This is a genomic window from Segatella salivae DSM 15606 (assembly GCF_000185845.1).
In the GTDB taxonomy this organism is placed as follows: domain Bacteria; phylum Bacteroidota; class Bacteroidia; order Bacteroidales; family Bacteroidaceae; genus Prevotella; species Prevotella salivae.
This window is the reverse complement of record NZ_GL629647.1, coordinates 1,280,748-1,338,418: the sequence shown is the minus strand read 5'-3', so window position 1 is coordinate 1,338,418 and position 57,671 is coordinate 1,280,748. Positions and strand designations below refer to the sequence as shown.

General features: G+C 41.6%; 43 protein-coding genes and 1 pseudogene (1 of these 44 only partly in view). 31 read left to right on the top strand and 13 right to left on the bottom strand.

From position 1 onward, the window contains the following. On the bottom strand, positions 1-290 hold the 5' end (the start) of the coding sequence (locus HMPREF9420_RS05535) for a radical SAM protein (RefSeq protein ID WP_044078785.1). The gene continues 493 nt to the left of window position 1, outside the view; 290 of the gene's 783 nt are visible here — the first part of the coding sequence; the start codon lies at positions 288-290; its stop codon lies beyond the left edge, outside the window. Positions 291-441: 151 nt separating this feature from the next. On the opposite strand from HMPREF9420_RS05535, the gene HMPREF9420_RS05530 reads away from it, so the two are divergent. The 6 genes from HMPREF9420_RS05530 (at position 442) to folK (ending at position 4,768) form a co-directional block, all read left to right on the top strand. Continuing rightward, complete coding sequence (locus HMPREF9420_RS05530) at positions 442-1,320, top strand: cell division protein FtsX (RefSeq protein ID WP_007134506.1); 879 nt, start codon at positions 442-444, stop codon at positions 1,318-1,320. A 75-nt stretch (positions 1,321-1,395) separates the two neighbouring features. Beyond that, on the top strand, positions 1,396-1,638 hold the full coding sequence (locus HMPREF9420_RS05525) for a DUF3098 domain-containing protein (protein ID WP_007134505.1): 243 nt from the start codon (positions 1,396-1,398) through the stop codon (positions 1,636-1,638). Further along, complete coding sequence (locus tag HMPREF9420_RS05520) at positions 1,638-2,468, top strand: undecaprenyl-diphosphate phosphatase (RefSeq protein WP_007134504.1); 831 nt, start codon at positions 1,638-1,640, stop codon at positions 2,466-2,468. The genes HMPREF9420_RS05525 and HMPREF9420_RS05520 overlap by 1 nt, the downstream gene beginning before the upstream one ends. Next, complete coding sequence (truB, locus tag HMPREF9420_RS05515; RefSeq protein ID WP_007134503.1) at positions 2,469-3,149, top strand: tRNA pseudouridine(55) synthase TruB; 681 nt, start codon at positions 2,469-2,471, stop codon at positions 3,147-3,149. It abuts the gene before it with no gap. A 25-nt stretch (positions 3,150-3,174) separates the two neighbouring features. After that, on the top strand, positions 3,175-4,341 hold the full coding sequence (gene queA, locus HMPREF9420_RS05510) for a tRNA preQ1(34) S-adenosylmethionine ribosyltransferase-isomerase QueA (RefSeq protein WP_007134502.1): 1,167 nt from the start codon (positions 3,175-3,177) through the stop codon (positions 4,339-4,341). Beyond that, positions 4,334-4,768 carry a 2-amino-4-hydroxy-6-hydroxymethyldihydropteridine diphosphokinase gene (folK, locus tag HMPREF9420_RS05505; RefSeq protein ID WP_007134501.1) on the top strand — a complete coding sequence of 145 codons (435 nt, stop codon included), beginning with the start codon at positions 4,334-4,336 and terminating at the stop codon, positions 4,766-4,768. Before queA ends, folK begins: the two co-directional genes overlap by 8 nt. Positions 4,769-5,029: 261 nt before the next feature. Here the strand turns inward: folK and HMPREF9420_RS05500 are convergent, their stop codons facing one another. Beyond that, positions 5,030-5,539 (bottom strand): toxin-antitoxin system YwqK family antitoxin, encoded by a 510-nt coding sequence (locus tag HMPREF9420_RS05500; protein WP_007134500.1) that lies wholly within the window; start codon positions 5,537-5,539, stop codon positions 5,030-5,032. Positions 5,540-5,934: 395 nt separating this feature from the next. Beyond that, positions 5,935-7,059 (bottom strand): energy transducer TonB, encoded by a 1,125-nt coding sequence (locus HMPREF9420_RS05495; RefSeq protein WP_007134499.1) that lies wholly within the window; start codon positions 7,057-7,059, stop codon positions 5,935-5,937. 268 nt (positions 7,060-7,327) lie between these two features. Here HMPREF9420_RS05495 and HMPREF9420_RS05490 point away from each other — a divergent pair, with 268 nt between their 5' ends. Both HMPREF9420_RS05490 and HMPREF9420_RS05485 read left to right on the top strand, forming a co-directional pair. Continuing rightward, on the top strand, positions 7,328-8,857 hold the full coding sequence (locus HMPREF9420_RS05490) for an AAA family ATPase (RefSeq protein ID WP_007134497.1): 1,530 nt from the start codon (positions 7,328-7,330) through the stop codon (positions 8,855-8,857). 72 nt (positions 8,858-8,929) lie between these two features. Then, positions 8,930-10,459: a vWA domain-containing protein gene (locus HMPREF9420_RS05485; protein ID WP_007134496.1), complete on the top strand. Its 1,530-nt coding sequence runs from the start codon at positions 8,930-8,932 to the stop codon at positions 10,457-10,459. Positions 10,460-10,985: 526 nt separating this feature from the next. On the opposite strand, the gene rpsO is transcribed toward HMPREF9420_RS05485, so the two are convergent. Further along, a complete protein-coding gene (gene rpsO / locus HMPREF9420_RS05480; RefSeq protein WP_007134494.1) occupies positions 10,986-11,255 on the bottom strand; it encodes a 30S ribosomal protein S15 in 270 nt (89 codons plus the stop codon). Between the two features lie 284 nt (positions 11,256-11,539). Here rpsO and typA point away from each other — a divergent pair, with 284 nt between their 5' ends. The 4 genes from typA (at position 11,540) to HMPREF9420_RS05460 (ending at position 15,274) form a co-directional block, all read left to right on the top strand. Next, complete coding sequence (gene typA / locus HMPREF9420_RS05475; RefSeq protein WP_007134493.1) at positions 11,540-13,342, top strand: translational GTPase TypA; 1,803 nt, start codon at positions 11,540-11,542, stop codon at positions 13,340-13,342. Between the two features lie 20 nt (positions 13,343-13,362). Continuing rightward, a complete protein-coding gene (locus HMPREF9420_RS05470) occupies positions 13,363-13,581 on the top strand; it encodes a hypothetical protein (protein ID WP_007134492.1) in 219 nt (72 codons plus the stop codon). A 95-nt stretch (positions 13,582-13,676) separates the two neighbouring features. Next, a complete protein-coding gene (locus HMPREF9420_RS05465) occupies positions 13,677-14,381 on the top strand; it encodes a porin family protein (protein WP_007134491.1) in 705 nt (234 codons plus the stop codon). Between the two features lie 14 nt (positions 14,382-14,395). After that, on the top strand, positions 14,396-15,274 hold the full coding sequence (locus HMPREF9420_RS05460) for a FimB/Mfa2 family fimbrial subunit (protein WP_007134490.1): 879 nt from the start codon (positions 14,396-14,398) through the stop codon (positions 15,272-15,274). A 172-nt stretch (positions 15,275-15,446) separates the two neighbouring features. Here the strand turns inward: HMPREF9420_RS05460 and HMPREF9420_RS05455 are convergent. From HMPREF9420_RS05455 to HMPREF9420_RS05445, 3 genes and pseudogenes are all read right to left on the bottom strand, one after another. Next, a pseudogene (locus HMPREF9420_RS05455) lies at positions 15,447-15,933 on the bottom strand (S-ribosylhomocysteine lyase). Further along, positions 15,926-16,588, bottom strand: coding sequence for a 5'-methylthioadenosine/S-adenosylhomocysteine nucleosidase (gene mtnN, locus HMPREF9420_RS05450; RefSeq protein ID WP_044078784.1), 663 nt, complete (start codon positions 16,586-16,588; stop codon positions 15,926-15,928). The pseudogene HMPREF9420_RS05455 and the gene mtnN overlap by 8 nt, the downstream one beginning before the upstream one ends. A gap of 96 nt (positions 16,589-16,684) precedes the next feature. Next, positions 16,685-18,196 carry a Y-family DNA polymerase gene (locus tag HMPREF9420_RS05445; RefSeq protein ID WP_007134487.1) on the bottom strand — a complete coding sequence of 504 codons (1,512 nt, stop codon included), beginning with the start codon at positions 18,194-18,196 and terminating at the stop codon, positions 16,685-16,687. A 209-nt stretch (positions 18,197-18,405) separates the two neighbouring features. Here HMPREF9420_RS05445 and ilvD point away from each other — a divergent pair, with 209 nt between their 5' ends. From ilvD to ilvC, 5 genes are all read left to right on the top strand, one after another. Next, positions 18,406-20,208 carry a dihydroxy-acid dehydratase gene (ilvD, locus tag HMPREF9420_RS05440; RefSeq protein WP_007134486.1) on the top strand — a complete coding sequence of 601 codons (1,803 nt, stop codon included), beginning with the start codon at positions 18,406-18,408 and terminating at the stop codon, positions 20,206-20,208. A gap of 37 nt (positions 20,209-20,245) precedes the next feature. Further along, positions 20,246-21,961: a biosynthetic-type acetolactate synthase large subunit gene (gene ilvB, locus HMPREF9420_RS05435; RefSeq protein ID WP_007134485.1), complete on the top strand. Its 1,716-nt coding sequence runs from the start codon at positions 20,246-20,248 to the stop codon at positions 21,959-21,961. 20 nt (positions 21,962-21,981) lie between these two features. Continuing rightward, the gene (gene ilvN / locus HMPREF9420_RS05430; protein ID WP_007134484.1) at positions 21,982-22,539 is read left to right on the top strand and encodes an acetolactate synthase small subunit; all 558 of its coding nucleotides are present in this window, start codon (positions 21,982-21,984) and stop codon (positions 22,537-22,539) included. Next, entirely contained in the window at positions 22,523-23,290 is a 768-nt protein-coding gene (locus tag HMPREF9420_RS05425; RefSeq protein WP_007134483.1) for an acyl-[acyl-carrier-protein] thioesterase, read from the top strand. The genes ilvN and HMPREF9420_RS05425 overlap by 17 nt, the downstream gene beginning before the upstream one ends. 102 nt (positions 23,291-23,392) lie before the next feature. After that, the gene (gene ilvC / locus HMPREF9420_RS05420; protein WP_007134482.1) at positions 23,393-24,436 is read left to right on the top strand and encodes a ketol-acid reductoisomerase; all 1,044 of its coding nucleotides are present in this window, start codon (positions 23,393-23,395) and stop codon (positions 24,434-24,436) included. 141 nt (positions 24,437-24,577) lie between these two features. On the opposite strand, the gene HMPREF9420_RS05415 is transcribed toward ilvC, so the two are convergent. The 4 genes from HMPREF9420_RS05415 to HMPREF9420_RS05395 form a co-directional block, all read right to left on the bottom strand. Next, a complete protein-coding gene (locus HMPREF9420_RS05415) occupies positions 24,578-25,096 on the bottom strand; it encodes a hypothetical protein (protein WP_044078782.1) in 519 nt (172 codons plus the stop codon). A 246-nt stretch (positions 25,097-25,342) separates the two neighbouring features. Continuing rightward, positions 25,343-25,942, bottom strand: a complete 600-nt coding sequence (locus HMPREF9420_RS05410) for a hypothetical protein (RefSeq protein WP_007134480.1) — start codon at positions 25,940-25,942, stop codon at positions 25,343-25,345. 984 nt (positions 25,943-26,926) lie between these two features. Beyond that, complete coding sequence (locus HMPREF9420_RS05400; RefSeq protein WP_007134478.1) at positions 26,927-29,194, bottom strand: TonB-dependent receptor; 2,268 nt, start codon at positions 29,192-29,194, stop codon at positions 26,927-26,929. Between the two features lie 67 nt (positions 29,195-29,261). Further along, positions 29,262-29,624, bottom strand: a complete 363-nt coding sequence (locus tag HMPREF9420_RS05395; protein ID WP_044078781.1) for a hypothetical protein — start codon at positions 29,622-29,624, stop codon at positions 29,262-29,264. Between the two features lie 383 nt (positions 29,625-30,007). Here HMPREF9420_RS05395 and HMPREF9420_RS05390 point away from each other — a divergent pair, with 383 nt between their 5' ends. Beyond that, positions 30,008-32,503 (top strand): YfhO family protein, encoded by a 2,496-nt coding sequence (locus tag HMPREF9420_RS05390; RefSeq protein ID WP_007134474.1) that lies wholly within the window; start codon positions 30,008-30,010, stop codon positions 32,501-32,503. 147 nt (positions 32,504-32,650) lie between these two features. On the opposite strand, the gene HMPREF9420_RS05385 is transcribed toward HMPREF9420_RS05390, so the two are convergent. Next, positions 32,651-33,466, bottom strand: coding sequence for a GSCFA domain-containing protein (locus tag HMPREF9420_RS05385; RefSeq protein WP_007134473.1), 816 nt, complete (start codon positions 33,464-33,466; stop codon positions 32,651-32,653). Positions 33,467-33,606: 140 nt separating this feature from the next. On the opposite strand from HMPREF9420_RS05385, the gene HMPREF9420_RS05380 reads away from it, so the two are divergent. The 10 genes from HMPREF9420_RS05380 to HMPREF9420_RS05335 all read left to right on the top strand — a co-directional run bounded on the left by HMPREF9420_RS05380 (position 33,607) and on the right by HMPREF9420_RS05335 (position 51,074). Further along, positions 33,607-36,627: a PEP/pyruvate-binding domain-containing protein gene (locus HMPREF9420_RS05380; RefSeq protein WP_007134472.1), complete on the top strand. Its 3,021-nt coding sequence runs from the start codon at positions 33,607-33,609 to the stop codon at positions 36,625-36,627. Positions 36,628-37,586: 959 nt separating this feature from the next. Continuing rightward, positions 37,587-38,483, top strand: a complete 897-nt coding sequence (locus tag HMPREF9420_RS05375; RefSeq protein ID WP_044079116.1) for a sirohydrochlorin chelatase — start codon at positions 37,587-37,589, stop codon at positions 38,481-38,483. A gap of 12 nt (positions 38,484-38,495) precedes the next feature. Then, the gene (locus HMPREF9420_RS05370) at positions 38,496-41,546 is read left to right on the top strand and encodes a SusC/RagA family TonB-linked outer membrane protein (RefSeq protein ID WP_007134470.1); all 3,051 of its coding nucleotides are present in this window, start codon (positions 38,496-38,498) and stop codon (positions 41,544-41,546) included. Between the two features lie 9 nt (positions 41,547-41,555). Then, positions 41,556-42,941, top strand: coding sequence for a RagB/SusD family nutrient uptake outer membrane protein (locus HMPREF9420_RS05365; protein ID WP_007134469.1), 1,386 nt, complete (start codon positions 41,556-41,558; stop codon positions 42,939-42,941). Between the two features lie 16 nt (positions 42,942-42,957). Continuing rightward, entirely contained in the window at positions 42,958-44,178 is a 1,221-nt protein-coding gene (locus HMPREF9420_RS05360) for a DUF4929 family protein (RefSeq protein ID WP_248628078.1), read from the top strand. 14 nt (positions 44,179-44,192) lie between these two features. Further along, positions 44,193-47,045, top strand: a complete 2,853-nt coding sequence (locus tag HMPREF9420_RS05355; RefSeq protein WP_007134467.1) for a M16 family metallopeptidase — start codon at positions 44,193-44,195, stop codon at positions 47,043-47,045. Next, entirely contained in the window at positions 47,045-47,932 is an 888-nt protein-coding gene (locus HMPREF9420_RS05350) for a ChaN family lipoprotein (RefSeq protein ID WP_007134466.1), read from the top strand. The genes HMPREF9420_RS05355 and HMPREF9420_RS05350 overlap by 1 nt, the downstream gene beginning before the upstream one ends. 807 nt (positions 47,933-48,739) lie before the next feature. After that, on the top strand, positions 48,740-49,231 hold the full coding sequence (gene trxA / locus HMPREF9420_RS05345; RefSeq protein WP_007134465.1) for a thioredoxin: 492 nt from the start codon (positions 48,740-48,742) through the stop codon (positions 49,229-49,231). 10 nt (positions 49,232-49,241) lie between these two features. Continuing rightward, positions 49,242-49,598: a MarR family transcriptional regulator gene (locus HMPREF9420_RS05340; protein WP_007134464.1), complete on the top strand. Its 357-nt coding sequence runs from the start codon at positions 49,242-49,244 to the stop codon at positions 49,596-49,598. Between the two features lie 36 nt (positions 49,599-49,634). Further along, positions 49,635-51,074, top strand: coding sequence for a C69 family dipeptidase (locus HMPREF9420_RS05335; RefSeq protein WP_007134463.1), 1,440 nt, complete (start codon positions 49,635-49,637; stop codon positions 51,072-51,074). A 123-nt stretch (positions 51,075-51,197) separates the two neighbouring features. On the opposite strand, the gene hcp is transcribed toward HMPREF9420_RS05335, so the two are convergent. After that, the gene (hcp, locus tag HMPREF9420_RS05330) at positions 51,198-52,850 is read right to left on the bottom strand and encodes a hydroxylamine reductase (protein WP_007134462.1); all 1,653 of its coding nucleotides are present in this window, start codon (positions 52,848-52,850) and stop codon (positions 51,198-51,200) included. A 312-nt stretch (positions 52,851-53,162) separates the two neighbouring features. Between hcp and HMPREF9420_RS05325 the strand changes: the two genes are divergently transcribed. The 3 genes from HMPREF9420_RS05325 to HMPREF9420_RS05315 all read left to right on the top strand — a co-directional run bounded on the left by HMPREF9420_RS05325 (position 53,163) and on the right by HMPREF9420_RS05315 (position 56,930). Continuing rightward, a complete protein-coding gene (locus HMPREF9420_RS05325) occupies positions 53,163-53,903 on the top strand; it encodes a peptidylprolyl isomerase (protein WP_147625707.1) in 741 nt (246 codons plus the stop codon). Between the two features lie 165 nt (positions 53,904-54,068). Continuing rightward, the gene (locus HMPREF9420_RS05320) at positions 54,069-55,916 is read left to right on the top strand and encodes a 2-oxoacid:acceptor oxidoreductase subunit alpha (RefSeq protein ID WP_007134459.1); all 1,848 of its coding nucleotides are present in this window, start codon (positions 54,069-54,071) and stop codon (positions 55,914-55,916) included. A 9-nt stretch (positions 55,917-55,925) separates the two neighbouring features. Then, positions 55,926-56,930, top strand: coding sequence for a 2-oxoacid:ferredoxin oxidoreductase subunit beta (locus tag HMPREF9420_RS05315; protein ID WP_044079112.1), 1,005 nt, complete (start codon positions 55,926-55,928; stop codon positions 56,928-56,930). Positions 56,931-57,671: the final 741 nt, after the last annotated feature.

The window sequence follows — 57,671 nt, the reverse complement described above, 5'->3', positions numbered from 1 at the left end:
AAGTCGGGATGCCCTGTTGGTTCGCCATTTCCAGCAAAGGTCAGAACATCAGGAAGTTCATTTCGGTCGTGCATCTCCCTTAGTTTCTCTTCTAAACGCAATGCCACTTGCTCGCGTGTAGGTCTTTTCTGTCTCGGAATGTGCTGGTTGTTAAACCCACATTCACAATAGATGCAGTCGAAAGTACACATCTTTCCATCGGCCGGCATAAGGTTTATGCCTAACGAAATGCCCAATCGTCGGCTGTGAACCGGACCGAAGATTGGTGAAGGATAAATTATTGTGCTCATAAACATGGCAAAGATAGTAAAATATCTCTTAACCCATCATGAGCCGTAAAGATTAGATTTATTTAATAGTTAATGGGAGTTAAACTGTTGTATGTGGGCAAATTAAACATTACCTTTGCATGATATTTGGTGTATTATACGCTGTTGTAGAATGAAAAGAAATCGTAAATCGGCCCGTCCTCGCCATGGATTGCAGGCTGTTACTCTGTGTATCAGCACGGCTATGGTGTTGATTTTGTTAGGAATTGTAGTCTTTTCTGTGCTTACTGCCAGGAATACTTCAACCTATGTAAAGGAGAATCTTCTCGTAACGATGACGCTTCAAGATGATATGACGAATCCAGAAGCGCAACAACTTTGTAGTCGTTTGAAGCAATATCCATATATAAAGCATGTGGATTTCATTAGTAAAGAGCGTGTATTACAAGAGCAAACGAAGGCTTTAGGCACTGATCCTTCAGAGTTTGTTGGCATGAATCCATATCAAGGTTCGATAGAGATTAGGCTCAAAGGTGACTATGCAAACAATGATTCTTTGAAGTGGATTACCACCGAACTCAAGCGTTATCCCAAGGTGGGAAATATCACTTATCAGAAAGGTTTGATAGAAGATGTCAATACTTTCCTACAGAAAATCAGTATTGTTCTTTTGGTTTTAGCGTGTCTGTTGACGTTTGTGTCGTTCTCTCTCATTAATAATACGGTGCGCTTGAGCATTTATGCACGGCGCTTTTCCATTCACACGATGAAGCTTGTTGGTGCATCCTGGGGCTTTATTCGTCGTCCGTTTGTGTGGCGAGCTGTAGGGATTGGTTTGATCGCGGCATTGATTGCAGTGATTACTTTGAGTTGTTTTGTATATATGCTTTACACGAAAGAACCCGAAATTTTGACTGTAGTTACGCCACAAGTAATGCTTGTTACGGCTGCATCGGTATTCTTTTTTGGTATCATCATCACGGCAATTTGTTCGAGTCTTTCAGTCAATAAGTTCTTGAAAATGAAGGCCAGCGAACTCTATAATATTTGAGTTTAACGTCTGCATAGCGTGTTTTGCTTTTGCAGATAGCTTTGAAGCGAAGAAATAATAAATAAGAAATAATCTATGGATAAAAAGAATTTACCATTTGACAAGGTCAACTTTATCTTGTTGGCTGTAGGAATGGCTGTTGTGATATTAGGCTTTATCCTCATGAGTGGAGGTGGTTCTACAGAGCAAACCTTTAATCCGGAGGTGTTCAGTACAATGAGAATAAAGGTGGCTCCTGTGGTATGTTTCGTGGGTTTTGTGTCAATCATCTATGCCATTATTCGCAAACCAAAAGATAACAACAGCGTAGAAGCATAATGGATTTCATTCAAACACTGATTATTTCGATTGTGGAGGGACTGACAGAGTTCCTTCCTGTGTCGTCAACGGGACACATGATTATCACTCAAAACCTTTTGGGTGTTCCACAAGGTGACCCTTTTGTACACGCCTTTACATTCATTATACAGTTTGGTGCCATTCTTTCGGTGGTGTGTCTTTATTGGAAACACTTCTTTCAAATGCGCACAATGGAGGAATTTCTCAGTAAGATGAAATTCTATGGACTATTGATTGTTGGCGTGATTCCAGCTGTAGTCATTGGTTTGTTGGCAAAGAAAAGCGGTTTGTTAGACAAACTTTTAGACAGTGTTGAGGTCGTTGCTGTGACTTTAGTGATAGGAGGTGTGTTCATGTTGTTCTGTGATCGCATTTTCAATCAAGGCAAAGAAGAGAATAAGGTGGATTGGAAGCGGGCATTCAAAATAGGATGTTTCCAATGCCTTTCAGTCATTCCAGGCATGAGTCGCAGTATGTCTACAATAGTAGGAGGTATGCAACAGAAGCTAACGCGTAAGCGTGCAGCTGAGTTTTCGTTCTTTCTTGCAGTGCCAACGATGGCAGGAGCCACGCTACTTGACCTGTTGGATATGTTTAAAGAGGGTACAACTTGGGCCACTCCTGATAACATAAAGATGCTCATTTTGGGCTGTGTTGTGGCCTTTGTTGTGGCAATCTTTGCCATGAAATGGTTTGTAAGTTTCCTTACTAAGTATGGATTCAAGGCCTTTGGATGGTATCGTATCATCGTAGGTACAGTGATTTTGATACTTCTTTTCACGGGACATTCACTCGTAATGGTTGACTAAATGGATTTCAAAGCAGGAGAGATTTTTGCAATAGATAAGCCTTATCGTATATCCAGTTTCGGTGCATTAGCTCATGTTCGTTATGTGCTTTCGCGCACATTAGGCTATAAAGTGAAGATAGGACACGCTGGAACTTTGGACCCATTGGCTACGGGTGTGCTCATTCTTTGTACTGGAAAGGCGACAAAGCGGATAGAGGAGTTCCAGGGACAAACCAAAGAATACACGGCAACGCTACAGCTTGGAGCGACTACAGCAAGTTATGATATGGAGCACGAAGTAAATGCTTTGTTTCCAACGGAACACATAACACGCGAACTTATCAATGATACTTTGCCACAATTCATTGGCGATATAGAGCAGATTCCACCTACTTATAGTGCTGTTAAGGTGAATGGTGATCGGGCTTATGAGTTGCGTCGTGCAGGTGAAGAGGTGAAGTTAAAGTCGAAGCACATTCACATTGACGAGATAGAAGTTGTAGATTTTGACGTAGAAAAGATGCAATTGAGCCTTCGAGTGGTGTGTGGTAAAGGAACATATATACGTGCTTTGGCGCGTGATTTAGGTCGGGCACTAAACAGTGGGGCCTATCTTACGGCATTACGGCGCACGCGTGTCGGCGACTTTACAATTGATAGATGTCTCGATTACGAACATATTAGGGAGTGGATAGAATAAAAGTAAAACATTAGATAAATAATATATGAAGTTATCACAGTTCAAATTTAATCTGGCTAAGGAGCAAGTTGCCCTTTATCCTCATAGTTTCACGCGTGTATTTGAGAACGAAGATGGTACCAAAGGAAGTTTCCAAGTAACGCGTCGTGACGAATGTCGACTGATGGTTTTACACAAACGGTCGGGTCAGATAGATATGTTCAAGAAAGATGCTGACGGAAATCCTATTGAAGGAGAATATCTTGATTTCCGTAATATCCTTGACTATTTCGATAAAGGTGATACTTTTATTTTCAATGATACAAAGGTTTTTCCGGCTCGTCTCTATGGAACGAAGGAGAAAACGGATGCTAAGATAGAGGTGTTTTTACTGAGAGAACTTAACCAGGAGATGCGACTTTGGGATGTTTTGGTTGAACCTGCACGCAAAATTCGTATTGGTAACAAACTGTTCTTTGATGAAACAGGTTCTATGGTGGCTGAAGTTATCGACAATACTACAAGTCGTGGCCGTACGCTTCGCTTCCTTTATGACTGTGATCACGAAGAGTTTAAGCGTGAACTCTTTGCTTTAGGAGAGGCTCCTTTGCCTCGTTATGTGATTGATAATCGTACAGAACCTCACGCCACTCCAGACGATTTGGTCGACTTTCAAACAGTATTTGCGAAGAAAGAAGGTGCCGTTACAGCCCCTGCAACGGGGCTACATTTCAGTCGAGAACTAATGAAACGTATGGAGATTCGAGGTATTCACGATGCTTATCTTACGTTACATTGCGGCTTAGGTAACTTCAATTCGATAGAGGTTGAAGACTTAACGAAGCACAAGATGGACTCTGAACAGATGGTGATTGATGCTGAAGCCTGTGCTAAAGTGAATCAAGCTAAGCGTGAAGGACACCATGTTTTGGCTGTCGGTGTAAGCGTTGTGAAGGCTACAGAGACTGCCGTTGGCACAGATGGGATGTTAAAAGAGTATGACGGATGGACCAATAAGTTCATCTTTCCGCCTTATGATTTCCACTTAGCTGACTCAATGGTGGCGAACTTCTACCATCCTTATTCAACTCTTTTGATGACAACAGCGGCCTTTGGAGGCTATGATGCTGTTATGGAATGTTATAATTTAGCATCCGAGAATGGTTATATGTTTGGCTGTTATGGTGATGCTTTATTGATAGTTGATGATTGATCAGAAGATAAACACAGGCTTACATACTATTTATTTGGGTTTAGGCTCAAACATAGGTAACCGGAAACGCAACATGCGTGATGCTATTCAATATCTTGAATCAATAGTAGGAACGTTGGTGCGTCAGTCAGATTTGTTTGAAACGGAACCTTGGGGATTTGATTCTCCCAATCTCTTCATTAACATGTGCGTGTGTATGGAGACGCCATTATCACCGAGACAATTGTTGGAAGCAACGCAATCGATAGAAAAGAAGATGGGAAGAACCTCAAAATCTGAAGCTGGAGAGTATGCGGATAGAATCATAGATATTGATATTTTGATTTATGATGACTTGAAAATCAATGATGGCGACCTTGTTATTCCGCATCCTTTAATGCATGAACGCGATTTTGTGATGATTCCGTTACGCCAGATTCTTGAATAAAAAGATTATAGAGCGTGTCTTCAAATAGGGCACGTTCTAATGTTTTATAAAGCTATATGTTGGTTTGTTTAGCAAACTTTATCTTTTAATTGTAAACTCATCATCTTGTAGTTACTTTCCCTCAATCTTCTTATTTCTTTTTTATGGTATCAAAAAAAGAGTCTGCTTCTCACGAAGCAGACCTTTAATAAAATGTTTATTGTTTAAATAGAGACTTTTGTTTTATATCTAATTACAATTTAAGAGAAGAAATCTTATGAATTACATCAAAACTTTTAGTTCTGCAATTGGACGCTTTTCTATTGTTCCATCCGCATGAGTGATGGTGAAATAGTCATGTAAAGACTTTCCGTTTTTGAACTGAACAACAGCAATTCCGCCTTCACGCATGTGAAGAGTAAAGTAACCTTCGCGCTTGCCTTGCATGTATTTACCATGCCATTTCTCTTTACCATTAGGGTAATATGTTGTTACTTCACCATTAAGAACAGTGTTGGCATCGTTTCCTAAGTCTATAAAGCTGTACTCACCTTCGGCTTTCAATGTTCCATCCATATAGAAATCTTGGAATACATCGCGTTGAGTCACCCCATGATTCTGCTTCATCAATAGTCTGTAATAACTTGCTTGATCATTATTGTTCACAGTAGTTTTGTCTGCAGCATAATAGATAGTGTCTGCTACAACGACTGCATTCTCAGCCACATGTTTGCGAGCATAGCTTGTAATAGTCATCATTGCTACTACTGATATCAAAAGGATTCGTTTCATATTTGTATATTTTTAGGTTGTTTATTCTGTTTCTGCTGCAAATATATAGAAAAGAATTGCGATATCAACCAACTTTTAACACTATTTTATACATATTTTTTTGCGCTAAAATAGTCGTAACTTTAAGATGTGGTTTTAATTTAAAACTTGATTAAAATCAAGTATTTTACTTTCAGTTTAAAAAGTGATTGTTTTGTAATGCCTATTTAAAGGGGGATTTAGGAAAATGCCTTTGTGTGATGATTTGAATCAGATTGTGTTATCGAACACAACTCCTTACAATCTAAAATCTTGTATTTTGTAATATAAATTCAATTTAATTAAAGTGTAAATGTTAATGCCTTGATTTATATCAATTATGATATTAAGGTGCAGATAAAGTTACATAATGAAACTTATTGAAGTCTTATATGTACAGGAATGAAATAGAAGCTTCTCACAACTTTGCCATTTTGCATTGCAGGTGACCATTTAGGCATCTGTCTTAACATAGCAACAATGTTTCTATCTAAGCTTGGTGATACTGCTTTTACAATGGAAATGTGACTCACAGTTCCGTCTTTTTCAATAATCAGTTGTACCAAAGCACGGCCCGAAGTGACCTCTTTATTTATATAAGGTGGCAACAGAAGATTAGATGAAATGTATTGACTGAGTGACTGACCATTTAGAGAGAACGATGCATGCACATCAGTTTGACGATATACTTTCATACTATCTTCAGCCTCGTTATTATCTTCTTGTGTCATTATTGGTGTGCCAATGACTGGTTTACTATTGAGTAGTTTCTTCATCTTCGAAGTCAAAAAGTTCACCCATTGAGCTGTAGTAATCATTGATTGCACTGTTGTTTGATTGTCGCCGCCTACCTCCATGAGGAGCGTTCCATCATTAACGGGCACAGGACCATAGAGCTTTTGTGCATCAAGGGAAATGGCATAATTGCTCAATAAGCCATCTGTCAACGCGTTACTCATATAATAAGATGCGGTGGGATCAGCCAAAATGCTGTTTAGTTTCATAAGTTCTTGTCCTTTCAAAATACGCTGGTTGGGAATGTCATAGACAAATAACTCCAACTGATGTTCCTTGGATTGCGATGAATTTCTTCCCGGTTGAATATTCTTTTCTACACGCATTGAGATATAACGACCTTCATCAAATCCTACATTATGTACGGAATATGTTGCATAACAGAACTTACTATCGTCGGGAATCGTATCAAGTTTCGTTGTCAAAGGTTTACCATAGCGTGATAGTATGACTGGAATTTTCTCGTCAAGTTGTGTGCAACTATCACCTATAAGCGTGTTGATATATTGCAAGAGCACAGGTTGTGCCACATAACACAATCGTTCCGGCCACTCAAAGTCCAAGTCTACGATATTCATTTCGCCTTTATCATTCGTGCAAACGATATGGCGTTTCTCATATCTTATACATGTACTACTCACTGCATTTTGTGCCTTCATACTGCTACTGAGCAGTAAAAGCATCATGAAGAATATTATCTTTTTCATTTTTCCCTTATATTTCAGTTCACAAAGTTATACAAAAAAAATAAGACCTGTCATCACGACAGACCTTATTTCATTACTTACTAAAACTAAATTAACCACTAAAAAAACTAATATCTTTCCTTTCATCGGCAAATATACGACTTATATTTGACTTTTTAATTACCTATATTGCCACAAGATTTGCATTTTTTACGGATAATGACTGATTTGGACAATAAGACGAAATTGTTTACCTTTGCAGTGTCATAGATATAGATAGGTGTATAAAATGAATCAACGTTTTCGACAACTAATTTTACAAATAAGCACGGGACTTTATGAAAGAGAGTCCGAAGTGAGTCTTTCGCTTCTCGCAGCCCTTTCAGGTGAGAGTATTATTCTGCTTGGTCCACCGGGTGTAGCGAAGAGTTTTGTGGCACGAAGATTGGCTTCTGCCTTCCTTCATGCACATACTTTTGAATATCTGATGTCACGTTTTTCTACACCAGATGAAATCTTTGGTCCCGTCTCTATTGCCAAGTTGAAGGCTAACGACACCTATGAGCGTGTCACAACTGGCTATCTTCCCACTGCCAATGTCGTTTTTTTAGATGAGATTTGGAAAGCAGGGCCAGCCATACAAAACACCCTTCTAACGGTCATCAATGAGAAACTCTTTCGCAATGGCAATCGAGAACTGTCGCTTCCACTTAAACTTCTCGTTGCGGCAAGCAATGAATTACCGGCTCGTGGCGAGGGACTTGAGGCGTTATGGGACCGCTTTCTCTTGCGTTTGGAGTGTCAACCTATCAAACAAGAAGCTCACTTCCTTGACCTGCTTCGAAGCACTTCAACCGATACCGACTTTCATCTTTCTGACGAAAGCATCGCTATTCGCAACGAAGAATATGCACAATGGTCACGCCAAATCAATGAAATTCCAATCTGCGACACTGCACTTCAATGCCTTGTTGATATCCGTCGTGCCTTACATACCATAGCCGTTGAGGGCACAGATGAGCGTCGTGACATCTATATTAGCGATAGAAGATGGAAGAAAATCGCCCGACTTGTGCGTACATCTGCCTTTATGCATGATCGTAAAGAGGCCTCTCTTGCAGACTTACTCCCTGTTTATCACTGCCTTTGGCAAGAGCCAGATGAGCGTGATTCCGTGCGACATCTTGTTGTGAAAACAATCTTTATGCAAGACGCTTTGAAACTTGCTACGCTCAAACAACGGCTTGATGAAGATATACGCAACCATAGAATGATAGCCAAATACCGCCGTTCTACAACAACACAGCGTGCTCGTGATGCAAACAAAAAAGCGTATAACAAATTCTATTATCGTCTTCCGACACACGAAACTGGTCGTAGTTTCGTTGTGCTTTCCGACTTTCAGCAACTTCCAGAGATTGGAACAACCGCAGCATCTGGTGTTCTTTATGCCGACTCCCGTAATGAAGAGGTAACTATTATCCGTTGTAATGATGGCAACCGAGTGCCACTTGGCAGTCGGCCTGTAAGCCTTTCACGCGATGATGACCATTTGTTTATCGATGGGGTTGCCTATGCTCTCGAACTCCGTAAAGTCGAAAAGGAGTTTGAACTACCATTAACGGAAGAGCAAGAGTTACAAGATGACTATGCCACAGCACTTGAAACCCTCGGCGAACACGTTGCCGCTATTGAGCGTTCTCTGTCGGATAGTCTTTTTATTAGTGAGGATGATCGACGCGAAATCAAGCACTATCTTGCCGATTTCTATAAAGAAATTGCATTCACACGTCAGGATTTAGCGAAGATAGAGGGTTGATTCATTAAGAAAAGAACCGCTCAAGCATTCATTACGCATTAGAACAAGCAAGTAGATAAAAACGGAAAAGCAATGGCTTCACATTCATTCTATCTGAAACTCCTCTATGATTTTTGTCAAAACGGGCAAGAGCCTGTGGTTTCAAAGGGCATAGATGATGATAAGCCGTGGCTGAAAAAGGATGATCCTCTGCTTGATTTTCTGCTGTCACTCATGCGTGAGCGTCACTATCAACAGCAGATGTTGCACAGTCGTTTGCGTGCCAAGGTGTTTTATTCATCCGTTGGTAAGTTTGTAATGGAGTGTGTTCATTATGAAGATTTCCAGCGAAAGCGTGCGTGGTCTGAATATAACCGCATGGAGAAGGTGCTCGATTGGAGTGCTATCCGCAAGGCCGATAGTAAAGCACTTCATAATCTTCTTGACGACATTTCGGCTCGATATGCTAACTTTGGCTTTGATAAAACCTATTTTGAAAGGCTGATGTTTGATGAAAAACAACAGCAAGAATATTGGGAAAAGCTTGTAAGCGACTGGCGAAAAGCACTTGAACGCAGTCTTGTTCATACGTGTCAAGACTATATTGTGCGCCGAAAAGAAGATTTCGAAAAGGGACTTCGTTTGGTGATGGACCAGGTAACCCGTTACATGCGCACCCATGATGTTGTCGAACAACAGGCTGTTCAGGCTTGGCAAATGATGGATGGACAATGGACCGAGACTGAGTTTGAACGACAAATGAATGTTGTTCGTGTGCAAGATTGCTATCCTCAAATCAAAGAAATCGCCGAACGCATGGGCCGAACTGCTGATAACAATGGGCGTGATAGGCTTGCTGTAGCTTCTGGAGTAAGGCTAAGAATGGAACATTCTAACGGCAGTGATATCGAAGGAATCACTGTAGGTAATGACTTAAATGCCTTGCTTCCTCACGAACTTGCACAGTATAGTGACGATGAAATGAATGATTTGTTCATGCATAAATATGTGACAAAACATCTCCAAACGTTTCGATATAAGAGCGAAATGGCTAATCCTTCACGCAAACTTAGTTTCACTCATGCGGCTCGTCGCGGTCCAATCATCGCATGTATTGATACCTCTGCCAGCATGTATGGTTTGCCCCAGCGCATCACTTCGTCGCTCCTTGCGCTGTTAGAAGACACTGCCGAGCAACTTAATCGTGACTGTTTTCTCATTGATTTCAGTGTTTCTATTCGTCCGATTGACCTGATGCTGTTACGTCGTCAGCGTCAGTTATCAGTGCCAGGTCTGACTAATCACGAGCAACCGAAGGTCGAAAAGGGACATGTTCCGTTTATCGGTGGCGGCACAAGTGCACGAAAACTGCTTGATGAACTATTTAGATTGCTCGATGATGAGCGTGGAAACTATGTCAATGCAGACGTGATTGTGGTGAGCGATTTCCTCATTCCTATGCCTGAAAACCATTATCTGACGCAGCTAAAACGCTATCGTGATACGGGAACAAAGTGCTATGGACTGAGCATTAAGGCTGCCGATGACAATGAATATAATGCTTGGCAACCGCTGTTCGACCATATTTGGGAAATTCGTTATCGTCAATTGAAACGCTATTAAAGTGTTGATGAACTTGGTGGTTGAGGCTTATTGTAAGCTGTTTTTTCTCTTTGTTGGTTGTGGTTGTGCTTATTTTGTAATTTGCTGGTTATTAGATTGTTATGAAAAATAGGGCAAATGGGAAAATGAAAAGATAGAGATTACCACACGATTTCAGTCATTTTACATTGTCATTCCCGTCATTTTACAGGGTCGTTTCTATCATTTTGTTTAATCGTTTGTATTGAAAGTTGCATGGAAGTCAATAATAGAGTAGTATGAATTCCTTTGCTTTGTATTGTTTTTCGTGATTAGATGGATGTTGTTTTCGTTGTAAGCATCAATGATAATCATGTGTTGTGTGATGTGTTTTCATGCAAAGAAAGAGTGATAATGATAGGAAAGTGGATGAAGTCTCCTTGTTGTTTAGATGCAGTTAGGAGGGAGTTGTCTTTTGAAAAGAATGTAAGGGTGGGGGATGATAACAGAAAATCCCGCAACTCTTGCGAGCTACGGGATTACTTATTCTTTCTTTTCGTGATTCGATTTACTTACGTAGACCGAGTGCCTTAACAATAGCACGATAACGATTGATGTCGCGCTTGTAAAGATAATCAAGCAATGCACGACGCTTACCAACAAGTTGTGTCAGTGAACGAGTAGTTACATTGTCTTTACGATTAGTCTTAACATGCTCTGTTAAGTGCTTAATGCGGTAAGTGAACAATGCGATTTGGCTCTCAGCAGAACCTGTGTCAGTGTTTGACTTGCCGTATTGGCCGAAGATTTCTTCCTTTTTTGCTTTGTCTAAATACATAGCTTTAAATAAATGATTAAATGAGTTTGCATCATTACATCCTTCAAGTGTCGTACTGCCTTAATCACAACAGTGACACGATCAAATGCATCAGATTTTCTGAAAATGCTGTGCAAAGGTAGTAATAAAAGTTTAGATAACAGATGAGGCGAAGCTAACTTTTTTCTGATGTAACGTTTTTTAACACGTAACATAACCTATTCATAATCAATATAGAAGCCTACATCAGTTATTTTTTGTAATTTTGCAGCGAATTAGAAATAAGGAAATTTAAGGTAAAACAAATGCAAGACATTAGAAACATTGCAGTAATTGCACACGTAGACCACGGTAAGACGACGCTGGTTGACAAGATGATGTTGGCCGGAAAGCTATTCCGTGACGGGCAGGATAACAGCGGAGAAGTACTCGATTCCAATGATTTGGAGCGCGAACGCGGTATAACGATTCTCTCAAAAAACGTTTCTATTAATTGGAAAGGGACAAAGATTAATATATTGGATACGCCGGGTCACTCTGACTTTGGAGGCGAAGTAGAACGTGTTCTCAATATGGCTGACGGCTGCTTGCTGTTGGTTGATGCCTTCGAAGGACCTATGCCACAAACTCGTTTTGTGCTTCAGAAGGCCTTACAACTTGGATTGAAGCCGATAGTTGTAGTCAACAAGGTCGACAAACCTAACTGTCGTCCAGAAGAAGTGTATGAGATGGTGTTCGACTTGATGTGTGATCTCAACGCCACTGAAGATCAATTAGACTTCCAAGTAGTGTATGGTTCGGCTAAGAATGGTTGGATGTCAGGAGATTGGCAGAAGCCAACGGATAACATAGATTACTTGCTTGACAAGATTGTTGAAATCATTCCTGCACCTAAACACCTTGATGGTACGCCGCAGATGCTGATTACTTCACTTGATTATTCAAGCTATACAGGACGTATTGCAGTAGGTCGTGTTCACCGCGGTGTATTGAAGAATGGTCAGAATATTACGATTTGTCATCGTGACGGCAGTCAGGAGAAGACAAAGATAAAGGAACTTCGTACGTTTGAAGGCATGGGAAGTAAACCTGCCGAGACGGTAGAAAGTGGTGATATTTGTGCGGTAGTAGGACTTGAAAAGTTTGAGATTGGCGACACAATTGCTGATTATGAGAACCCCGAAGCCCTTCCTCCAATTGCTGTTGACGAGCCAACGATGAGCATGCTCTTTACAATTAACGACTCACCTTTCTTTGGTCGGGAAGGTAAATTCTGTACTTCTCGCCACATCAATGACCGATTGAACAAGGAGTTGGAAAAGAACTTGGCACTTCGTGTGCGTCCTTTTGAAGACTCAACTGATAAATGGATTGTCAGCGGTCGAGGCGTTTTGCATCTCTCTGTGCTTGTAGAAACAATGCGTCGCGAGGGTTATGAGCTGCAAGTTGGACAGCCACAGGTTATCTATAAAGAGATAGATGGTGTGAAATGTGAACCTATAGAGGAGTTAACCATTAATGTTCCGCAAGACTATTCAAGTAAGATGGTCGACATGGTAACCCGTCGTAAGGGCGAACTTACAGGCATGGATACCGAAGGCGACCGTGTAAACATCACATTTGAGATTCCATCTCGTGGTATCATTGGCTTGAGAACGAATGTGCTTACAGCGTCACAGGGTGAGGCTATCATGGCTCATCGTTATAAAGAATATCAGCCTTATAAGGGCGAAATCACGCGCCGTACAAACGGATCTATGATTGTTATGGAGACGGGTACAGCCTATGCATACTCTATTGATAAGCTTCAGGATCGTGGAAAGTTCTTTATTGATCCGGGCGAAGAAGTCTATGCTGGTCAGGTTGTGGGTGAACACGTGCATGACAATGACCTTGTTATCAATGTGACGAAGGCCAAGCAGTTGACGAATGTGCGTGCCAGTGGCTCTGATGAAAAGGCTCGTGTGATTCCGAAGACAGTCATGTCGCTTGAAGAATGCCTTGAATATATCAAGGAAGATGAATATGTTGAGGTGACACCGAAGAACATGCGAATGCGTAAAATCTTACTCGATCACCTCGAACGTAAGCGTGCTAATAAGGACTAAACCATTAAATCATAACCATTATGACAGGATTATATATTTTTGTTGCATTGATTGTAGTCGCTCTTCTCGGTTGGGGAATTGCGGAATTAAAGAATCGTTCCATCACATTCGAACATTCAGAAGAGGAGCGAGAAGAGGCAGAACTGCTATATAATGAGCAGAAAGAGCATGGCTTCAAGGAGCAAAATCTAAAAGACCTTTTGGCACATAATAGTACAAAAGGTTATGATGCAATCTAAGAGCTGCGGCTTTTTATCATTATAAAGGCTTAAAATCACAGAATTTTATACAATAAATTCTAACTTAGGGCGTTACATAATAAAAGTTCATTATTATGAAACGCCTCTTTTTTTTATCTTTATTGGCTTTCTTTGTATTGAATGTTTCTGCACAAAAGAAAGTTGGGTCGTTGACAGTTATGCCAAAGGTTGGTCTCTCACTTGCCAATATTTCTCATGGCAATAAGCTTTTTAATGTAACGGGAACAAGCCTTGATGTGCCTTCAAATTATAGGGCAGGATTCACAGGTGGGGCTGAGTTTGAGTATCAATTTCAGTCACAATGTAGTCTTTCTTTAGGTGCTCTTTATTCCCTTCAAGGCTGCCATTACAAAGATGTTAGTAACGAAGTGCATGGGCAGGCAGGCTCATATACAGGCTTTTCTAACACCGCTTTGGGTTTACATTACATTCAGATTCCTGTGTTGGTTGGTATCTATTTGGCAGATGGATTGGCTGTAAAGGCTGGAGTACAACCTTCATTTCTATTAGAGGCAAGGGCGAAATATGATGTCACTAACTTTGTTGTTGGTGCAGATGGCGGTGCCGTTTATGATCCCGCCAAGCATGTAAGTAAGAGTATTAAAGGCCTTTTCGCATCGTCAGATGTAGCGATTCCTGTTGGTATCTCGTATGAATATGCCAATGTTGTGATGGAAGCGCGCTACCTGTTTAGCCTATCTAAAGTAGAAAAGACCTTGGATGCAAAAAATCGTTGCTTTACCTTTACTGTAGGATATAGATTGAATTTATTAAAATAAAAACCTTATTTACCATGAGAAAAGAAATGTTCTGGGGCATTATTCTTGCCCTTTTGGTGGTCGTATCGGCTTGTGAAAAACCTATTTTAGACGGAGGACAAACCAAGAAAAAGGGCTTCCGAGTGAGTGTAACTGTTGGAGTTGGTGAGAAAGCCGTTGCTGGTGCTAAGTCAAGGGCACTTGTAGATATTGATGAGGTGTGTTCATGTTTGAATGCAGCTGTATATAAGGACGGAGTAAAACAAAATGTAATCAACCAAAAAAAGGGTGATAAAAACTTTGGAACACTTAACTTTAATCTTCCAGAGGGTGACTATCTGCTGGTTGTTATCGGTCATAGTGGAACTAAAAATGTCTCTTTGGCGCATGCAGATAAAGTGAAATTTGAAGGAGGATTAACAGATACTTTCCTCTATCATGAGAGTTTGCATGTGAATAGTAATATGGAAACGTCGATAACTCTGGAGCGATGTGTGGCCAAAGTAGAGTTTCATGTCGATGACCCTATCCCCGAAAAGATTACTCATCTGCGCTTTACATACACAGGAGGTAGCAGTACTTTAGATGCAACTCAAGGGGTGGGTTGTGTTAATTCGCATCAGACGGAAGTGAGAACCATTGAGAATGCTGCACATCAAGCAGCCTCGTCATTCTCCATTTACACCTTTCCTAAAGCACAAGAAGGAAAGCTTAAGGTCACTATGACGGCTTTGGGTGCAAATGAAACCATACTGGCTGAACATACATTCACGGCATTGAAGATTGTAAAGAATGGCATTAATCATGTTCGTGGGCTAACCTTTAGCAGTGGAGGACAGCCTACTGCACGCGGAATTAAAGTGAAAGTAGAAGATGCTTGGGCTGTCTCTTTTGATACAGTAGATTGGGATTAAGACCTTTCTCAGGCTCCTATATATAATAAGGTGGAAAGATTTGTGTAATCTTTCCACCTTATTATATTTATACAAAGATACCCTTAGCACCTCAATTCTTTATCATTCGATGATAGAAAAGCCGTTATACGCACGACAAGCTTCTTTTTAATATCATTCACGTGGTGCGTCTTTATTTCTTCTCGGGATAGGTTAGATTTGCTTCTTTGATACATTCTAAGACCTCATGTAAATACTTTGCAGATTCAAAACGAGCCATAGGGAGGTCGTGAAGCAGATAGTTTCCACAGTCCATAGGGGCAGCTCCAGGGATTTCTCCTTGGTATTCAGCCACGAAACGGAATGTTCGTTTCATGAGATCTACAATGTCTTTGCTCTCTAAGTCGCCACGAAGAATGAGATAATTACCCGTTAGGCAGCCCATTGGTCCCCAATAGATGACGCGATCTTTCCATTCATCATCGTTGCGAAGAAAGGTCGCAGCAAGATGTTCTATCGTATGAATTGCACCATTATGGAGTACAGGCTCGCGGTTAGGCTCTTTCATTCTGATGTCGAAAGTGGTAATAGTCTCGCCCCCAACTGTATCTTTTCTACTTACATAAATACCACGAAGCAGTTGCTCATGGTTAATCGTAAGAGCTTGGAATTTTATTCATTTTTATTGTTTGTTTGCTGTTTAATTTGTTCTATAAAATGTCGGGTAACCTCAAAACTCCCCTCAGCTAATTTGTCCCAGAAATCAAAATACATTTGTGCTTTGTTATCTTTCAGTGGTACATCACTGATAATTCTAAAGCTGATGAAAGGTGTTTTAAAGATATAACAGGCTTGAGCGATGCTACAACTTTCCATGTCTATGGCAGTAGCCTCGGGGAAATGAGTCATAATTTCCTGCATCTTCTCGCGTGAATCTACAAACCATTCGCCACTCACGGTTAGTCCTTCGCGGACTTGGATGCCTTCAACTTGCATGTGTATAGCCTTATCCACTAAATCCTTTGGTGCCATATAGCGGGCTGGCATGCCAAGAATCTGTCCATAGTTACAGTTCTCTCCACAGTAAGCATCATGGTAAACGCAAGCATTTGCTACGACAACATCGCCAACGTTTAAACGTGTATCTGCACCCCCAGCACAGCCAGTTGATATAATCAAATCAGGGTGATGATCGGCAATCATCATTGTAGTTCCGACGGCAGAGTTAACCTTTCCGATACCACATTGTTGCAAAATGATATCCTGATCATTTTGAAATACTTTCTTAAGTTGCTCGAACTCTTTGTCCATTGCAACAATAATACCTATCTTCATGCTTGTTATTTGTTTGTTTGCAAAGGTAATAAAAAACTGAAACACAGCCATACGAACTATTGCTGAATATGCAATCATGCCGTCTGCTCACTACGTTTATGCATGATGTCCACCGATTTGATTATTTCGTTCACGTCCTGTTGCTCCTTCGTCAAAGTTTAATCCGCGTAGAAGGCTATTCTTTCCGTATCGCCTTTTGATGTCAAGTGTTGCCTCTTGTAGCTTGCGTTCGCGGGCTAATTGATGTCGTTCTTGAAGTGCATTTCGCCTTTTTTCTTCATTGTTTTCAAAGAGATTAAGTTGTATAGGCGTTTCATTCTGGTGTTTAGCAAGCGTTTCCTCAATCACATGAGAGGCCACAATCGTTATGCGACGAACCTTTAACAGGGGATTGACAATATCCTCATATAATTTAGAAATAGCATCCATGATGAGTCTTCCAGACGAAGTATATTGTGTTAAGGGATAGCTTCCGTGTGCCGTTTTGGGTACAATTCTTCCAAAACGATCCTTGGTTGTCGGTCCCATGTAGCGCTTTTGAACTGTTGGATTGTCAAGTGATGTTCGGTCATATCCCACAGCAAGTGTGATGTGATCAGTCATTTTGTGTTTCTCAACGAGGCTTAATGCAAGCATGTCTGCCATCTCTTGCGCTACGACAAGTCCTTGTTTAAAGGTATAAGGATGTTGGAGAACCTGGCCAGAACAGAGTGAATGGTTTCTTGGTCGATAGGCTTTAATGTCTTTCATCAAGCAACTTTCATAGCCCCAAGCGTGATCTATGAGGAATTCAGCATTCACTCCAAACATCTTATAGAGTAGGGGCGAGTGGTGAAGTGAGAATCGTGCCAGCTTACCCATAGTGTCTATGCCAAAGGTTTCCAGTTTTCTTGCAGTACCTCTCCCTATACGCCAGAAATCCGTTAATGGCCGATGATTCCATAATTTGCGTCGATAGGTCATCTCGTTCAGTTCTGCAATGCGCACTCCATCGGTATCGGCGTTGGTATGTTTCGCAACAATATCCATTGCAACCTTACAGAGATAGAGATTAGTTCCGATACCAGCTGTTGCTGTAATCCCTGTATTTTTCAGAACATCTCGAATCATTTTAATTGCCAACTGATGAGCAGTTATGCGGTAACTTTTAAGATAATCCGTCACATCCATAAACACTTCATCAATCGAATAAATGTGAATGTCTTCGGGAGCAATGTATTTTAAGTATATGCCGTATATCTTTGTACTATAATCAATGTAGCGAGCCATGCGGGGAGGAGCTGCAATGTAGTCAACAGCCCAATTTTTATGAGCTTCTAATTCGTTGTGGTAAATGCTCTTTCCATGTAGTTGATGGTCTGTCGAATTATATTTTCGATTGTCATTTAACTCATGAATTTTTTCGACAACCTCAAAGAGACGCGCCCTTCCTGCTATGCCATAAGCTTTCAATGATGGAGAAACAGCTAAACAGATTGTTTTTTCAGTACGTGCCACATCAGCCACAACAAGATTGGTGTTGAGTGGATCTAATCCGCGTTCTACACATTCTACCGATGCGTAAAAAGACTTTAAATCGATTGCTATGTATGTTCTTTCTCGCTGCATTATTACAAAGGTAAGGAAAAAGTGGCATCCTACAAAATCTAAAAGTAGGCATGTTTTAAACTGATTAAAATTTGCTTGGTTTCCTTATAATTGCCTTGCATAATTAAAAGATAATGAAACAATTTGTTGTTTGTTATGCTTTTTCTCACTACCTTTGCAGAAAATGTTATTCAAAAAGAATAACCTACAAGAACAAACAGAATTAAACTATGAAGCATCAACTTAGGAGTGCTGTCTGTACGGAAGGCAGAAGAATGGCTGGAGCAAGGGCACTTTGGGTGGCAGCAGGCATGAAACATGAGCAAATGGGTAAACCAATTATCGCTATTGTAAACAGTTTCACGCAGTTTGTGCCTGGACATACCCACTTACATGATGTTGGTCAGTTAGTGAAAGAAGAGATAGAGCAACTTGGTTGCTATGCAGCGGAGTTTAATACAATAGCTGTTGATGATGGCATTGCTATGGGACATGATGGCATGCTCTATTCTTTACCCTCACGGGATATCATTGCCGACTCAGTGGAATATATGGTTAATGCCCACAAAGCCGATGCAATGATTTGTATTTCTAATTGTGATAAAGTGACACCGGGCATGCTTATGGCAGCCATGAGGTTAAATATTCCTACTGTTTTTTGTTCAGGTGGTCCCATGGAAGCAGGAAGATGGCGTGACGAGAATGCCGATTTGGTCACTGCTATGATTAAAGGCGCCGACCCTTCTATCACAGATGAGGAGATGAAAGAACTCGAAAGTTGTGCTTGCCCAGGCTGTGGAAGTTGTTCGGGGATGTTTACTGCCAACTCAATGAACTCACTTTGCGAGGCAATTGGACTTGGTTTACCGGGTAACGGGACTGTTCTTGCAACGCATAAGAACCGCATTCATCTTTTCAAAGATGCTGCTCGGTTAATTGTGAAGAATGCCTTAGCTTATTATGAGGACGGAGATGAGCGTGTGCTTCCACGTAATATTGCTACGCGAGATGCTTTTCTTAACGCCATGACTTTAGACATTGCCATGGGCGGAAGCACGAATACGATATTGCATTTGTTGGCAATTGCGCAAGAGGGAGAAGTTGAATTTACTCTCAACGATATTGATCTTTTGAGTCGGAAAGTACCTTGTCTTTGTATGTTGGCTCCGAATACACAACGTTATAGTGTGCAAGAGTGCAACCGAGCTGGAGGAATCCTTGGAATCATGAACGAACTGAATAAGGGTAATCTTATTCATGGTGATGTGTTTCGCGTAGATGGTTTGACACTTGATGAAGCCATGAAAGAATACGATATCACAAAGACGACGATTACTCCAAATGCTAATCGCATCTATCATAGTGCTCCCGGACGACGCTTTTCGACAGAGATGGGAAGTCAAGATACGCGGTGGGAGAATCTCGATACTGACAGAACAGCAGGGTGTATTCGTGACCTTGCGCATGCTTATACTAAAGATGGCGGACTCGCAGTGCTCTTTGGAAACATTGCTTTGAATGGGTGTGTGGTTAAAACTGCTGGTGTAGACCCTGTGTTATGGAAGTTCTCTGGGCCTGCAGTGGTGTTCGATAGTCAGGAAGATGCTTGCAATGGCATTCTTAGTGGAAAGGTAAAGAAGGGTGATTGTGTCGTTATCACCCATGAAGGTCCTAAAGGTGGTCCTGGAATGCAAGAGATGTTGTATCCTACTTCATATATTAAGAGCATGCATATGGGCAAGGAATGCGCCTTGATTACCGATGGAAGATTCTCTGGAGGCACGTCAGGTTTGAGTATAGGACATATCTCTCCAGAGGCTGCTGCGGGGGGGAACATCGGAAAGATTAAGGATGGTGATATCATCGAAATAGACATTCCAAACCGCAGTATCAATGTAAAGCTGACGGATGAAGAACTTAATGCACGCCCACAACAGCCGTTGAGGCGTCACAGAGTGGTGAGTAAAGCGTTGCGCGCTTATGCACAAAGTGTCACCTCGGCCGACAAAGGAGGCGTCCGTTTGGTAGAATAAGCCACATCATCACCTTATTATATATATAGACAAGAGTATGACTAAAGAAGTTATTACGGGTTCAGAAGCACTGATGCGTGCCTTGCGTGAAGAGGGCGTTGAAACCATTTTTGGGTATCCCGGAGGTGCAATCATGCCAGTGTTTGATGCACTCTATGGCTATACGAGAGGGGAAAACAAGGTGTTTGACCATATTTTGGTGCGTCATGAGCAAGCTGCCGCACATGCAGCTGAAGGATATGCCCGTGTGAGTGGACGGGTTGGAGTTTGTTTAGTGACAAGCGGTCCTGGAGCAACGAATACATTAACAGGCATTGCTGATGCTATGATGGACTCCACTCCGATAGTCGTGATTGCAGGACAAGTAAATATTGGTGCCCTCGGTTCAGATGCTTTTCAAGAAGTTGACTTAGTAGGCGTGGCACAACCAATATGTAAGTGGGCCTATCAAATACGTAGGCCAGAAGATATTTCATGGGCGGTTAGTCGTGCGTTCTATATTGCAAAATCAGGTCGACCAGGTCCTGTTGTGCTCGACTTACCAAAGAATGCACAGACACATACATGCGAATGGCGGCCTACAAAGACTACAAAGGTGCGCTCTTATCAGCCTTATCCAGAGCTAAATATGCAGGCGATAACTGATGCAGCACGCCTAATCAATGGAGCCAAAAGGCCATTTGCACTCGTAGGACAAGGTGTTGAATTGGGTAACGCGCATGAGGAACTGTTGCAATTCCTTGAAAAGGCAGATATTCCTGCTGGTAGAACATTGCTTGGTTTGTCGGCGCTTAGTTCACAACATCCATTGAACATGGGTATGTTGGGTATGCATGGAAGTTATGCAACGAATATGAAGACACAGGAATGTGATGTGTTAATAGCCATCGGAATGCGTTTCAGTGACCGCGTAACAGGCCTCCCCGAGACTTATGCAAAGCAGGCAAAGGTAATTCATTTGGATATCGATGCATCTGAATTTGATAAGAACATTAAAACAGATGTTGCTGTTTTGGGAGATTGTAAACAAAGTCTTCCAGCTATAACTGCTTTGTTAAATAAGGTAGAGCATAAGGAATGGATTACTTCCTTCAATGAATATGCCGAACAAGAACAACAGCGTGTTATTGAGAAAGATATTCATCCGACCGAAGGTCCTTTGCTGATGGGAGAGGTTACTCACGTTGTTTCCGAAGCAACCCAAGGCAAAGCGATTCTTGTAAACGATGTAGGACAGAACCAAATGATATCGAGTCGCTACTTTAAGTTTGAGCAAAAGCGTTCTATTGTGACGAGTGGCGGCTTTGGAACAATGGGCTTTGGTCTCCCTGCTGCTATCGGTGCATGCTATGGTTCACCCCATCGCACAGTGTGTTGCTTTATGGGAGATGGTGGCATTCAAATGAGCATACAAGAGTTTGGCACGATAATGGAACACCAAATCCCTGTGAAGATGATTCTCTTAAACAACACATTCTTAGGGAATGTGCGTCAGTGGCAAGACTTGATGTTTGGCCATCGCCATTCGTTTACAGAGATGATGAATCCTCGTTATGGCGATATTGCTCGCGGATATGGCATTGCCTATGATTTTGTTACTGATAGAAAAGACCTCAAAGCAAAGGTAGACAAAATGCTTTCTACAGCTGGTCCTTATCTTCTTGAATGTGCCATTAAGCCCGATGAAGACATTGTTCCCATGACACTTCCGGGTAAAAGTGTTAATGAAATGCTACTCGAACTGCATTATTAATAGTAATAAAGCGTAATCAGATGAGTCAAGAAAAGAAACTCTATACATTACTTGTTTATTCTGAAAATGTCGCGGGAATGCTTTCTCAGATATCCGCCGTGTTCACACGAAGGCAAGTTAACATCGAAAGTATTAATGCTTCGGCCAGTACTATCCCTAATGTTCATAAGTATACGATAACAGCTTGGAGTGATGAAGAACAGATAATAAAAATCACAAAGGCTATAGAGAAGAAGATAGATGTTGTGAAAGCCGACTTCTATACAGATGATCAACTCTTTATTCACGAAGTAGCGCTTTATAAGATTGCTACTCCAGTGCTTATGAAAACCCCTGAAGTGTCGCGCACTATCCGTAAACACAATGCGCGGATGCTGGAAGTTAATCCTACATATACTACTGTGTTGTTGAATGGACTGACCGAAGATATCATCAGTCTTTATGATAGTCTTGATGCTTTTGACTGCATCTTACAATATACTCGTAGTGGACGCATTGCTGTAACAAGAAGTTATGATGAGCCGATTTCTGTGTTTCTAAATCATCAAGAACAAAACAATCATGGAGAAACTGAGTAAAATCGGCAGTTATGAACTGCTTGCCGAGCCTTTTCATTGTGATTTCTCACACCATCTTTTCATGGGAAACCTCGGTAATCATCTATTGAATGCTGCTGACTTCCATTCCAATGAGCGCGGTTATGGTATGCATTATCTCAACACCATTCAGCGCACTTGGGTGTTGTCGCGGCTTACTATAGAGATGAATGAGATGCCAATCGCCTATGAACGCTTTAGGGTTGATACTTGGGTTGATGCCGTAGTGCGTTTCTTTACGAGTCGAAATTTCCGAATTTCTAAAGACAATCGAGTGATAGGTTACGGCAAGAGCATTTGGGCAATGATTGATACAGCCACACGACAACCTGTTGATATCCTTAATATACGCGATGGATTAATCTCGCAATATGTTGATGTTCTAACCCCTTGTCCTATTGAAAAAGGTTCGAGAGTGAAGATATCTGGCGATGCAAAATGTGTGCGTTCAATCACTACAACCTATAGCGATGTTGACATGAATGGGCATATCAATAGTGTAAAATACATTGAGCACGTGCTTGATTTGTGGTCGCTTGACTGGTATAAACAATATAGTATTAAGCGTTTTGACATTGCTTATGTGGCAGAAAGTCATTGTGGAGACGTACTAAATTTCTATCTTGAAGAAGAGAAAGAGCATACATACGCAGTACGTATCACAATAAGTAATGAATTAACGACAAAAGAAATTGAAGTTGTAAGATGTAAGCTTGCTTTTATAAAAAACTGAAATTATATTTGTTTATATCTTAATAAAGCGTTACCTTTGCACGCAGATATCGAATAGTTTGAACCGCATTTCCCTTTTTCGGAATGCACATTTTATGATGATATGGCAGAAATGAATTTCGGTGGAGTTATAGAAACCGTTGTCACAAGTAAAGAGTTTCCCGTAGAGAAAGCTCGCGAAGTATTGAAAAACGAAACAATTGCTGTTATCGGCTATGGTATTCAAGGACCAGGACAGGCTTGTAACCTACGCGACAATGGCTTTAATGTCATTGTGGGTCAACGTGAAGGAAAGACCTATGAAAAGGCAAAGGCTGATGGTTGGGTGCCAGGAGAGACGTTGTTCTCCATTGAAGAGGCTGTTCAAAAAGGTACATTTATTTGTATGCTGCTTTCTGATGCCGGGCAAATTGCTGTGTGGCCAAAGATTAAACAATATTTGACACCCGGCAAAACACTATATTATTCTCATGGCTTTGCAATCAATTGGCAAGACCGAACAGGGGTGGTTCCTCCGAAAGACATCGATGTTGTGATGGTTGCTCCAAAGGGTTCTGGTACATCTTTGCGTACAATGTTCCGTGAAGGACGTGGCATTAATTGTTCGTATGCAGTCTATCAAGACGTTTCTGGCCATGCTGAAGAGAAGACATTGGCTATCGGGATCGGCATAGGTTCAGGTTATTTGTTCAAGACAACCTTCCAGCGTGAGGCTACATCAGACCTTACTGGCGAGCGTGGTTCACTCATGGGAGCAATGGAGGGACTTTTTGAAGCGCAGTATGAGGTGCTTCGTGAACATGGTCATTCACCTTCAGAAGCCTTCAATGAAACGGTAGAAGAGATGACACAAAGTCTCATGCCACTCTTTGGAGAGAAAGGAATGGATTGGATGTATGCCAATTGTTCAACAACAGCTCAACGCGGAGCTTTAGATTGGGCACCACGTTTCCGCGAAGCAATTAAACCCGTAATGGAATGGCTTTACCTTAGTGTGAAGTCTGGAAACGAAGCTCAGATTGCCATAGATAGTAACTCTAAGCCTGACTATCGAGAGAAATTGAATGCTGAGCTTGAAGCAATGCGTAATAAAGAAATGTGGAAAGCAGGTGTTACCGTGCGCACATTAAGACCCGAAAATAATTAATTTTTTCTCGTACATAATGTTGTAAGGGGCGATTTCCGTGAGGGAGTTACCCCTTTTTCTTTTCATAATATGCAATGAGATATTCCATAGCGTATAACTAAATGAATTGTAGATATCCATAGAGCACCTTTGTAAATACATTCATTTCTTTTTTAATTTACTTTTAAAAAGTATACCCTGAGAACTAAAAGGACAATATAAAGGATGCTTTGAAAGCAAACAATTATTTGCATTGATTTGGATTTTGTTTCTTTTAATAGCATCTATTCTGATATATATATAGTCTTTCTGTTTATCATTAAATTCAATTGCAGGATAGGCCGTCCCATCTATATCTTCATCGATTTCTGGGTCATAATCTAAATGAGCCTTTGCAATTCCTGATATGCTATCTTGTAGCTCACGCTTCTTATTTTTTACATATATTTTGTAAAGGATTTCACTTTGACTAAGATAGTTAATTCTTATCATCTGCATTAATGTGTCATTCTTCATCAAATAATAACTTACTCCTTTCTTTTGCAAATGTTTGAAAGATAGTGATTGCGCCGCCATTGAAGAATTATTTGTATTATGTGTTTTCCAACATTCACTATCCTTTTGAGCAGAAAAACAATTGGTAGTTATAAACAAGATGAAGGATAAAATTAAATATCTCATAATCGTTTTTATTTTGCAAAAATAGATATAATATCGTTATATTGCAAGTAATCTTACACTTTTGCTTGTTTTACTATATAGTTTCTTACTTTCCCCTATTGTTTCTCTTTTTAATAGAATAAGGAATATGTGATTCTAAGGTCAAAAAGAGAATATAACACGCTTCTGCGAGGCTCTTGACGACATGCTTACCAGCAACATTGCAGGTTTACCAGCTTGTCTTGCCATTGTTTATTAAAGGTTCCACTACTCTTGATACTCAAAGTTTATAACTTTTGCGGCGGAATTAGGGTCAGAGAAGTCTTCAACGAGGTTAGAATAATATATCAATGTAAGTATGTTATTTTTCAATTTTAGTTCTACAGAATACATCATTGGATTATTAAAAGTGAAAATAGACTTCTTTTCTTTTGTGGCAATATTGTATGTGAACAAAGTGTCTGCATTCATGTACAAACAGAACAATCCACTATTGTTAAAACAAACAGCCTCTGAATTTTCGAGATTCTTCTCTATACAATCTGACAATAACTCGTCTGTATTAAAATATTGAATTTCTCCTGTTGTCCAAAAATCATCTACATCTTGATATTTAATAATGGGAATAATAATCCCTGTAGTTCTTGAATTATACAAAATTTTTCCGACAGACAAAATACTATCTATCATATAAACAGTATTTTTGTCTTTGTTTAATTTTAGTCGAATGTAATTAGTCTCTCCCTTATCTGATTTCACAAGCGGCTGTAAAAAACAACTTGTTCTTTTATTGATATGGATTATCGTGTCTCCTTTTAAATCAATATATAAAACACCAAAGGATTTCAGTAGGGTATCCTTTTCCATAGAGTGTAGAACCTTGACAGTGGGATTATTTCGGAACGAGTTACAACACATGCAACACGTCATTGTGATAATAAACAACAAATATTTCACCATTGATAAAACAAACTACTTTTCTTTGTTAGACTTCTTTTTTGTTCATGCTTTTGTTGCTATTCTACAGCATTACTATTTATTTTGCAAAAATAGATATAATATCGTTACATTGCAAATAATCTTACACTTTTGCTTGTTTCTGCATGGCGCAGAAAGGACAAAAAGAGTAAAAACATGCTTCTGCACGGCGCAGAAAGGTCAAAAAGAGCAAAAACATGCTTCTGCACGATGCAGAAAGGTCAAAAAGAGAAAAAACACACTTCTGCACGATGCAGAAAGGTCAAAAAGAGCAAAAACATGCTTCTGCACGATGCAGAAAGGTCAAAAAGAGCAAAAACATGCTTCTGCACGGCGCAGAAAGGGCAAAAAGAGAAAAAACACGTTTCTGAGTGACTCAGAAAGGGCAAAAAGAGGAAAAAGCGCGTTTCTGAGTGACTCAGAAGGGCTAAAAAGTGAAAAAACACGCTTCTGAGCGACTCAGAAAGGCTAAAGAGAGCGAAAACACGCTTCTGAGTGACTCAGAAGGGCTAAAAAGAGAAAAAACATGTTTCTGAGCGACTCAGAACGATTAAAAAGAGAAAAGTCATGCTTCTGAGTGACTCAGAAAGGTCAAAAAGAAGAATTACATAGACGAAAGTGGCTTTTTGAGCGCAAAGAGAGAAGGGAGATATGTTGCAAAGTGGCTTTTTGAACGCAAAGAGAGAGGGGAGATATGTTGAAAAGTGGCTTTCTAAAGTTTTAAAGAAAAGTTTTGTGCTTTTGCAGGCTGTAGCAAGGCAGCCATAGAGATGAATGTATGAGGGAAATCGTGGGATTGTGGTTATTGCGCTTTTTCTTTATAGAAAGAAAGCCCCTCCTGGCGAAGTAGATGCAGGAGAGGCTTGAATGTCATTATAAAACGTAAAGCACGAGTTTCACACCAAAGTTTCTTCCCATGTTGAAAAGGCCCTTTTGACCTGTCGTTGGGTCGGCACCTATATACTTCAATCGGCTGAGATGGTTTTGATAAGCGCGGTTAAAGATGTTGTTGGCAGTCAGATAGAGCGATGCTCTTCGATGTCCATTGAAACGCAAGTCCGTGCCAGCACTGAAGTTTACGAGGGTGTATGACGGGGTTGCGGTTTCTGTATCATTGGCTGCATAGAAGTGGTTTTGTCTCAGGTTACATTCCATTGAGGCAGAAACATACGTGTTGTTCAGCAACTGACCATCGCGAACGAGGTCGTAACGGAGTTCAGAATTCCAACGTGGAGCAGGCGTCCAAGGTAGATATTTTGATTCACGTGGTTGGTTCAACTGAATGCTATTGACGTATGAAAAGCTGTTTTGGAAGTGCAAACGACTAATCGGATGCAAGTCAACCATAGCCTCTCCACCTACTAATCTGGCGTTGCCTTGTGTGTATTTATAGGTGGGACAATTTTGTGTAATGACGCCATTGAGTTTCTGACTAAAGATATAATTGTCAATGAAACTGGCGAAAACAGAGACTTGTGCAGACACAAGTTGTGAGGTCATATCCCACCCAGCATCAAGCTGCCAGCTATGTTCCGGCTTCAAATCTGCGTTTCCAAGCATATATTGTTGCGTACCTTCGTGCACACCATTGCATGCAAGTTCGCCGAGGTTTGGTGCGCGAAATCCGCGTGCCACATTCAAACGCATATTCATTTTGTCGGTCAGGGCATAGACAGCTCCTACACTTCCCGACACACTTCTAAAGTCTCTCTTGAATGCAGTGAATTGAGTGTTAAGTTCTTTGCTGTTGAGATGACGGTTATCGAAGCGCAAACCACCGCTCAAGGTCAGTTGATTAATCTTGTAAGACGTTGTGGCAAACGCACCGAAATCAAACAGATTATAGTTTGGAATCAAAAATTCGTCGCCAAGGTTCTTATTGTTTTGTATCATACCATTGGCTCCGACAGTGAGTTTGCAACCATCTTTCTCTGGGAAGAGATAATGAAAATCATAGTTCACGGTTTGGAGTTTCATGTCTAATCCCGGTTCGGTTTCGCTGTCTTCAAACTCTTGTCGGCGATTCTGTTGATAGCCAACGAGGGCATGAAGCGTTCCTTCTCCAATATAAAATGAGTTGTCGAACACTGCCTTATAATGGTGAATCTGTTGGAACGGCAATTCTCTTCCATAGCGGAAAGACGTGCTTCGTTCGCCCTCTGCAATGCCGGGAGTGAGATGATAGTAGTCAAGAATGAGATGGCTGTAGCCCCATTGCTTGTTCAAGCCAAGCATGGCATTGGCTGCTTTCTCGCGAAACTGCGTGCCAACCACGTAATTGTCTACCTTATTCTTATAGTCGTGAGCAAGTTTCTGCGACCATCTTCCGTCCCAAACAAAGCCATTTTTGTTGCCACTGAAATTGGCAGAATAGCCAAAAAGCCCATTGTTTGTTTGGTATTCTGACGACACATTAGCCTGCATTTTGTTTTTACCCATGACAGGATCTCCATGGAAAATCATCACGCCGGCAAGCGCATCAGAGCCATACATGAGTGAAGCTGGGCCTTTAAGTATCTCTACTGACGAGATACTTTGAGGGTCAATCTCAATGCCATGTTCGTCTCCCCACTGGTTGCCTTCTTGCCGAATACCATCATTTACGACTGCCAATCGGTTGAAACCCAAGCCACGAATGACCGGCTTTGATATGCCTCCACCTGTTGTTATCTGCGAAACTCCAGGCTCATGACTAACGGCATCAATGATGTTTGTAGCCGATGTAGCCTGTAATTGCTGTTGAGTGACAACCGAAATTGGCGTTGGTGACTCCTTCATTAGCGTCTTTCCAGTGAGTCCTGTCACGACAATTTCATTGATCATTGCATTCGATTCATGCAGTTTAAAGTCGGCAGTTGATGTTGTTGTTAGATTGATTTTGCGAATCTCTGTCTGGTGACCTAAGTAGCTCACTTGCACGGTAACTGTCTTTGATGGCAAGTCATGCAGGGCATAATTTCCATTGGCATCGGTAGTCGTTCCCTCTGAAAGTTCGGGAATATAAATGGAAACTCCAACAAGCGGGCTATTGTCTATCGCGTCAATCACCTTGCCCGTGAGTGATGCATTGGTGCCCAACGGCGCTGCAGTTGCCCAGAGACACAAACTCATGAGCAATGCTAATAGTATTGATTTCTTCATTCTTTTATGCTATTTAAGGGTTATTTATCACGCCTCGACAAGCACGTCGCGACGCGTTTTTAATCATTTATGGATGCAAAAGAATGAAGGGTGGGGCGCGTGTAGAATGAATTTGACCCGTAAAGGACGTTAAGGCTTGCTGTAAAAGAATAAGCGCTTTGGCCTTTACGATGTTGAAGAGGCGCACACCAATCGTCTTTGCACCGAGAAATGGCAGTGAAAGAAACTGGCAAAGCAGGCAATTGTCAACCTGATTGTCAATGGAATTGATGTGCCCATTATGGTGAATATGATGCAGACATGCCATACATTCGGTTGTTATTTGTGGCATAGCACGATGCACATGAACCGAAGTTAGCAATAACATTGGCGCGAATACCAACAATAGCAGTCGTGCAGTTATCCTTCTTTTATACCTTTGTCTGTTCATCGCCTGCAAAGTTAAGCGAATTCTTTTGAATCGTCTTGCGAGAACTTATTAAAATAGTTTAATCGTCGTAGATTTCATCTCATGGCATGAATGCAGCTCAGGCATAAAACGATTGTTGGGAAAGCTCCTGTGCTTCCATGACAGAAAGGTTTGTGGTTTGCGTCAAATCGCGCTATGAAGTGACGCAGATTGTAAGGTCGTTTGCCTCAAATTATCGGGTGAAATGCACCGAATTGCAATCGTTTTTCATATCAATGGCGGTTGAAAAGCAAGGGATTGCCTTGTGGAGGCAATGATATCGGCGCATGATATTATTGATTTTTTCTCGTTTTATCATGAAAAATATCTATCTTTGCACGTGATAAACGTTTATAAAAATCATCATGACAGCTTTGAAGAAATATCTACCTGATGTGTTGGTAGTCATTATTTTCGCAGTAATCTCATTCGCTTACTTCTTTCCTGCGGACTTAGATGGCCGCATACTCTACCGACATGACTCGTCGGCGGGACGTGGAGCAGGTCAGGAAACGGCTGAATACCACGAGCGAACAGGTAAGGTTTCGCGTTGGTCTAATGCTACTTTCAGTGGTATGCCGACTTATCAGACGGCACCATCTTACCAGAGTGTGAGCGTACTTAACCAGGCAGTGAAGGCTTATCACCTATGGCTTCCTGAGAATGTTTGGTATGTTTTTGCTTATCTTTTGGGCTTCTACATCTTATTGCGAGCCTTTGATTTCCGACAATCGCTTGCCGCATTAGGGTCCATAGTGTGGGCGTTCTCATCGTATTTCTTTATTATTATTGCTGCCGGACATATCTGGAAGGTCATGGCTTTGGCTTATCTTCCACCGATGATTGCAGGAATAGTGCTGGCCTATCGTGGCAAATATCTATGGGGTTTCATTGTAACGGCAATCTTTGCTGCCTTTGAAGTCGATGCCAACCACGTGCAGATGACCTATTATTATCTGTTTATCATCCTCTTTATGATTATAGCCTACCTTGTCGATGCTATCCGAAAGAAACGCATGGCGCAATTCGTTAAGGCCACAGCTGTATGTGCTGCGGGGGCGTTGATAGGCATATTGATGAACATTTCAAATCTCTATCATACGTGGCAATATGCACAAGAGAGTATGAGGGGCAAGAGTGAACTCGTTAAAAAGGATGCTGCCAATCAAACAAGTAGCGGACTTGACCGCGACTATATAACGCAATGGAGTTATGGAGTGGATGAAACCTGGACGTTGCTTGTGCCAAATGCTAAGGGTGGGGCTTCGGTTCCATTGGCTGCAAACGCTGAAGCCATGAAAAAGGCAGACCCAAACTTCATGCAAATCTATCAGCAATTAGGACAGTATTGGGGTGACCAGCCAGGCACAAGTGGCCCTGTTTATGTGGGTGCTTTTGTGCTAATGCTTTTCGTTCTTGGGCTGTTTATAGTGAAAGGTCCTATCAAATGGGCCTTACTTGCAGCCACGATATTAAGCATTTTGCTTTCATGGGGACATAATTTTATGCCATTTACCAACTTCTTCCTTGACTATATACCGATGTATAGCAAGTTTAGAACGGTGGCTTCGATATTGGTTATCGCCGAGTTTACAATTCCTTTATTGGCCATGATGGCGTTAAAGAAGATTGTAGATGAGCCAGATTTGCTGACAAAGAAAGCTAAATTCGTTTATATCAGCTTTGGACTCACGGGTGGAATAGCCCTGCTTTTTGCCCTTATGCCCACGCTGTTCTTCTCGGATTTCATATCAAGTCAGGAGTTGGAAGCCTTCAAATCAATCCCTGCGGAGTATCTTTCTCCATTGGAATCTAACTTGAGATCGATTCGTGAAAGCATCTTTACGGCCGACTGTTGGCGCTCATTTTGGATTATCGTTATTGGCACTTTGCTGCTCTTCCTCTATAAGTTCAAGAAGTTGAAAGCCGAATATATGGTTGGCGCTATAGCCATTTTGTGTCTCATCGACATGTGGCAGGTGAACAAACGCTATTTGAATGATGAAATGTTTGTAGAGAAGAGCGTTCGCGAACAGGCTCAACCGATGACACAAACCGACCGTCAGATTCTGCAAGATAAAAGCTTAGACTATCGCGTTTTGAATCTTGCCAGCAACACTTTCAACGAGAATGAAACCTCTTATTACCATAAAAGTATAGGCGGATATCATGCAGCTAAGCTCAGAAGATACCAGGAATTGATAGATGCTTACATTAGTCCGGAGATGCAAAAGATGATGCCTGCCATCGCAAAAGCAGGCGGAGACATGACTAAAGTCAATGGAGATAGCCTCTTCCCTGTATTGAACATGCTGAACGCTAAATACTTTATAGTGCCTCTTCAGGCTAATCAGACGGTGGCAATCGAGAACCCTTACGTCTATGGGAATGCTTGGTTTGTAGATAAGGTGACGTATGTGAAGAATGCAAATGAAGAACTTGACGCGCTGGGTAAACTCAATCTGCGCCATGAAGCCGTTGCCGATGCACGCTTCCAAAGCCAGTTGGGTGAGTCAAAGAACCAAGATAGTACGTCGATTGTTAAGCTTACAGCCTATGAACCCAATCAACTCACGTATGATGTGCGTAGTGCTACGGGAGGAATCGTGGTCTTTTCGGAGATTTTCTACCCCGAATGGACGGCTACAGTCGATGGAAAGCCGGTAGAGATTGGGCGTGTTGACTATGTGCTTCGGGCGCTTAATGTTGACAAAGGACATCATAAGGTGGTGTTAACCTTTGATCCTAAGAGTGTGAAACAAACCGAAACAGTAGCTTATCTCTCCTATGGTGTGCTGTTGTTGGTAGTGCTTTTTGCCGTCTACTTCAAGAGAAAAGAAGATAAAAAAGCACAAGCTTAGTGGTGTTTTCAGGCTTTACGTTAATGAATAACGTAGCCTGCGCTATGCAAACAGGCCTTATGAATGTTGTAAAATCATTCGTAAGGCCTGTTTTCGTGAAGGAAATAAGGTGCAGTTTCCTTAGCTTCAGCAGTTTTTTTAGCCCTGTTATGTTGGGCTGTTAATCCCTTTCCATTTCTTCATAAAGGCCTGAAGTTTCTCTTTTGTGAGTGCCATGAAGGCTTTATATGCGTCACTGTCAGGGTTGAAAGGCGTGTGATGGAGCGCCTCTTTGATAGGTTTCCACTCGCTAAGCATAGTGAATACATCTTTATGGAAATAGGTTTCAGCAAATCGTTCCCATATATATTCTACGGCTTGTGGGCTTGGATGCAACATGTCTTCTTTGTAAAAGCGATAGTCTCTCAGTTCATCCATTACGAGTTCATAGGCAGGGAAGTAGTCTACTTGAGGCCTTTGTGCCAATGATTCAGCTGCCAACAATAGGACAGCCTTGCTGAGTTGGCTTCCATGAAAGCCGTATTTGGCATATCGAATGGGGCTAACGGTGACGAGAATGTGCATGTTTGGATTGCAACGGAGCAGACATTGCACGGCTTGTTGTAGGTAGTCAGTACATGCTTCGACGCTCAACATACGCTCATCAAATAGTGATTGAGGTCTCTTTTGGCAGTTATCAACAATCTCTCCCGTCTCTTTCAGCACATAAACATGGTTAGTTCCGAGCGTGATAAAGGCTACATCGGGCTTGAAATCATCCGTTTTGCAATGTCGTTCAATGCTATGAAGGATGCTTGCAGGGTTATACATCACGCCATAAGGATTGATTATAGTAGGGAATTGCTCATCTCTGAACTTGCTTCCAATGCTTTCTGCAAAGCAAGAACCAATGAAAAATAAGCGTTGAGCAGGTTTGATTTGCCAGGAAGATGGCTCAATATTGACTTTTATTCTAAATTCCATACATCATTCTTTGTTGGTTTTTGCAAAGTTACGGATATTCTTTTGAAGGGCAATTTGCTTTTCATGATTTATTGATTCAATTGCTTTGATTTTGAAAATAATGTGTTATTTTTGTGTCAAAGTAACGAAAACGTTGAACCATGGAAGAGAAACTACCGCACGAGTTCAGTCAGTTTTATCTGCAAGATGTGACCTTTGCTAACCTCATGATGCGCAGAATCTACAATGTTTTGATTGTAGCCAACCCCTATGATGCCTTTATGTTGGAAGACGATGGGCGCATAGAAGAGAAAGTTTACAATGAATATATGGAGTTGGGACTACGCTATCCGCCGATGTTCACACGCGTATCGACAACCGAAGAGGCCATGGTGACATTGCAAACTACAAATATCGACCTCGTTATTTGTATGCCGGGAACGGCTGATAACGATGCTTTTAGTGTGGCAAGGTCTATCAAACAAGCCTTTAAAAACATTCCATGTGTGGTGTTAACTCCCTTTTCTCACGGCATAACCAAACGTATGAAGAACGAGGATTTACGTATGTTTGACTATGTGTTTTGCTGGTTAGGAAACACCAATCTCATTCTTTCCATCATCAAATTGATTGAGGATAAGATGAACATTGCACACGATATACGAGAGAGTGGGGTGCAAATGATCTTATTGGTTGAGGATAGTATTCGGTTCTATTCTTCCATTCTGCCCAACCTTTATAGTTATATCCTCGCACAAAGTAAGCGCTTTTCCACTGAAGCATTAAACAAACATCAGGCTACTTTACGTATGCGTGGTAGGCCAAAAGTAGTCTTGGCACGCACTTATGAGGAGGCAATGACCATCTATAATCAGTTTTCTGACAACTGCCTTGGCGTCATTTGTGATGCTCGTTTCCCTATGAAGGAGACCTCAACTGACGAAAATGATAAGCTACCTTCGCCGCTTCGTGACACTGATGTGTATAAAGATCCAGAGGCAGGACTAAAACTTTTGCGTGCAATCCGAGCCAAAGATGAATATGTTCCATTGATAATGGAGAGTTCGGAAAGTGCAAACCGCGAGAAGGCTGAAGCCGAAGGATTTCGCTTTGTGGATAAAAACTCTAAGCAAATGTCCTTAGATTTGCGTAGAATTATGGAGGAACATATGGGTTTTGGCGACTTTATCTTCCGCAATCCAAAGACACATGAGGAGATTGTTCGCATCAAGTCGTTGAAAGATTTGCAAGATAACATCTTCCAAATCCCTAATGATTCCATGCTCTATCATATCTCTCGGAACCACATGAGCCGTTGGTTGAGCGCACGAGCAATATTCCCTGTGTCGCAGTTCTTACGTGGAATCACGTGGCATAAGCTACAAGATGTTGATGCACATCGACAGATAACCTTCGATGCAATCGTACAATATCGCCACATGAAGAACCTTGGTGTCGTCGCTGTTTTTGACAGAATGAAGTATGACCGCTATGCCCACTTCGCACGAATTGGCGAAGGTTCGCTCGGTGGTAAAGGCAGAGGACTGGCTTTTTTGGATAATATCATCAAGTTACATCCTGAGTTTAACGGCTTTGAAGGCGTCAAAGTGCAGATTCCAAAGACACTCGTGTTGTGCACAGATGTGTTTGATCAATTCATGGAGACCAACAATCTTTATCCTATTGCCCTAAGCGATGCAAGCGATGAGGATATCCTTCAGCACTTTCTTCAAGCGCAATTGCCCGACACAATGATAGCCGACTTCCTCACATTCTTTGATGCTGTGAAGGCTCCTATAGCCATACGGTCGTCAAGTTTGCTTGAAGACAGCCACTATCAACCCTTTGCTGGCATCTACAACACCTACATGATACCTTGCTTGGACAATCGAGATGCGATGTTGGAAATGCTTGCTTGTGCTATCAAGAGTGTTTATGCATCGGTTTATTTCCATGATTCCAAAGCCTATATGAAGGCAACCAGCAATGTCATTGACCAGGAAAAGATGGCTGTAATCCTACAAGAAGTAGTGGGAAAACAATATGATGACCACTTCTATCCAACGTTTAGTGGAGTACTTCGCTCGTTGAATTATTATCCCATTGGCGACGAATTGCCTGAAGAAGGCATTGCTTCGTTGGCCTTAGGCTTAGGAAAATATATCGTAGATGGCGGTCAAACGCTGCGTGTTTCGCCTTATCATCCTCACCAGGTGTTGCAAATGAGTGAATGGGATATTGCACTTCGCGACACACAAACACAGTTCTATGCACTTGATATGGCACCCATTGGGCGACAATTCAAGGTAGACGACGGCTTTAATATCCGAAAACTAAAGGTCAAGGAGGCTGAAAAAGATGGCTCGTTGCGTTATATCTGTTCTACTTTTGACCCTTATGACCAAGTGATTAACGACGGATTCTATGATGGAGGGCGTAAGATTATCTCCTTTGTAGGCGTACTTCAACATGATGTTTTCCCTCTTCCTGAGTTGTTACAGATGGCAATGAAGCACGGAAGTGAAGCCATGAAACGACCTGTAGAGATTGAGTTTGCATGCAATCTTAACGACGATGGATCGGGTGAACTCTATCTGTTGCAGATTCGACCAATAGCAGATGCTCGGCAGATGTTAGACAAAGATCTGTCTAAAGTGCCTGATGAGGCGTGCTTGTTACGTTCATATCAAGCACTCGGACACGGCATTTCTGATGATATAACTGACGTAGTTTACGTGAAGTATAACGATGAATTCTCGCCCATGAACAATTACTTTGTGGCCGATGATATAGAGAGATTAAACCGCAAATTCCTTGCCGAGGGCCGCCATTATGTACTCATCGGGCCCGGAAGATGGGGCAGTAGCGACCATTATCTCGGTGTTCCCGTGAAATGGCCAACTATCTCTGCGGCTCGAATTATTGTTGAAGTAGCCCTTAAAAACTATCATGTCGACCCTTCACAAGGCACACATTTCTTTCAAAACCTCACCTCTTTTGGTGTTGGATACTTTACGATTGGCGATACTTCGGCATGTGGTGGCTTTGTCAGAAAAGACCTTTTAGACGCGATGCCAGCTGTAGAAGAGACACAATATGTAAGGCATGTGCGCTTCGATAAAGCCTTTCGGATTATGATTGACGGCCAAAAACAAGAGGGATTGGTTGACATAAATCAATAAATTGCACGTGGAGTTAAATCATGAAGTGAATTGTTTGGAACTATGGTTATTAACCTCTATCTTTGCAATGTGTTTTTCATGGTATTAGATTTAAGGTTAACAAAGGTTGGAGTACAGCGGTACTCCTTTTTTTATGCCTTATTTTTTAAATCGTTAAAAGACACAAATCAAAACTTTAATAAATTGTAAAAGTAACACTATATGAATCAGATTGTTTGGAAAAACCATGCAATCTGTCTAACTTTGTGGCGTGTTTTTCATAGTATTAGATTTAAGGTTAACAAGGTCGGAGTACGGCGGTACTCCTTTTTTTATGTTTGTTAGCGAGCAAAACCATGTCTGTTTTTGCGTTAATTCAATAGCATTTTTGAGTTAAAAAGATAGCCATAGTAAGGCATAGAGGCTTTGTTGGAAAGCAAAACAAAATGCAATAATAACAGGTTTTGCCTGATTCTTTTTGATGGAAAACCATAGTTGATAAACCAATATGCGTAATATTGTAGCGTAAAATGTGTCATTTCATCGAACAATTTGCGTCATTTTACACGCTAAAGTGACGCGTTTCGCACAATCATTTGATTCAGTTTATTTCGACTTTTAATAGTAATAATCTCAATATCATCATTTAACCCTCAAACAAAGTCCTCCATTATCAAGACGAATAATCCTCTCCCTCTTTGGAGAAGGGACAGGGGATGAGGCTTGTTTTGTACTATTTCATGTGACGATTTGACACAAGTTTAACTCCCTTTTTTATGACTTTTGGTAGCTAACAGAATGCCTAAATATGGGCTTTTCATGCAAAATAAGGGGAAAATGGACTTTAAAACCAGTCTGTATCACTACAATTAGGTATTGTCATACTAACTAAAATGTTATAATTTTGCACCTGATTAAGAGTGTTTTCAAGTATTCAGATAAAACCATTAGATTAAAATTAATAATACATAAGAATGAAAATGAAAAAGAAAATGATGTTATTGTTAGCGTTGTTGCTAACCATTTTTCCAACACTTCAAGCAAAAACAGCATTAATGATCGTAGCCCACGGCTCGCCAATGGAGTCATGGCGCAAACCCGTTTTAGACTTAGAGCCACTTGTTAAGCAGCAGGTTGCAGCAGGAAAACTAAAGGGAATCGATATCGTTAAGGTTGCTTTGATGGAGTATACTGAGCCATCTGTTGCCTCAATGGTAAAGGCATGTGAGGCTGAAGGCGCTGATACGATATTCGCATTACCTATCTTTATTGCTCCATCGGGACACACAGAAGAAGATCTTCCCAATATTCTTGGCCACAAATATAATCCTTATGTGCGTGAGGAATTGGCCGAAGAGAATACTGAAATGGTTCATACAAAGACACCAATCATCCTTGGTCCAACCTTCTATTATAGCTATGTATTGGAGAATAGCATGCTCGATCGCATCAAAACCCTATCAAAGGATGACGCAAACGAGGCTGTAATATACCTCGCTCACGGTGATGATGAGCGCATAGGCTTTTGGAAAGAGATGCTCAATAATGTCGATAAGTTTACCAAAGAGCATACAAAGATAACGTATGTTGACCATGCGCTTATCGAAATGGGCCATGATTTCGGCAAGGAATTAATGCCTTTGCTGACTAAAGCGGCTCAAAAGAAGAAACGAATCATTGTTCAAGGCGTCTATCTTACATCTGATGTGAAGCGTATGGCGGACCGACATAAGATGCAAGATGTGCAGAAAGACTTGGTAAAGAAGACTGGTGTGGAGATTGTTTACAGCCCTGATGGCATCCTTCCAGCCTCTACTTCTCGCGTTGTTGACTGGATTGTAGCCCAAACAAAGCAATGGGTTGAAAGTAAACGATAAACCAAACTTCACATGAAAAACCTGACTTTATTGAGTCTTTTCATGCTTCTGGGCCTCTTTTTTGCTCCGCAAGAGAGTATGGCTCAGGAGAGAAAACTCTATGGTTACGTAACCGATGCCAGCGATGAACCTTTGGTTGGTGTTACTGTTCGAGTGATGGGAACGTCTGTAACGACGGTAACTGATGTGAAAGGTCGCTATCAATTGAATGGTCATTGGCCTGTAGGTACGTCGATATCTTTTACCTATATCGGTTACACTCGCCAGCAATTGAAAGATAACGGGCGTGAGCGCATGGATGTAAAGATGGTGGAAGCGTCTAATGGAATCGGTGAAATTGTTGTAAAAGCAAAGAGTAACATTAACGCCATTGATTTGCGTTCGAAAGCCGGAATCGTTGAAAACGTGGATATAAAACGGCTTACAGAGAAGCCAATGATAGACATGGGACTGGCTCTTCAGGGGCTGATTCCGGGCTTAAATGTTATTAACACGGGTGACTTGGGTAGTGCTCCAAAGATTAGAATACGTGGAAACTCGTCGTTTCGGAATGGGAACACGAGCAACGAACCATTGTATGTGTTAGACGGAAAGATAATCTCTGCCGAGACATTCTATAACTTAAATCCACAAGATATAGCCAGTATTAAGGTGTTGAAAGACGCTGCTGCCTGTGCCTTATATGGCATAAAGGCGGCTAACGGCGTATTGGAGATTAGTTCACAACATGGTTATCAGGGCAAGATGACGCTCAATTATAGTATGGATTTGGGCTTAACCTTGCGTGGACGACGCGGTATTCGACTCATGGATACAGACGAAAAGCTTGAGTTGGAGCGTCTGTTGCAGAATCCGGCAGCACCAGGTTATCGTTTCAGTCGTGATTATATAGAGCGTAATTACGCTTCAGATCCAAACAAAGATCAGTTGATTGCTGAGGGCGAACAACGCCTTTCAGCACTGAGAAACATTCATACGGATTGGTTTAAAGAACTGATTCATAACAATTTCTATCAGAAACATAACCTTAGTATCAAAGGAGGTAATGGCTCAACAACCTATTATCTCTCAGGAAACTATACGTATCAAGGAGGTCGTATCGAAGGAAACAACAAGCAACGCTTCAATGTTCGTATGGGAATAGACCAGCAATTGGGGAAGATTGGCTATCTGATGATAGGTGTTTCTGGTGGTTATTCTAAGAGTAAGTCACCCAATGGAACGACTAACGATCCTTCTTCGATGGTGTATAATCTTAATCCTTATGAGCAAAAGACAGGCGAACTCTTTTCTTATCCCAATCGAACTTATTACGATTTAATGCATCAATACGAGAGCGATGCTACTGATAAGAATGGTGGAGTGGATGTGAATCTCACGCTGTCTCCTTGGAAAGACCTCACGCTGGCTTATGTTGCAGGTCTTGATTTCTTGCAAAACGATGACCATCGCTTTACTCCTGCTTCTGCCTTTTCAGAGCAAAACAGTGGTATTGCAAGTATAGCGAGGGGTATTTATGCTCGTAGCAAGGGGACAACGACTAATCTTTCAAGCAACTTCCGAGCCACTTATAATCATATTTTTGCCGATGTTCATGATGTGACCTTAGGCGCAAACCTCGATTATTACCTTTATAACTACGATGCAGTAGGTATTACTGGTTATGGCGTTGGTAACGTAGATGCTCCTTCTGCCATAAATAACTCATTGCAAGGATTTAGACAACCCGCCGTAAGAAACCCTCGAGATAAGAATGCTCAGCTTGGAATTGGTATGGTTGCAGGCTATACTTATAACATGATTTATGACGCTTATTTCACTTATAAGGCTGATGCCTCGTCAATATTACCCTCAGATAAGCGTTGGAATTCAGCCTGGGCAGCAGGTATAGGATGGACTCCAACGAACTATTCTTGGTTAAAAGGCAATAAGATTCTATCGAAATTGAACTTTAAAGCGTCTTATGGTGTGACGGCAAATCTTAATGGTGTGACGGTATCCAGTACTGTTGGGACGTTCATGTTCGGCGAACAAGCTTATGAAAACAGTCGAGTCTTGTCGTTGTTATCCTTATATAACAAAGACTTAAAGGCCGAACAAAACAAATCAACGGACTTAGGCGTGTCGATAGAACTATTGAAACGTATCACCTTTGACGTGAATTGGTATAACCGTCGCACGGATCAGGCACTCTTAGATGTGCCTATTGCGACAAGTTCGGGATTCTCTTCATTGAAACGTAACATTGGAGTCTTGCAGAATCGGGGTATAGAACTCGGGCTCAATGCAAGGATTTTAGATGGTTATGACTGTCGTTTGGCAGTGGGAGGAAACATTGCTTATAATAATAATAAGGTAGTAAGTTTATACTGGACTGATAAACTTTACTTGGACGAACAAACCCTTATACCGAACTACGAGGTAGGAAAGTCTTATGATATGCTATATGGTTTGCATTCATTGGGTATCAATCCATTGACCGGTTACCCTGTGTTCTTAACACCGAATGGCGTTGAAAAGCAGGGAACAGAAAAGCTTATACGCAATGATTTCATTGCTCTTGGCCATTTAACTCCGCCATATTCGGGTAGTTTCTATGCCAATTTCTCTTATAAACAGTTTGATTTTGACATATCATTCTATTATGTTTTAGGAGGCAAACAGCGTTTTAACTATCAATATGTACGTGATAAAGATAAGGCAAACTATAACGCTGTGGCCGGTCAAACGTCTAAGATGTGGTTTAAACGAGGGGATGAATACAAGGAGTTTTCAACTCCGTTCTACACACAAAGCATCGCAGAAGAGAACCTTTTGCTTTATCCTAACTCACGAACTATAGGGAATAGCGACTACTTAAAGCTCTCAAGTTTCTCTATGCGCTATCGAATCCCGTCCAACTTGCTTCATAAGGTGGCGCCGTTTGTACAATATGCCAACGTAGGTTTACAGGGATCAAACCTCTTTACATGGACAAACTATAAGGAATCTGACCCAGAAAGCGGAACCTTAGCAGGTACAATGCAACCTGTTTTCACTTTCCATCTCAACTTAACATTCTGATATTAGTGTATGAAACGATATATATTTTCAGTTAAAAGCATTGTAATGGGGTTACTTTCTGTAGCCCTTGCCTCATGCAATCTTAACATTCCACCGCTTGATCAGTTCTCCGATCCCGACGCAATCAATAAAGTTTCGAATGCAAGATCATTGTTGTCATCGGCTTATATGGCTTATCCTCACCCGGAATATGAGTTCTCTTTGCTTGGAAACGACTTCGTTCCGACTTCTCTTTCCATTAAAGATGTCTCGTCTTTGAACTTATATAACTGGAGTGATCGCGAGATTAGCAAGCTTGCTCCAAGCCTTTGGCAGGGTTATTATAATGTAATTGCTCAATGTGATGCCTTGCTTGAGCGCATGGATAATGTGAAAACAAGTAGTACTGAGGAGCAAAACGAGAAACAAACGATAACTGCTGAGGCTAAAACATTAAAGGCTTTGTGTTATTTTCAGTTGTTGAAAGTGTTTGCACCGGCTTATGATTTGAATCCTGATGCGCCTGGAGTTATCTTGAAAACTCACCTTGGTATAGAGGATAAACAACGCTCTTCAATTCGTGATTGCGTTTCAACCATTCGTGGTTTGCTTAGTGATGCCGTGCAAATGGATGGCACATCAAGAAACAATGGCTGGCTTTCAAAGACGGCAGTTCTGTATCTTCAGGCAGATGTTGCCCTTTATTCAGGAGACTATGAGACAGCAATTACATCAGGAAATGCCGTGATAGCAAAGGCTAATGATGCCTATTTTACAAGCGAAGGAATCAGTAATCTTTGGGCAAAGGATAGTTATGCAGGTCGTATTTTCGCATTTAACACCAACTCAACTTACTATTCTAATATTCAGTTTAGTATGCAAGAAGGTGATTATTTCTGTGTAAATCCGAAGTTAAATGTCGGTACATCAGATCTCCGTTACACTTCTTTTACCTATCCCTTTGTAATGAATGGAACGGTCAGAACCTTGCTTGGAAAGTATAATCGATGCAATAAGCTTAATCAAACAACTGCATATATCAATACAATGCGATACGCAGGAGCTTATTATATCGTAGCCGAAGCCTACTGCCGAAAGGGAGAAACCGAAGCTGCTCGAGTGCTTATCAATCATTATTGGCATTGCATTGGTGTTTCAGAAGCACCTGCTGGCATCACGAATCAAGCGCTCTTAGAACTTATTCTCACAGATAAGCAACGCGAATTTGTAGGTGAAGGGGTTAACTTCTTTGACTTAAAGCGCACTCATCTGGCATCGCTTCCACGTTATTCTCAATGGGGAACGGGTGCAAGTAGCTCGATATCATCCACTGATTATCGATGGAATTTCCCTATTCCAGTGTCAGAATATCGGTTTAACAGCGTTGAACAAAATGCTGGTTGGCCATCTAATTAAACTCAACGACAAACGAATGAAACAATTATTAAATAGTTTTCTCATAGCTGTCACCTTCTTCTTAGTTGGTTGTCAGGCTCAAGATGCACCGCAAGAAGCCATGACTAATGGCATCGAACTTACCATTCCGGGTAATGCAATCTTGTCAGAAGACGACACAACTACAGTGTTTGTACACGCTATGATCGCTTTTGAACCCTCAAAAAAGGAGTCGGTTAAGCTTGCTTTTACAGGCAATGACGACCATGTTTTGAAAGTAGACAGTGATGAAATAGTATTTGAACCTGGGCAAAAAGAAGTGGTTTTCCGTGTTAAATCCAATGGAAAACATTCTCTTTCTGTTGGTAAAACCATCGGGCTTCAGGTTGCATCGTCTTCCAATCCGCTAATAAAGGGCTTTGGAAATGGCGTTCAAATCAAGGTAAACCCTGATGCAGACATTCCTGTTCTGACGGATACGCAGTTGCAATTGATTGCAGATGTAAAGACAAAATATGGCATAGATCTTACTCGTTTGATAGGAAAGGTGCCTGTAGAGACTACAATTACATTTAATAGTAGCGACAAAGAGACGTTCTTCCAAGGCCAATCGCAACGCGTTTACAAAGCCTATAGCATCATAACGCTTGGAGATGATGCCACTGTTGACCACCCAACACTCAAGATGGTGACGAATCCGATGGGACTAACAACATTCCTTTATGATGTGTTGAAACGCAAAACAGTAAACGATAACGAGTTCTTTATGCAGACTCCTTATGGAAAAGCTGCTGTGAAGGCTATCAACTATGACGAAGCTAAGGAGAGTTTCTCGGCTTCTTTGAATGGTATCGGTATCAATCCGACTAATGATAACGTTACGTTTACAGGTCAAATAGAGAATATTTATGGTGATATGGTCACCGGAATTCCATTCACTTATGACTATTCGGCTTGGAATCGGCTGCTGAAAGAAAAGGAAAAGGGAACTATTGTGAATATAGAAGAAGAGGGAAAGATAGTGGGTTATACCATTGATGATGACTTCTTGTCTATGGGAGGCTCCTTAAATCCAAGCCGATTCTTAGGAGTTAGCGATATCAGTCGTGATGTATTTGGAAACGATCCAAGTGATTGGGTTGCGTCTTCTGCAAAACTTGATTTCGCGAAGGGTACGCTTTCGTTCACGTTCCCATGGGACTTTGCTGATGGAAATGGCTATGAACAGGTGCATGTTGTCTATACTTTACATCGCTAAACTAAAGGAATAGCATGCAGAAAAAACTGATTAGACATACTCTTTTCTGGATAATTGTACTCGGACTCCTATTTGTTGGGAGAGCTTTTGCTATACCTTGTTTGCGCGTTAATCCCTATATCACTCTGCCCAATGGCACTGTTGAGGGGCACTTGGATAACGGACTGCGTTATATTATCTTGCCCAACGAATTGCCAAGACATAATATTGAGGTGAGAATGGTTATGAATGCGGGCTCTCTGCAAGAGGAAAACGACCAGCGAGGTGGGGCACATTTCCTTGAGCATAGTGCCTTTATTGGAAGTAAACACTTTCCAAAGCGGGCATTGATTGACTATTTTGAGCGCCAAGGTATGAAGTTTGGACGAGACATTAACGCCTTTACGGGCTTTGATCGCACTATCTATTGGCTCTCTTTGCCTTATCATTCGCAGGACAAAGCAGTGTTGGACACCACCTTCTTGGCCCTTCGTGATTGGCTGTGTGACCTCACTTTTGATGATGAACGCGTGAAAAAGGAACGCGGAGTCATAGTAGAAGAGCTTAGAAGTTACCAGCAAAATGACGACTTCTACAAGCTGAAAATGGGCCAAAATCGCTATGCTGACCGCATACCTTTAGGCACAGAACAAGACATTAACAGTATTGATAGTAACCGCTTAAAGGCTTTCTATCAGCGCTGGTACACGCCTTCTCACGCTACAGTGCTTGTCGTGGGACAGGTGAAGGTGGCAGAAGTGGTTGAAAAACTACGTAAAACGTTAGGTACAATCCCTGCAAAGGTAGATCAAAAGCCTTTCAAACCGCTGCCGATGACCTATACTAAGGGAGCTGCTTGGATGCAGTTGGCCGACAGCATGCAGCGTGAAAGCAAGCTGGAACTCATCATTCCACATGCTACAATCGTTGAAAGGGTGTTGCCAGAAGTGGTTAAAAAGCAACAGATGCGTATGTTGGTGCAATGTCTTTCAGAGCGTCTTGCAGCCGATAGTGTAAGGTGTAATGTGTCAAACGATTGGTATTTGGCAGACAAAGACCATTTTGTTTTCTCGTTACGCGGTGCATCTTCAAGTCAGTTGGCACAGCAGTTGGCAGCTACTTCCTATGAATGTCGCCGACTATTACAGCGTGGCGTGGGGAAAGATGAACTGCAACAGCTGATTGATATGCGTCTTGCACATCTACAACCCGATACAACACAGCAGCTTTCTTCTGATTTATGTGATGATTTTGTCGATTATATCATGGCAGGAGATCGTCCACTTTGGCATCCAAAAGATGTGGAGTGGGTGCGCAATCAGGTGAAAATGACAACGAGTGCACAGCTGCAAGAGTGCCTGGAAAGCATTCTTTCAGCCATGAAACGCAGTCGGTTGTATGCCTATACTTACGCTGCTGATGATACAAAAACTGGTCTTCTTGACGCCAAACAGGCTGATAGTGCATGGAAAAAAGGTTGGAAACGTTCCATAGAACCTTATGCTTTTCAGCTGGAAAAAGAGGTAAAAGAAGACACCATTAGTCTGCCTTTGTGTTTGAAGCAAACACCAAAGATGACAAATGAGAGCATTAAATACAGCAAGAAATGGCCGGAACTTGGTGTTGAAGAAATACAGCTGACAAATGGAGTTAAGTTGATTGTGCGTCCAACCTTAGAGGAAGACTCCACTCTTTACCTTGCTGTTGTAGGACGAGGGGGCACGGCAGACCTCACTACTCAACAGCAATTGAAACTCCATGACGCTGTAAGTTATGTTGATATGGGTGGACTTTCCAAGGTGCCGAGCGACACTTTGCTGACTATTATGACACAACAGCAGTTGTCGATGACCGTGGGTGAGGATGCATATTGGCATCAGTTGTTGGCTTCTTCGCCTGAAAAGCATGCGACGGCACTATTGAATCTTGTTTACGAAAAGATGTGTTTCCCTGGTGTTAACCATGAAGATTTCGCCGAAACAATAGCTTCTGAGCAGGAGAATTTAGGCAAAGAGACGCTCTTAGACAAGCTCTTGGCACACGATTCTGACCGATTAATGACGAACACTATTGACTCGTTAGTGGGGAATGGAACAGCCAATAGTGAGCGATTGCTTACAAAAGCCACGCTGAAAGCACTGAATATAGACAGCTTAACCCATTATTATAAGCAGTTGTTTGGTAATCCAACAGGACTCACTGTCATTCTAACGGGTAACTTCAATGTAGGGCATGTGGTGCCAAAAGCTGTTGCAACGTTTGCTCAACTCCAAGCACCAGCAACGCCATTGCCTTTGAATAATGCACCATTTACACCAATTAAGCAGCCTTATTCCAAAGGTTTTGAGGGCGGAAATGACCATCAAACGGTTGTCAACTATATCTTTTCGGGTAACTATGTGCCGTCACTTCGCGCCACATTGGGCATGAAACTGATTCGCGATGTGTTGCAAGACCGCGTATTGAAAGTGCTCCGCGAGAGTGAAAACATTGTTTATTCGCCCTATGTAGACCTATCATATAACGGCATTCCACAGCAGAAATATCACTTCGTTATTAATCTTTCTCTGAAAGATGAGAATCGAAAGAGGGCTGAAATGCTGTTGCAAGAGATTATCAAAGACCTCAAAGAGCGACCTGTAAGCACTGGAGAACTCAACAAACTAAAGCGTTCTTTCTTAGTCACGAAAGACAAAGTGCTGAATGATAAGTCACCCGCTGAATGGAAAACAGCTTTGATTTCGTTGGTGAAAAATGGTGAGTCATTGCAAGATTTCAATGACTATACGGAATGTTTACATGGCATTACGCCAGAAATGATACAGCAAATGGTGAATGAAATGTTTGATTGGAATCACCGAATCGTTGTATATAAATCACAAAAATAATGAGAATATTAAAGAATTTACGTTTAGTTTGCTGTGCAGTTATGCTGTGCATGGCAACTTATATGTGGGCTGAGAAGCAGCCTGAAGCCTATCGTTTGTATGACAATAAAGGCAAAGCAATCACTTATGACCAGCTGGTGAACGCGCTTTCTAAGGTAGATGTGGTCTTTGTTGGTGAGATTCATAACTGTGTTATCACGCATTGGTTGGAGTTAAAGCTATTGGAAAGTTTGTACAAGGCTAACGAAAAGCATTTAAAAATGGGTTTAGAGATGTTTGAAAGTGACAATCAACTCATCCTAAATGAATATCTTTCAGGTCAGATTTCAGGCGAACGCTTCGAAGATGAGGCTCGACTTTGGCCCAATTACAGTACAGATTATGCCCCACTGATTAGCTTTGCACGCGAACATCACATGCCCGTGATAGCCACAAATGTGCCACGTCGCTATGCCACTGCCGTGAAAGAGCATGGCCTTGCCTATTTGGATTCACTTTCAACAGAGGCAAAGTCTTACATGGCTCCATTGCCGATTCAGTTCAAAACAAATGAAAACGTGGAACAGGGATTTGCACTTATGGGTATAATGGGTAAGAATAAGAATGCCAATCCACGACAGATTGCTGAGGCACAAGCAATTAAAGATGCTACAATGGCTTGGCGAATTGCACAGAATCTGCCAGGAAAGTTTATTCATTTCAATGGAAACTTTCACACCGATAGCCGCGATGGAATTATCCCTTACTTATTACAATATAAGCCAAAGGTAACTTATGCTGTTGTGAGGGCTGTCAGACAAGAAGATATTTCGCATTTGGAAGACGACTATAAGGGTATCGCTGACTATTATATTTGTGTGCCAGAAGATATGACAATGTCATACTAAGCAAGCCGATTTGTTGCTTGCGGCATCACAATATGTTTTAGAAGGGATCGAAAAACGTGTTAGGTGCAGGCGTGGTTTCGCTTGAAATTATCGTCTGTTCACCACACGTTGCGAAAGCACTAAATAGAAAGTAAAGTGCTGTTCTTATATTTGCAGCGTGTTTTTCCCATGTTTTTCTATCTCTTTTTTTATCTTTTTATTTTTCAATCTCAGTCGTTGTAATCCCATAAAGTGATTTGTTTATGGCGTGATACGCTTGATTGTATGATAGAGATTGATGCAACTAACAATATCATTTGATGGGTTCACCTCGCTAATATGGCGCTTTTTATGCTACAATCTGCTTCATTTTATGCGATGATTAGTATCATTTCATGTGGTAAAGTGACGCATTTTGCAAGCTGTTTCCACACAGAATAGCGAACAAAAGCAAATCTTTTGTATAACCTTTTGATAGCCAATGTTTTATGTGTAAAGCAGAAACAGCTTTTAATAGAACTATTTTGGGATAATGGGGCGATGTTTGCCATTTAATAAACGATGCCGTAAAGGATTATTATTTCATTTCATTCGCTGGCTCTTTCTTGCTATTCCATAGGATAACGGCTGTATAGCGAGGTTAAAATGACGAAGGAAATATGGCACGATAACCATGATTTTAAACTGTAAGGAACGTGAAAACAAGTAATCGTTAAATAGTATTTATTTTCCAATGGAAATTTGTTTGTTTGGAAAATAAACACTACCTTTGTATCACATTCATTGAGAATAGGACATAAATGATATATTCAACGATAACAAAAGCGTATGAAGAAAACGATATTTTTAATGGCTTTAACAGCTTTGGTGGGGCTAAGTGCTTGTTCTTCTCAAACGAACAGTAAGGCCACTACAGAGACAAAGCAAAACAATAACAAACAAGTAAAGGAGAAAAAAATGAAAGTAACAGAATTAACTACAGCCGCATTCAAGAAAGAAGTGATGGATTTTGATAAGCATCCTAACGAGTGGTTATTCGAAGGAAAGCGTCCCGCTGTGATTGATTTCTACGCTACTTGGTGTGGTCCTTGCAAGGCAACGGCGCCCATAGTAGAGGCACTTGCCGAGGTATATGCAGGCAAAGTAGACTTCTATAAGGTTGATGTTGATGCACAAGAAGAACTTGCTTCGTTCTTCGGAATACGTAGTATTCCAACCTTACTCTTTATTCCTCAGGAGGGAAAACCAAGCATGCAAGTAGGTGCAATGAATCGACAGCAGTTGGAAGATGCTATCAAGAAAACATTGCTTAAACAATAATCACACGACAATGAATAGGGAATGTATTTGTAAGATCAGAGACATTTACCGAAATATCACTGCTTTTGAGGCTACGCTTCAAAAGCAGTTGCATTTGAATATGAATGAAGCTGTGCTGCTATGTATCGTAGCTGAGCACGAGAATATTAGCTCGGGAGAACTTGCCGACGAGCTAAATCTCACACCTTCTAATGCATCTAAGGTCATTGCCTCAATGGAAAGTCTGCATCTTATCCGTCGGAAAACCTGCAAAGAAGATAAGCGTTGCATGCGATTCAATATCACTGATGAAGGGAAACAGCTGTTGCAACACCTCAATTGCGAGCAATTTCAACTGCCGGAACAGTTAATGTGTCTGACAAAATAAATAAAAACATAACATAGAAAAGATGAAAAAAATAATATGAAGAGAGCTTCTACACTGCCTTCTGAGTGTACAACCATCATCGTTGGTGACCAAATGAGCAATGACAGCTCGCATTTTCTTTGCCGATCAAGTGATTTTGATGCCATGATGGCTATCAATTATGAGTTTCATGAAGATACAACCGATGGCCCATCTGAGTTTGTTGCCAAGGATAGTGAATTTAGATGTCCGCTTCCTAAGACGGCTTTGGGCTACACAGCACTGCCAGATTATCAGTTCCCTGGTGAGTGGGGAAGTGCTGGTTTCAATAGCGTTGGCGTGGGAATGAGTTCAACTGAGACCATATTTAGCAGCAATAAAGCGCTTGAATTCGACCCCTATGTGAAGAATGGACTGGCAGAAAACTGCACGTATAACATCGTATTGCCTTATGTTCGCACGGCACGTGAGGGTGTAGAACGACTGGGAAAACTCATTGAAGAGTATGGTTCGGCCGAAGGTTTCGGTATCGGTTTCATCGATGATAAAGAGACTTGGTACCTTGAAAACGCGTGTGGTCATCACTGGTTAGCATGCAAAATGCCACGTGATAAGTATTTTGTTACGGGCAATCAAAGCCGACTTCGCGACTATGATCCTAATGATAAAGAGAACTATTTGGCTTCAGAAGGGTTGATTTCTTTTGCAGAAAAGAACGGACTTTACAACCCAAAGCAAGGTAAATTCGATTTCCATGAGGCCTATTCTCATGATTGTAAGGATGCCGATCGTGATGATTTTACTTATAACTACCCACGTGTTTGGGGCATACAAAAGCTGCTTTCGCCCTCAATTAAAAACGATGTAGCCCGCAATACCTTCCCCGTCTTCGCTAAAGCAGACAAGGAAATAAGTCTTCAAACGTTGCGAAATGCGTTTAGATTCCATTATGATGGTACTGCACATGACCCTTATTTGCACAACAATGGCAAGGAACCTTATCGCCCAGTTTCTATCTTCCGAACGACTCAAACGCATATAATCCAAGTGCGACCTAACCTCCCTCAGGCGATAGGTCATATCACTTATGTCGCTCTTGGTATGGCAGATCTCGGCGTATTCTTACCGCTTTATCAAGGTGTTAAGCATGTACCTGAAGCCTATACTCGTGGTCGTAACACTGCAGATCATGAGTCGGCATACTGGAAATTCCGTAAGGTGATGACGTTGGGCATGGTGAATTACAATGCGTATGCACCGATAATCAAAGACCGTTACGCACAGTTGGAAATTGAAAATGACCGATTGCAGCATGACTTTGAAACACAATATCTCGTTATTTACAAAGATAATCCACAACGAGCAAATACAATGTTGCAGCAATTTTCTGACCATTTGTTGCATCGTGCACTTGATGTTGCCGACCAATTACTCAATGATTTGTTCACTCAAATGACGTTAGACACGCAGAAAGAGTACTTGTTTCATGGTGCATAAAGAGGCATAAAAGAACGGAAAGTGAAAGAGAAAAAAACATAAATGATTCTGTTTTACTACAAAAAGAAACCGCATCGGGCAGCTAACTCGATGCGGTTTTTCTTATATAATGTGTGACAAAACTTAGCCAATCATGCGCTTCATGTCTTCATCTACGGTCGTTATACCACCTAAACCGAAGTTCTCAATAAGTACTTTTAATACTCCTTCTGAAACGAAAGCAGGCAGAGTTGGGCCTATGTGGATATTCTTTACGCCCAAAGACAAGAGTGCAAGCAACACGATTACAGCCTTCTGCTCATACCATGCGATGTTAAACACGATAGGAAGGTCGTTGATATCGTTCGCTCCGAATATCTCTTTAAGCTTCAAAGCGACTACAGCCCATGAGTAAGAGTCGTTACATTGTCCTGCATCTAATACGCGAGGGATGCCATTTATGTCGCCAAGAGAGAGCTTGTTATACTTGAATTTCGCGCAACCGCTTGTCAAAATAACGACGTCTTTCGGTAACTTCATGGCGAATTCTTCATAATAATTGCGGCTCTTCATACGCCCATCGCAGCCACTCATGACTACAAACTTGCGGATAGCTCCACTCTTTACTGCCTCAACTACTTTGTCGGCAAGTGCAAAAACCTGTGCATGTGCAAAGCCACCAATAATCTCTCCGTGTTCAATCTCAGTTGGAGCTTGGCACGTTTTGGCCATAGCGATAACCTCAGAAAAGTCTTTGTGTCCGTCAGGTCCAGCCTCTACATGTTTCCATCCAGGGTATCCTGCAGCGTTAGTAGTAAATACTCGATCCTTGTAAGAAGCCTTTGGAGAGGGAGGAACAATGCAGTTCGTAGTGAAAACAATTGGTCCATTGAAGGTATCGAACTCCTCTTTTTGCTTCCACCAGGCATTACCATAGTTACCAACCAAGTGCTTATACTTCTTCAACTGTGGGTAGTAGTGAGCTGGAAGCATTTCACCGTGGGTATAAACATCAATACCTGTGCCCTCGGTTTGCTTCAAAAGGTCTTCTATATCCTTAAGATCGTGGCCGCTAATCAAGATACCTGGGTTCTTGCCTACACCGATATTGACCTTTGTAAGCTCTGGGTTTCCGTAGACTTTTGTATTGGCTTTGTCAAGCAATGCCATGACATCAACTCCGAATTTGCCTGTTGCAAGCACACAATTGAGCAGTGTTTCCATGCTCGAATCAGGGTCAGTAACCGTATAAAGCGCTTCACTCATGAAGTCGATGATAGCAGAACTATGCTCGCCAAGATGTGAAGCATGCTCATAATAGGCTGCCATTCCCTTTAAACCCAATATCGTAAGTTCTTTCAAAGAACGCACATCAGCGTTCTCTATGCGTAGAATGCCTTCACGTTTTCCTTCAGATTCATAATCATTTTCATCGCCTCCCCACGTTACTTCAGGCCAGTTAGGGAGAGAAACTCCGTCTTCTTTGGCCTTATCTATTAGCTGTTTCTTCAATACAATGCCATCCGTTACCTTACGAAGGATTGCATCATCGTCGAAGTTTGCATTCGTAATGGTCGTGAAAAGCGCATCCGTGATAAAACCTTCTACAGCAGGTAAACTCTCTTTTCCAGCCTTTTTGAGGCAATGATCGACTGTTCCTATACCGCGAACTACGCTTAACAGCAGATCCTGCCACATGCTTGTATCGGCCGTTTTGCCGCAAACACCTTGAATAGTACACCCAGTTCCTTTTGCTGTTTCCTGGCATTGGAAACAAAACATCTTGTTTTCTGTCATAATGTTTGTATTTATTTATATCCTAAATTCTGGCGCAAAGGTATATCAACTGATTGTAATGGCTTGGTAACAATTGTTACTTTGAACACATTAATGATTGTTAAAACAATGAGAGATGCCTCATTTTATCATGCAAAAAATAGCAATACATCTCACCGATAAACGAGAAAAAGGTATAACTTTGCATTCAAACATGAGGCTATTTCTGTCGGTTCATAACATGAAATATCAGTCGCCAGCACACCATATATAAATAAGGTGGAGACCAGAGACTTCAAGTCATAACAAAATGTGCAACATAACAAGCAATACATCATTATGAATATTAAAATCAAAACAAGCGAAGGAGATATCATTGTGCGTCTTTTTGATGAGACACCCAAGCATCGTGATAACTTCATTAAGCTCGTAAAAGAAGGTTTTTACAATGGAACGCTCTTCCATCGCGTTATCAAAGACTTTATGATTCAAGGCGGAGACCCCGATAGTAAGGGTGCATCCATGGATAAAAACTTAGGTAGTGGTGGTCCCGATTATACCATTCCAGCAGAGTTCTACATGCAAAAATGCTTCCATAAACGTGGTGCTTTATGTGCAGCTCGACTCGGAGATGACGTCAATCCAACACAAGAGAGCAGCGGAAGTCAGTTTTATATCGTCTGGGGTAAATGCTATTCATCTAATGAACTCAAACAAATAGAGCGCCAATTGAACATGCAACAAGAGCAGAAAGTGTTTCAATCGTTGCTCAAATCTCATAGAGATGAGACCATGGAACTACGCAGAAACCGAGATCATGAGCGTCTACTTGAACTGCATGAACAACTCATTAATGAAGCAAAAAGTTATTGTAAACAACACCCTTTGACGTTTTCTGCCCAACAAATCAAAACATATTCCACAATAGGGGGTACTCCTTTTCTCGACAATCAATATACCGTTTTCGGAGAAGTTGTTGAGGGTTTAGACGTTGTTGAACGCATCCAACAAGCTAAAACCAATCGAAACGATCGACCAATCAACGACATTAGCATGGCAATGGAAATCATATAACTTGACGATTAAAGGCATATAATCCTACACTTAGCATCCTATAAGATGCAATACTCCTATAAAAAGCAAGATGAACGCAAAGAAAATATTTTCCATTTTCTTGTGTTTTTTCTTGCTTTTTTAATTTAATTACCATATATTTGATGCGACATTATCTATTAACCCATGAAAGGACTCGAAATAAAAGAACTCAAACAAGTAGTCATCCGCTTTTCAGGTGACTCGGGAGATGGCATGCAACTTGCCGGAAACATATTCTCCTTAGTGTCAGCAACGGCTGGAAACAGTATCTCAACTCTTCAAGATTATCCCGCAGATATACGCGCTCCACAAGGCTCTTTGACTGGAGTTAGTGGGTATCAAGTAAGGATTGGAGACGATGAAGTACTTACTCCTGGCGACCAATGTGACGTATTAGTGGCTATGAATGCGGCTGCTTTGAAGACGCAAATCCAGTATGCTTCGCCCTCAGCTACTATCATTTTGAACATCGATTCGTTTAGAGAAGACGACCTTCGTAAAGCCGAATTCCAAACGAATAACTATCTAAAGGAACTCGGTATCAACCCAGATCACGTCGTAGCTTGCCCCATAACGTCGATGGTAAAGGCTTGTTTGAAGGGCGAAAATGTTGATCCCAAGACGGTGTTGAAATGCAGAAATATGTTTGCTTTGGGCATCGTTTGCTGGTTATTCAATCGAAGTCGCACGAAAGTTGTAGAGTATATTGCGCATAAATTCAAAGATAAGCCACAGATTGCAGAGTGTAACATCCGTGTACTTCATGCTGGATACGACTACGGACACAATACACATGCGTCGGTTCCTGCCACATATCGCATTGAATCTATCCACAAAAAGCCCGGCCGATACATGGATATCACGGGCAATAAAGCCATGGCTTATGGGCTGATTGCAGCCGCAGAGAAAGCTAAAATGCAACTCTTTCTTGGCAGTTATCCCATTACTCCCGCCACAGATATCCTCATTGAACTATCCAAACACAAGTCACTTGGTATTGTAACTATGCAATGTGAGGATGAGTTAGCAGCCTGCTCGACGGCTATCGGAGCTTCTTTTGCAGGCTCACTAAGCGTTACTTCCACCTCAGGTCCAGGCATTTGTCTCAAATCAGAGGCTATGAACTTGGCGGTAATGGACGAACTTCCGCTCGTTGTTATTGATGTTACACGCGGTGGACCGTCTACAGGCTTGCCGACAAAGACCGAACAAAGCGACCTGCTTCAAGTGTTGTTTGGTCGTAACGGGGATAGTCCTATGCCCGTGATTGCCCCAATTTCGCCCACCGATTGCTTTCAATCAGCTTATAATGCCTGTCAGATGGCTGTCGAACACATGACACCTGTCGTCGTGTTAAGTGATGCTTACATCGCAAATGGTTCGGGAGCATGGCGTCTTCCGAATGTAAACGACTTGCCAGAGATACATCCCCACCTTGTCAAACCAGACACTTCAGAAGCCTATACCCCTTATTTGCGCGACCCTGAAACGCTTGTTCGCTATTGGGCTACACCTGGAATGGAAGGCTATGAGCATGTTATTGGCGGATTGGAAAAGGATAGTGACACCGGAGTTATATCGAATAAAGCCGAAAACCACCACCTCATGACGAAGTTAAGAGCCGAGAAAGTGGCGCGCATTCCTGTGCCTGATCTCAAGGTTTTGGGTGATAAAGACGATGCAGACCTATTGATTGTGGGCTTCGGGGGTACGTTTGGACATCTCTATACGGCTATGGAGGAACTGCGAAAGAAAGGAAAGAAGGTCGCACTTGCTCACTTCCGATACATCAATCCGCTACCCAAGAACACCTCAACTGTACTTAAAGCCTATCCAAAAGTGGTTGTTGCAGAACAAAATGCAGGTCAGTTTGCAGGCTACTTACGCATGAAAATCGACAACTTCTGCCCAAGACAATACAATGAAGTGAAAGGACAACCTTTCATGGTCGACACACTTTCCAAAGCTTTTCAACAGATTATAGACGAATAAATGAATTCCATGGAATACAAAATAAATGATTTTAAGAAAGGAAAGCCACGTTGGTGTCCTGGTTGTGGAGACCATTTCTTCTTGGCTTCAATGCATAAAGCAATGGTCGAATTGGGCATACCACCCCATGAAACCGCTGTTATTTCGGGCATAGGTTGTAGTGGTCGTCTCTCTTACTATGTCAATACATACGCTATGCAGACAATACATGGGCGGGCAGCTGCCATAGCTACGGGCGTGAAAGTAGCCAATCCGCAACTCACAGTGTGGCAAATCTCGGGCGATGGTGACGGACTTGCCATCGGCGGTAACCACTTTATACACGCACTAAGACGTAATATTGACATCAATATCATCTTACTTAACAACCGAATCTATGGCTTAACAAAGGGTCAGTACTCTCCAACCTCACCGCGAGGCTTTGTTTCTAAGTCGAGCCCCTACGGCACTGTAGAAGACCCTTTCCGTCCAGCTGAACTGTCTTTTGGTGCTCGTGGTCGCTTCTTTGCACGCACAGTAGCCAACGATGGCACACACACTGTCGAAATGCTCAAGGCAACTCAGCGCCATAAAGGGGCCTCGGTGTGCGAAGTTTTGCAGAATTGTATGATCTTTAACAACGGCGCTTACGCCCCCATCTATACGCGTGAAGGTCGTAGTGAGCATGCCATCTATTTGGAACATGGCAAACCTATGCGCTTCGGTAAAGACAAAGAGTTTGGTCTTATGCAAGAAGGCTTTGGATTGAAAGTAGTGAAAATCGGTGAAAATGGTGTCAAAGAAGAAGATATTCTCATTCATGATGCCCATTGTGAAGACAATACTTTGCAGCTGAAACTTGCCATGATGGACAATGAACACGGCTTTCCCGTAGCCTTGGGTGTTATCCGTGATGTCGAAGCGCCTACCTATGAGTCGTGCATTTACAGCCAGATTGGCGAGGTAAAAGGCCGAAAGAAATATCATAATTTCACGGAGTTGCTCGAAACAAACGACACGTGGACCATTGAATAACGAATGATGTTGCGTGATAAATTCGCGCAACATCACACACAATTCAGCTGCCCAGCACGCTCCGTTATCCTAAAAAGACACTTTCGCATGACATGCCTTTCATTGCTATGTCAATGTTTTCGGCACACAAAAGCCGTGAGACATGCCGGGCAACTGATATGATTTTTATCGTGACAACACAGCTTTGCCATTATCAATGAAAGCAAAGTGGCTTATCATCCTTAAGAATCCAACTTCTTAAGGCATAGTATTTGTGGCGCAACCCCTTTGCTTTCAGAAGATGTTTTTTCTGGGGAAAGATGCATAAATAAGGTGTTTGCAAATGATTTTAATAAGGAAAAGTCTAACTTTTTGCATCCTAAATGCTCAAGATGAATCACACTTCTTTTTATGCTTTGAATGTAACGAATTATCATTACAAATGCTTTCTGAAAACGAGCTTATTTGAAATGAAGTTCAAACTGACGGCAAAAATGCGCTGTTTTTTGTCAGTTTGAAAATCATTGACTATCAAAACCTTACGTGCTTAGCACCGAAATATGTTGTGAAATATCATAAAAATATCGGCTTAATGGTCAAATGTACTCCTGAAAGGGGGCAAAAATGCTCTCTTTTTCATTTAATGGTCAAATGTACTCCTATAATAGTTGAACTCCCTAGTGTTTATCGGGGTTGTAAGCCCCTAATATGTTTCCAATAAGCAGTTCTCGCTTCTCTTTCGAAAGTCCACGATGAAGACGT

Excerpts from the sequence above, each read along its gene's own strand:
- HMPREF9420_RS05530 (WP_007134506.1), top strand. The coding sequence starts at position 442 with ATGAAAAGAAATCGTAAATCGGCCCGTCCTCGCCATGGATTGCAGGCT.
- HMPREF9420_RS05525 (WP_007134505.1), top strand. The coding sequence starts at position 1,396 with ATGGATAAAAAGAATTTACCATTTGACAAGGTCAACTTTATCTTGTTG.
- HMPREF9420_RS05520 (WP_007134504.1), top strand. The coding sequence starts at position 1,638 with ATGGATTTCATTCAAACACTGATTATTTCGATTGTGGAGGGACTGACA.
- truB (WP_007134503.1), top strand. The coding sequence starts at position 2,469 with ATGGATTTCAAAGCAGGAGAGATTTTTGCAATAGATAAGCCTTATCGT.
- queA (WP_007134502.1), top strand. The coding sequence starts at position 3,175 with ATGAAGTTATCACAGTTCAAATTTAATCTGGCTAAGGAGCAAGTTGCC.
- folK (WP_007134501.1), top strand. The coding sequence starts at position 4,334 with ATGATTGATCAGAAGATAAACACAGGCTTACATACTATTTATTTGGGT.
- HMPREF9420_RS05500 (WP_007134500.1), bottom strand. The coding sequence starts at position 5,539 with ATGAAACGAATCCTTTTGATATCAGTAGTAGCAATGATGACTATTACA.
- HMPREF9420_RS05495 (WP_007134499.1), bottom strand. The coding sequence starts at position 7,059 with ATGAAAAAGATAATATTCTTCATGATGCTTTTACTGCTCAGTAGCAGT.
- HMPREF9420_RS05490 (WP_007134497.1), top strand. The coding sequence starts at position 7,328 with ATGAATCAACGTTTTCGACAACTAATTTTACAAATAAGCACGGGACTT.
- HMPREF9420_RS05485 (WP_007134496.1), top strand. The coding sequence starts at position 8,930 with ATGGCTTCACATTCATTCTATCTGAAACTCCTCTATGATTTTTGTCAA.
- rpsO (WP_007134494.1), bottom strand. The coding sequence starts at position 11,255 with ATGTATTTAGACAAAGCAAAAAAGGAAGAAATCTTCGGCCAATACGGC.
- typA (WP_007134493.1), top strand. The coding sequence starts at position 11,540 with ATGCAAGACATTAGAAACATTGCAGTAATTGCACACGTAGACCACGGT.
- HMPREF9420_RS05470 (WP_007134492.1), top strand. The coding sequence starts at position 13,363 with ATGACAGGATTATATATTTTTGTTGCATTGATTGTAGTCGCTCTTCTC.
- HMPREF9420_RS05465 (WP_007134491.1), top strand. The coding sequence starts at position 13,677 with ATGAAACGCCTCTTTTTTTTATCTTTATTGGCTTTCTTTGTATTGAAT.
- HMPREF9420_RS05460 (WP_007134490.1), top strand. The coding sequence starts at position 14,396 with ATGAGAAAAGAAATGTTCTGGGGCATTATTCTTGCCCTTTTGGTGGTC.
- mtnN (WP_044078784.1), bottom strand. The coding sequence starts at position 16,588 with ATGAAGATAGGTATTATTGTTGCAATGGACAAAGAGTTCGAGCAACTT.
- HMPREF9420_RS05445 (WP_007134487.1), bottom strand. The coding sequence starts at position 18,196 with ATGCAGCGAGAAAGAACATACATAGCAATCGATTTAAAGTCTTTTTAC.
- ilvD (WP_007134486.1), top strand. The coding sequence starts at position 18,406 with ATGAAGCATCAACTTAGGAGTGCTGTCTGTACGGAAGGCAGAAGAATG.
- ilvB (WP_007134485.1), top strand. The coding sequence starts at position 20,246 with ATGACTAAAGAAGTTATTACGGGTTCAGAAGCACTGATGCGTGCCTTG.
- ilvN (WP_007134484.1), top strand. The coding sequence starts at position 21,982 with ATGAGTCAAGAAAAGAAACTCTATACATTACTTGTTTATTCTGAAAAT.
- HMPREF9420_RS05425 (WP_007134483.1), top strand. The coding sequence starts at position 22,523 with ATGGAGAAACTGAGTAAAATCGGCAGTTATGAACTGCTTGCCGAGCCT.
- ilvC (WP_007134482.1), top strand. The coding sequence starts at position 23,393 with ATGGCAGAAATGAATTTCGGTGGAGTTATAGAAACCGTTGTCACAAGT.
- HMPREF9420_RS05415 (WP_044078782.1), bottom strand. The coding sequence starts at position 25,096 with ATGAGATATTTAATTTTATCCTTCATCTTGTTTATAACTACCAATTGT.
- HMPREF9420_RS05410 (WP_007134480.1), bottom strand. The coding sequence starts at position 25,942 with ATGGAAAAGGATACCCTACTGAAATCCTTTGGTGTTTTATATATTGAT.
- HMPREF9420_RS05400 (WP_007134478.1), bottom strand. The coding sequence starts at position 29,194 with ATGAAGAAATCAATACTATTAGCATTGCTCATGAGTTTGTGTCTCTGG.
- HMPREF9420_RS05395 (WP_044078781.1), bottom strand. The coding sequence starts at position 29,624 with ATGAACAGACAAAGGTATAAAAGAAGGATAACTGCACGACTGCTATTG.
- HMPREF9420_RS05390 (WP_007134474.1), top strand. The coding sequence starts at position 30,008 with ATGACAGCTTTGAAGAAATATCTACCTGATGTGTTGGTAGTCATTATT.
- HMPREF9420_RS05385 (WP_007134473.1), bottom strand. The coding sequence starts at position 33,466 with ATGGAATTTAGAATAAAAGTCAATATTGAGCCATCTTCCTGGCAAATC.
- HMPREF9420_RS05380 (WP_007134472.1), top strand. The coding sequence starts at position 33,607 with ATGGAAGAGAAACTACCGCACGAGTTCAGTCAGTTTTATCTGCAAGAT.
- HMPREF9420_RS05375 (WP_044079116.1), top strand. The coding sequence starts at position 37,587 with ATGAAAAAGAAAATGATGTTATTGTTAGCGTTGTTGCTAACCATTTTT.
- HMPREF9420_RS05370 (WP_007134470.1), top strand. The coding sequence starts at position 38,496 with ATGAAAAACCTGACTTTATTGAGTCTTTTCATGCTTCTGGGCCTCTTT.
- HMPREF9420_RS05365 (WP_007134469.1), top strand. The coding sequence starts at position 41,556 with ATGAAACGATATATATTTTCAGTTAAAAGCATTGTAATGGGGTTACTT.
- HMPREF9420_RS05360 (WP_248628078.1), top strand. The coding sequence starts at position 42,958 with ATGAAACAATTATTAAATAGTTTTCTCATAGCTGTCACCTTCTTCTTA.
- HMPREF9420_RS05355 (WP_007134467.1), top strand. The coding sequence starts at position 44,193 with ATGCAGAAAAAACTGATTAGACATACTCTTTTCTGGATAATTGTACTC.
- HMPREF9420_RS05350 (WP_007134466.1), top strand. The coding sequence starts at position 47,045 with ATGAGAATATTAAAGAATTTACGTTTAGTTTGCTGTGCAGTTATGCTG.
- trxA (WP_007134465.1), top strand. The coding sequence starts at position 48,740 with ATGAAGAAAACGATATTTTTAATGGCTTTAACAGCTTTGGTGGGGCTA.
- HMPREF9420_RS05340 (WP_007134464.1), top strand. The coding sequence starts at position 49,242 with ATGAATAGGGAATGTATTTGTAAGATCAGAGACATTTACCGAAATATC.
- HMPREF9420_RS05335 (WP_007134463.1), top strand. The coding sequence starts at position 49,635 with ATGAAGAGAGCTTCTACACTGCCTTCTGAGTGTACAACCATCATCGTT.
- hcp (WP_007134462.1), bottom strand. The coding sequence starts at position 52,850 with ATGACAGAAAACAAGATGTTTTGTTTCCAATGCCAGGAAACAGCAAAA.
- HMPREF9420_RS05320 (WP_007134459.1), top strand. The coding sequence starts at position 54,069 with ATGAAAGGACTCGAAATAAAAGAACTCAAACAAGTAGTCATCCGCTTT.
- HMPREF9420_RS05315 (WP_044079112.1), top strand. The coding sequence starts at position 55,926 with ATGGAATACAAAATAAATGATTTTAAGAAAGGAAAGCCACGTTGGTGT.